Origin of the sequence: Streptococcus macacae NCTC 11558 (genome assembly GCF_000187995.2) — a bacterium.
Lineage (GTDB): Bacteria > Bacillota > Bacilli > Lactobacillales > Streptococcaceae > Streptococcus > Streptococcus macacae.
On record NZ_AEUW02000001.1, the window covers coordinates 749,730 to 807,400 of the forward strand.

The 57,671-nt window shown below is 35.6% G+C and carries 38 protein-coding genes, 3 tRNA genes, 1 other RNA gene and 1 pseudogene (2 of these 43 cut by a window edge); 5 read left to right on the forward strand and 38 right to left on the reverse strand.

Annotated features, from left to right (window positions below):
* The 16 genes from STRMA_RS03645 to STRMA_RS03720 form a co-directional block, all read right to left on the reverse strand.
* Positions 1–567, reverse strand: the 5' portion of a protein-coding gene (locus STRMA_RS03645; RefSeq protein ID WP_115277007.1) for a DUF4386 family protein. The gene continues 114 nt to the left of window position 1, outside the view; 567 of the gene's 681 nt are visible here — the first part of the coding sequence; it begins with the start codon at positions 565–567; the stop codon falls past the left edge of the window.
* On the reverse strand, positions 560–988 hold the full coding sequence (gene fabZ / locus STRMA_RS03650) for a 3-hydroxyacyl-ACP dehydratase FabZ (RefSeq protein ID WP_003081801.1): 429 nt from the start codon (positions 986–988) through the stop codon (positions 560–562). Before fabZ ends, STRMA_RS03645 begins: the two co-directional genes overlap by 8 nt.
* 5 nt (positions 989–993) lie before the next feature.
* The gene (locus STRMA_RS03655; RefSeq protein WP_003081322.1) at positions 994–2,025 is read right to left on the reverse strand and encodes a beta-ketoacyl synthase N-terminal-like domain-containing protein; all 1,032 of its coding nucleotides are present in this window, start codon (positions 2,023–2,025) and stop codon (positions 994–996) included.
* Position 2,026: 1 nt separating this feature from the next.
* Positions 2,027–3,241 (reverse strand): beta-ketoacyl-[acyl-carrier-protein] synthase family protein, encoded by a 1,215-nt coding sequence (locus STRMA_RS03660; protein ID WP_003081397.1) that lies wholly within the window; start codon positions 3,239–3,241, stop codon positions 2,027–2,029.
* Positions 3,242–3,266: 25 nt separating this feature from the next.
* The gene (locus STRMA_RS03665; RefSeq protein ID WP_003079037.1) at positions 3,267–3,497 is read right to left on the reverse strand and encodes an acyl carrier protein; all 231 of its coding nucleotides are present in this window, start codon (positions 3,495–3,497) and stop codon (positions 3,267–3,269) included.
* A gap of 35 nt (positions 3,498–3,532) precedes the next feature.
* Entirely contained in the window at positions 3,533–4,270 is a 738-nt protein-coding gene (gene fabG / locus STRMA_RS03670) for a 3-oxoacyl-ACP reductase FabG (protein WP_003081992.1), read from the reverse strand.
* Positions 4,271–4,402: 132 nt separating this feature from the next.
* A complete protein-coding gene (locus tag STRMA_RS03675) occupies positions 4,403–10,075 on the reverse strand; it encodes a non-ribosomal peptide synthetase (protein WP_003079678.1) in 5,673 nt (1,890 codons plus the stop codon).
* Between the two features lie 2 nt (positions 10,076–10,077).
* Positions 10,078–12,519, reverse strand: a complete 2,442-nt coding sequence (locus STRMA_RS03680) for a type I polyketide synthase (RefSeq protein WP_003082435.1) — start codon at positions 12,517–12,519, stop codon at positions 10,078–10,080.
* 11 nt (positions 12,520–12,530) lie between these two features.
* On the reverse strand, positions 12,531–19,025 hold the full coding sequence (locus STRMA_RS03685) for a non-ribosomal peptide synthetase (protein WP_003080184.1): 6,495 nt from the start codon (positions 19,023–19,025) through the stop codon (positions 12,531–12,533).
* A gap of 41 nt (positions 19,026–19,066) precedes the next feature.
* Positions 19,067–22,027, reverse strand: coding sequence for a type I polyketide synthase (locus STRMA_RS03690; protein ID WP_003079052.1), 2,961 nt, complete (start codon positions 22,025–22,027; stop codon positions 19,067–19,069).
* A gap of 33 nt (positions 22,028–22,060) precedes the next feature.
* On the reverse strand, positions 22,061–25,294 hold the full coding sequence (locus STRMA_RS03695) for a non-ribosomal peptide synthetase (RefSeq protein ID WP_003080881.1): 3,234 nt from the start codon (positions 25,292–25,294) through the stop codon (positions 22,061–22,063).
* A gap of 40 nt (positions 25,295–25,334) precedes the next feature.
* On the reverse strand, positions 25,335–26,078 hold the full coding sequence (locus STRMA_RS03700; RefSeq protein WP_003079460.1) for a thioesterase II family protein: 744 nt from the start codon (positions 26,076–26,078) through the stop codon (positions 25,335–25,337).
* A 1,076-nt stretch (positions 26,079–27,154) separates the two neighbouring features.
* Positions 27,155–28,018, reverse strand: coding sequence for a helix-turn-helix domain-containing protein (locus tag STRMA_RS03705; protein WP_003079502.1), 864 nt, complete (start codon positions 28,016–28,018; stop codon positions 27,155–27,157).
* 292 nt (positions 28,019–28,310) lie between these two features.
* Positions 28,311–29,813 (reverse strand): pyruvate kinase, encoded by a 1,503-nt coding sequence (pyk, locus tag STRMA_RS03710; RefSeq protein ID WP_003081568.1) that lies wholly within the window; start codon positions 29,811–29,813, stop codon positions 28,311–28,313.
* Positions 29,814–29,879: 66 nt separating this feature from the next.
* Positions 29,880–30,893: a 6-phosphofructokinase gene (gene pfkA, locus STRMA_RS03715; RefSeq protein WP_003081280.1), complete on the reverse strand. Its 1,014-nt coding sequence runs from the start codon at positions 30,891–30,893 to the stop codon at positions 29,880–29,882.
* A gap of 80 nt (positions 30,894–30,973) precedes the next feature.
* Entirely contained in the window at positions 30,974–34,078 is a 3,105-nt protein-coding gene (locus STRMA_RS03720) for a DNA polymerase III subunit alpha (RefSeq protein WP_003078884.1), read from the reverse strand.
* A gap of 185 nt (positions 34,079–34,263) precedes the next feature.
* Between STRMA_RS03720 and STRMA_RS03725 the strand changes: the two genes are divergently transcribed.
* From STRMA_RS03725 to STRMA_RS03735, 3 genes are read left to right on the forward strand one after another with little or no spacing between them, the layout of a single operon-like run.
* Positions 34,264–34,635, forward strand: a complete 372-nt coding sequence (locus tag STRMA_RS03725; protein ID WP_003080709.1) for a GntR family transcriptional regulator — start codon at positions 34,264–34,266, stop codon at positions 34,633–34,635.
* Entirely contained in the window at positions 34,632–35,339 is a 708-nt protein-coding gene (locus tag STRMA_RS03730; RefSeq protein WP_003079893.1) for an ABC transporter ATP-binding protein, read from the forward strand. Before STRMA_RS03725 ends, STRMA_RS03730 begins: the two co-directional genes overlap by 4 nt.
* A gap of 14 nt (positions 35,340–35,353) precedes the next feature.
* The gene (locus tag STRMA_RS03735; protein ID WP_003082275.1) at positions 35,354–36,154 is read left to right on the forward strand and encodes a hypothetical protein; all 801 of its coding nucleotides are present in this window, start codon (positions 35,354–35,356) and stop codon (positions 36,152–36,154) included.
* A gap of 95 nt (positions 36,155–36,249) precedes the next feature.
* On the opposite strand, the gene ssrA is transcribed toward STRMA_RS03735, so the two are convergent.
* Positions 36,250–36,596, reverse strand: a transfer-messenger RNA (tmRNA) gene (gene ssrA, locus STRMA_RS09445).
* A gap of 79 nt (positions 36,597–36,675) precedes the next feature.
* Between ssrA and STRMA_RS03740 the strand changes: the two genes are divergently transcribed.
* Positions 36,676–37,287: a TVP38/TMEM64 family protein gene (locus STRMA_RS03740; protein WP_003080300.1), complete on the forward strand. Its 612-nt coding sequence runs from the start codon at positions 36,676–36,678 to the stop codon at positions 37,285–37,287.
* A gap of 119 nt (positions 37,288–37,406) precedes the next feature.
* On the opposite strand, the gene STRMA_RS03745 is transcribed toward STRMA_RS03740, so the two are convergent.
* The 9 genes from STRMA_RS03745 to parE form a co-directional block, all read right to left on the reverse strand.
* Positions 37,407–37,478: transfer RNA gene (locus STRMA_RS03745), tRNA-Arg, on the reverse strand.
* 165 nt (positions 37,479–37,643) lie between these two features.
* A complete protein-coding gene (gene rpsA / locus STRMA_RS03750; RefSeq protein WP_003078667.1) occupies positions 37,644–38,843 on the reverse strand; it encodes a 30S ribosomal protein S1 in 1,200 nt (399 codons plus the stop codon).
* Positions 38,844–38,980: 137 nt separating this feature from the next.
* Positions 38,981–39,052 (reverse strand) — tRNA-Gln (locus tag STRMA_RS03755).
* A gap of 132 nt (positions 39,053–39,184) precedes the next feature.
* Positions 39,185–39,265 (reverse strand) — tRNA-Tyr (locus STRMA_RS03760).
* Between the two features lie 59 nt (positions 39,266–39,324).
* Positions 39,325–39,555 (reverse strand): DUF2969 domain-containing protein, encoded by a 231-nt coding sequence (locus STRMA_RS03765; protein ID WP_003078604.1) that lies wholly within the window; start codon positions 39,553–39,555, stop codon positions 39,325–39,327.
* 181 nt (positions 39,556–39,736) lie between these two features.
* A complete protein-coding gene (locus STRMA_RS03770; RefSeq protein WP_003079034.1) occupies positions 39,737–40,783 on the reverse strand; it encodes a branched-chain amino acid aminotransferase in 1,047 nt (348 codons plus the stop codon).
* Positions 40,784–40,999: 216 nt separating this feature from the next.
* Positions 41,000–43,444: a DNA topoisomerase IV subunit A gene (gene parC, locus STRMA_RS03775; protein ID WP_040841508.1), complete on the reverse strand. Its 2,445-nt coding sequence runs from the start codon at positions 43,442–43,444 to the stop codon at positions 41,000–41,002.
* 43 nt (positions 43,445–43,487) lie between these two features.
* Positions 43,488–44,555 (reverse strand): hypothetical protein, encoded by a 1,068-nt coding sequence (locus STRMA_RS03780; RefSeq protein WP_003081386.1) that lies wholly within the window; start codon positions 44,553–44,555, stop codon positions 43,488–43,490.
* A 14-nt stretch (positions 44,556–44,569) separates the two neighbouring features.
* Positions 44,570–46,519, reverse strand: a complete 1,950-nt coding sequence (gene parE, locus STRMA_RS03785; RefSeq protein ID WP_003081773.1) for a DNA topoisomerase IV subunit B — start codon at positions 46,517–46,519, stop codon at positions 44,570–44,572.
* A 100-nt stretch (positions 46,520–46,619) separates the two neighbouring features.
* Between parE and plsY the strand changes: the two genes are divergently transcribed.
* Positions 46,620–47,261, forward strand: a complete 642-nt coding sequence (plsY, locus tag STRMA_RS03790) for a glycerol-3-phosphate 1-O-acyltransferase PlsY (RefSeq protein ID WP_003079957.1) — start codon at positions 46,620–46,622, stop codon at positions 47,259–47,261.
* A gap of 104 nt (positions 47,262–47,365) precedes the next feature.
* Here plsY and STRMA_RS03795 read toward each other — a convergent pair whose 3' ends face one another.
* The 12 genes and pseudogenes from STRMA_RS03795 to STRMA_RS03850 all read right to left on the reverse strand — a co-directional run.
* Entirely contained in the window at positions 47,366–48,634 is a 1,269-nt protein-coding gene (locus STRMA_RS03795; RefSeq protein ID WP_003078875.1) for a dihydroorotase, read from the reverse strand.
* Between the two features lie 13 nt (positions 48,635–48,647).
* A complete protein-coding gene (locus STRMA_RS03800) occupies positions 48,648–49,301 on the reverse strand; it encodes a uracil-DNA glycosylase (protein WP_003081202.1) in 654 nt (217 codons plus the stop codon).
* A gap of 53 nt (positions 49,302–49,354) precedes the next feature.
* Positions 49,355–49,855, reverse strand: a complete 501-nt coding sequence (locus tag STRMA_RS03805) for a YbhB/YbcL family Raf kinase inhibitor-like protein (RefSeq protein WP_003081595.1) — start codon at positions 49,853–49,855, stop codon at positions 49,355–49,357.
* Between the two features lie 8 nt (positions 49,856–49,863).
* Positions 49,864–50,202: an MmcQ/YjbR family DNA-binding protein gene (locus STRMA_RS03810; protein ID WP_003079972.1), complete on the reverse strand. Its 339-nt coding sequence runs from the start codon at positions 50,200–50,202 to the stop codon at positions 49,864–49,866.
* A 129-nt stretch (positions 50,203–50,331) separates the two neighbouring features.
* On the reverse strand, positions 50,332–50,961 hold the full coding sequence (pyrE, locus tag STRMA_RS03815) for an orotate phosphoribosyltransferase (protein ID WP_003079968.1): 630 nt from the start codon (positions 50,959–50,961) through the stop codon (positions 50,332–50,334).
* Positions 50,962–51,030: 69 nt separating this feature from the next.
* The gene (gene pyrF, locus STRMA_RS03820; RefSeq protein ID WP_003082201.1) at positions 51,031–51,726 is read right to left on the reverse strand and encodes an orotidine-5'-phosphate decarboxylase; all 696 of its coding nucleotides are present in this window, start codon (positions 51,724–51,726) and stop codon (positions 51,031–51,033) included.
* Positions 51,719–52,648 (reverse strand): dihydroorotate dehydrogenase, encoded by a 930-nt coding sequence (locus STRMA_RS03825; protein ID WP_003079049.1) that lies wholly within the window; start codon positions 52,646–52,648, stop codon positions 51,719–51,721. Before STRMA_RS03825 ends, pyrF begins: the two co-directional genes overlap by 8 nt.
* Positions 52,649–52,657: 9 nt before the next feature.
* Positions 52,658–53,440 (reverse strand): annotated as a pseudogene (locus STRMA_RS03830) (dihydroorotate dehydrogenase electron transfer subunit); the annotation flags it as partial.
* A 209-nt stretch (positions 53,441–53,649) separates the two neighbouring features.
* Complete coding sequence (locus STRMA_RS03835) at positions 53,650–54,672, reverse strand: acyltransferase family protein (protein ID WP_003078651.1); 1,023 nt, start codon at positions 54,670–54,672, stop codon at positions 53,650–53,652.
* A 38-nt stretch (positions 54,673–54,710) separates the two neighbouring features.
* Positions 54,711–55,760 (reverse strand): sugar transferase, encoded by a 1,050-nt coding sequence (locus tag STRMA_RS03840; protein ID WP_003080916.1) that lies wholly within the window; start codon positions 55,758–55,760, stop codon positions 54,711–54,713.
* Positions 55,761–55,765: 5 nt separating this feature from the next.
* Positions 55,766–56,752, reverse strand: a complete 987-nt coding sequence (locus STRMA_RS03845) for a Stealth CR1 domain-containing protein (RefSeq protein ID WP_003080100.1) — start codon at positions 56,750–56,752, stop codon at positions 55,766–55,768.
* Between the two features lie 24 nt (positions 56,753–56,776).
* A protein-coding gene (locus STRMA_RS03850; RefSeq protein ID WP_003082279.1) for a beta-1,6-N-acetylglucosaminyltransferase crosses the window boundary here: on the reverse strand, positions 56,777–57,671 show its 3' portion. 44 nt of this gene lie beyond the right edge of the window; only the last 895 of its 939 coding nucleotides appear in the window; its start codon lies beyond the right edge, outside the window; it ends in the stop codon at positions 56,777–56,779.

A 57,671-nucleotide genomic window follows, 5' to 3' on the forward strand; every position in this document is an offset into this window, starting at 1 on the left:
ATAAGGAATAGAAACTACAATATAAACAATACCTAATATAAGCCCAATAATGTTACAAGCTCTAAACTGATCTTTCTTAAAAGAGAATAGACTAACTAAAGCAATCCATATCCCTAAAAAACCATATACTACTATCCCATTTGGTGAAAAAGATATATAGGGATCTATAGTCAAAATAATCTCTTTCTTCAGCGCTGTCGCTGAGGTATAAACACCAGCCATAGCTGGCTTTGCTGTTAAAGCTCTAAAATTAGCCACAGATAACACTGCAAAGCTGATGTAAGCAAGTTTTTGCGACCATCTAACTAATTGGTTATCTTCTAGCCCTAAATAAGATGTTACGGCTTCTACTGTTCCTAGACCAAATATTCCGATTAATGCTAAACAGAGATAGGATAGAATGAAGAAGGTTGAATTTTTTGACATATTTGTAAGAAAAAGATTAATCTTACCATCTTGAGAAATGATAGGTTGTAACATTATGCATAACCCCATTATCAATTGACAAATACTACTTAAAATCGAAAAAAGACCGCCTGTTGTATATATTTTCTGTTTCTTATGCATTTAATGACTCCTTAATAGAAAAAATTAATTCTCCTTTGGCAACAATTCTATCTTCTACATAAGCTACTGCCTCAACAATCACGCCTAAGGCTGTTACTTTTTTACTTTCAACTATCATCTTTAGCTGATCTCCTGGGACAACTACTGATTTAAAAGTCATCTTCGTAGAATATAGTAGAAATAGTTTATCTTCTTGTTCTTTTTTCTTAAATAAGAGAATGGCTGATTGAGCCAATGCCTCAGTGATATAAACGCCAGGAAATATCGCCTGATTAGGAAAATGGCCTAAGAATACCATCTCATTACCCGTAATATTTTTTATACTTATAATTTTTTTCTCTGGGAGGAGTTCAAGTACCTTATCAACCATCTGCAAAGGAAATTTTTGGGGTAAAACGGAACTGACTTCTTGAAAATTCATATCCTTTACTCCTTTACCATTTCATTGTGATGGCTTAACGATAAGCCTTTAAAATTACCGCTCCAGTCATTGCACAAAATAGCACCTTTTTCCTCCTGAAACTTTTGTAAACTATAAAGTATTTGGGCTATTCCTGTGGAGCCAAATAATTCACCTCCAAAAACATCATAAATTGGAAGTATTTCAGTCTGTTTAAAGTTTCTTTGAAAATAATCAATCTCATCTTGATGATCTTCCATAAGATGGTTATCTGCAATACAAATAGACATGTATTCTTCTGTATTTTCACTTAATTCTGTCATGAGATAATGATATTCTTCATAGTTATTCTCATTTTTCTTATTAGTATTCTTAACTAAAAAATGAGAATCAAAAGTTGAACAAAACTTTAAAATCTGCCCATAAATTTTGGCTCCTCTTGCTTTTGCATGAGACTGAGATTCTAAAATAATAGTTCCCCCTAGCTGTCTCAATTGAGCTATTTGATCGGCACTCATAATATGTGTTTCTGCCAGCCATTGCTTATAAGCAGGGGTAAATTCTTCTACACCGGTAACAATAACGAGATCTACTTCTCTTTTTTGTATCATATGATAAGCATATTCAAGAGCATCCAGCGCTGCCACCCTCCCTGTAGATATCGTGGTATTAAAACCACTTATATTAAAATGAATTCCTAACTTAGCTGCAGTTGCATTTAATACAAGATTTGGTCCCTGCATAGCTCCGACAGATCTTGGACCTTCTGCTAAAGTTAATTTATCAAAATCAACAATAGTTGACATAGAAGAAAAATTAGTAGCAACAACTACTCCACTGCGTTCAGGAATGAACTCTTCAATCTGAGCATTTTCTTTTGCCATTTTGGCTGCGACTAAAGACATCTTGGTCGCATCTGTCAGATAGCGCAGCCCTCTTCCTCCAATTAATTCTTTATAATTAGCATTCTCTAACTTTAAAACTGGAAACAAAAAATCTTTATCATAATTTATTTCTTCAGTAACTAATGAGCCACCAGTAATAACAACGGTTTCCATACTATTTCTCCTGACCTAAAATGATACAACTAATATTGCCTCCAAAAGCAAATGAATTACTTAAAATATACTTTGTATTTTCTGCTATTGTAGACTTATTTACAACATTTAATCCAATAGAGGGATCTAAATGTTCAAGATTCATATTTATTGGCAATCTGCCTTTATTTAGCACTAATATGGAAGCAACCGCTTCGATAGCTGCTGCTGCTCCCATTGTATGGCCAAACATTGATTTAATAGAACTTATTGGAATCTCACTAATGATATCTCCAAATACTTGCGATAAAGCATAAGATTCTGCTGTGTCATTTGCCTTTGTTCCTGTACCATGAGCGCTAATATAGCCTATATCACTTTTATTGACTCCGCTGCTAGCAATCGCTTTATTAATAGCTAGCATTGCTCCTTGCCCTTCTGGATGCGGAGCTGTTACGTGATAGGCATCACAGCTATTCCCATATCCTAAAATTTCAGCATATATTGTAGCATTTCTCTCTTTTGCTTTTTCATAACTTTCTAAAACCAAGGCAGCTGCTCCCTCTGAAACAATCATACCATGTCTATCTTTATCAAATGGTCGGCAGAGATCAGGAGACATGGCTCCTAATCTTGAGAACATCGTATAGCAGACTCTTGACATAGCATCGCTTCCTCCACAGATAACACAGTCTGCTCTCTTACTTTTAATGAGGTCTGCTCCATAGCCAATCGCATAATTCCCTGCTGCACATGCCGTAGGGATGACAAGGTTAGGACCCTTTAGTCCTAACTCTGCTGCAACTGCACTTGTAATAGCACTAGGCTGAAAATTACGGAGTTGGTATTTTATTTCTTCCTTCTTCCCTGCGAGCATGTCGTTGTATTTTTCTGGTATTTGCTGATTTCCCATAGTTGTACCGAAAATACAGCCTAACTTTCTAGAATCATAAAATCCATGTTTTATATTTGCCATTTGCAAAGCCTTTTTAGAAGTGGCGACTGCAAATTGTGTGCTGCGATCAAAATCTTCATGATTTAATCTTTCAAAGTAATATTCAGGCTCAAAGCCTTTTACTTCTCCTCCATGCTGTATATCATGATGAGACACATCAAAAGCAGTAATCGGTCCGATTCCATTTTCACCTTCAAAAATAGCTGCAGAAAAGTCTTCTAAATTATTTCCAATGGGTGTCATAATGCCCATTCCCGTGACAACAATTCTATCTGTCCCCATAGTCCCCTCTTTCTATATTTGGCCATTAAGCTGATAATTGCTGATCAATAACCCTATAAATATCATTTAATGATTGAAGATTTGGATACTCTTCTTCAGGAATAACAATATTAAAAGTTCTTTCTAACTGACTGACTAATTCTAAAATGAGCATTGAATCAAATTCAAATAACTCAATAAATTTAGCATCGTCTGCAAAATCTTCCATTTCTACAATTTCTTCCACAATTTCTCTTACTTTTTCTTTATTTTCCATTTTAATTTCCTCTCATTTATCATTATATTCTTTATTTAAGCCGTAATTCCACCGTCTATGGAAATGACTTGTCCTGTTATGTACGAAGCAGCATCTGATAAAAGTAATTCAACTATAGGTGCTACTTCCTCCACTGTTCCTTCACGTCCCATAGGGATCTGATGATATATTTCTTTTTTTACCTTTTCATTAATAGCTGAAGTCATATCTGTATTGATATAACCAGGTGCAACAGCATTTACTCTAATACCATATTTTGCAGTTTCTACAGCCAATGATTTCGTAAAACCAATGAGTCCGCTTTTAGAAGTGCAATAGTTAGTTTGTCCTGCCATTCCTTTAATACCAGCAACAGATGACACATTAACAATGACACCTTTTTTTCTTTTTATAAAAGATGTAATGATCGATTTTATAACATGAAAGGCACCGTTTAAATTTGTGTCCAAAACACTATCCCATCTCGTCTTATCCATCAAGAACAGAGATCTGTCCTCGGTTATTCCGGCATTGTTTACAAGACCATAAATATCTCCTCTTTCTTCAGTAATTTTTTTAATAGTTTGACTAACATCTGTATAGTCTTTCACATTACATTGATAGGCTGCAAGTTCATATCCCTTTTTAAGCTGATTTTCTACCAGTAAATCAGCTCTATCTTTGCTTCCGCAATACAAGAAAGAAACTTTATAATTCTTTTGAAGTAATTCCTTTACGATCCCCTTTCCAATCCCTCTTGCCCCTCCTGTTACCAATATATGCTTTTTCTCCATCCTTATTTCCTTTCTCCATGAGTTTTAAGTAAATTTGTTTTAATGTATCTATTTAAAAAACAATCTGTTCATCAAATAAATAGAAGTTTTTAAGTTTAGTATTGCTTTATCTCAAAGTAAGATAGTACTCACTTATTTCACGGGAAAATACTGTGTTTCAATGAAATAATTTTTTTGTGCTCTTAGCATGGCTTCATTAATGTGAATACCATTTTTAAAATAAGGAACATGTTGCGATGTATGCTTATTTTTAAAGTGAAGACTTCCGCCATTAAAAGTACCATCAGATAAAAGCTGTGCAAAGTGCCTTGCTGAACTCTTAGCAGACGATATATCATTTATCCACTGCTTCATATCTGTTGATTTCAGATCATAACTATCAGAAATGGACTGAACGATCTCTTGTAAACTAATTTTCTTGAGGTTAAAAAGATGATAATTAGTATTTAATTCATTGCTCTTTATGATTTGAACCACAGCATCTGTCAAATAATCAACGGGTGTTAATTCAAAAGTTAAGTTTTGATTTGGATATACCCCTGTTTCAATACATCCCTTAACAAGTGACCAAATAAAGTCTTTTTGTTGACATGCTCCAGTTTTACTGTGCCCTGAAATTCTGCCTAACCTGTAAATATTGACAGGGAGGCCTTTATTTCTAGCTAATTCTAAAATTTTTTCAGATACCCATTTCGATTGTGTATAACCCATCGGTAAATTCTTATAGCCTCCTAATGGCTGATCTTCATCAATTAAACGTTCACTATGAGGATCTTGTGAAGGCTCATAGACATAAAGTGTTGAAATAAAGTGTATTGGTTTCAAGCGATGTAAAGCCGCAAATTGGATAATATTTAAGGTTCCTTTGACATTTGTTTTTTTAAGGTTTTTATATGGCTCAAAGAAATTTACCTTTGCTCCATTATGGATAACAGTGTCAATTGTTTTGGAATACAGATTATAATCTGCTTCATTCATTCCAAGATTAGGCAGCTCTAAATCGCCACAAATCGCAACTATCCTTTGTTCATAAGCTGGATCATAAATCTTATAGTCTTGTAAAGATTTCACCAATCGTTCCCTAGCATGCTGTTGATCTTTTGCTCTTACTAAACAGTAGACCGTCGCAGAAGTATCATTTAATAAACGATGCACTAAGAAAGATCCAAAGAAACCTGTCGCTCCAGTAATTAAAATGTGCTGTAAATCTTCTCTTGTTTTTTCTTTAATAATCTCAAAGTTTTCGGGAAGTTGGATATCTTTTTCTAAGTTATCAGTATCCTTCTTCTGAGTATGGACTATCCCCAGCTGACTTTGTATAAATTTACTGTTTCCTAAAATAGTTGGATTTTCAAAGAGTTCTTTAAGAGGAATGCGTATATTAAAGATATCGTTCAAAGAGAATATGAGGTTAGTCGCAAGCAAGGAATGTCCGCCTAACTGAAAGAAATTATCTTTTGGCGAAATATTTTCCAAATGTAACAAGTTTTCCCAAACCTTCGTTACTGTTTCTATCACATAGTCCTCACACCAATCTTCTTTTTGAGTTAATAGCTGATTCCCACTGTTATTTAACTTTGGCAGAGCCTTGTAATCTATCTTTCCATTAATGGTAAGAGGAATATGATCAATTAATAGAAATTCATTTGGAATCATATAATAGGGGAGTTTATCCTTTAAAGCTTCTTTTAGGTGTTCAATAACAGTATATTGAATTTTATATTTTAACGGATCTGTTGTTTTTGCTTTACTACTGTCACAGCTATAGTAATTATTCAAATATTGAATAATAGCTTTTTTCTCTACAATAGCAGGATTGTATACGATCAAATCAAGATAACCAAGAACATTATCAACACTAGTATAAACCTGATAACCCTTCTTCTTGGCTAGATCCTCCACCCTCTTTTTACCTTCAATTGAAAGGAGGGAATTATCTGCTGCTAAGGACTTCATATAGTTTTCAATTGTCATCTGTTCATTTACAGACCTTAAATTTTCTATAAAAAGCTTTTCATTACTGACTCTTTTATCAGGCACCTTCACAAAATGTACCATATCGTCAGTTAGAAACTGTGCCATATCTGTCGAATCTGTCCAATGGACAACTGTAGGATGCAAAGGAGTTGGTGTATCTTTTTGCTCTTTATCAATTGTTAAAATGACATCATATCGATATTTGGATAGTTCATTATCAATCTCACCTATTTTAGGTGTGATATCTACATTAACTATTTCTGGAATTTTATCTTTTAATAGCTTAAAATAATCATGAGCAAAAATAAGCTCTTTTTCATTTTCTCGCCTGATAGCCATATTTTTTCTTAAGCTAGCTATGCTAGCTTGCTTATCTAAACGAGATAATTCAACAGACAAATAATACATATCAAGGCGATCATAACTTCGAACATCGCCAATAACAATATGGCCATAATCACCTATACGTTCGATAGATGCTGCTAAAGTATCTTCAAAATAGCTGACATCTGGAAAGTATTGGGCTACTGAATTGATAATGACTGTATCAAAAGTGTTGTTAACCTTTTTTTCTAAGTTCTCCACAGATGTATGTAAAAGTTCAACATTATCATAGTTTAAACCATTCTTTTTAATCACTCGCTTATTATAATCAATAGCTTCTTTCGAAATATCTAGACCAACATAATGCTTTACCTTATGGGAAAGTTTGTGTAAAATCATCCCCGTTCCTACACCAATTTCAAGTACAGATCGCATTGGAATTTCATAAAGTTTTCGACTTATAGATTGCAGCCACTCCTGCATCTCAGCTTCTGTCATTTGTTCATTGTTATAGGAATTATTCCAGCCTGTTATATTAAACGTATCATATCCAGTGGTGTTATCTTTTAGATAATGATGATTAAAGACCTCCTGCGTCTCCTTATCATAATCATTTTTCAATAGAAGGTTTTGAACAATTTCTTTTTTCTTGCCTTTATCTAAAGTGAAATAGGAAATAATCCTCGAATCATAATCATCTTTATCTAAGATAACCAAACTATCATTGACATAAGCTGATTGATTGACTTTTTCTTGAATTTCATTCAATTCAATTCTAAAGCCTTTTACTTTTACCTGATCATCATTTCTTCCGATATACTCTAAATCACCATTAGGGTACTTACAAGCTAGATCTCCTGTCTTGTACAAAATACTATTAGTATCATTTAAAAAAGGATTTTGGATAAAACGCTCAGCAGATAGTTTTTCTCTATTCCAATACCCTTTTGTAACGCCTGCTCCTCCAATATACATTTCTCCAATGACACCATTAGGGACAAGGCGCATTTGCGGATCTAATAAATATATTTGTAAATCTTTGATAGGGGTTCCAATGATACTCTTACGATTATCTTTGATACTAGCTTTATTTAAAATTTGATAAGTCGCATGAACTGTTGTTTCGGTAATACCATACATATTAACCAATTGAGGAGAATCATCTCCATAAGCCTTTATCCAAAGATCTAACATTTTAAAATCTAAGGCCTCACCACCAAAAATAATATAACGAAGTTTAATTTGACCAACTGTCTCCTTGCTGTATACTGTATCGTATTGTAATAGCTGCCGAAAAGCAGATGGTGTTTGATTTAAGACAGTTACTTTACGATCCAGCAAAAGCTTCAAAAAATCATCTGGTGTCCTGCTAGTTTCGTAAGGGACAATGACTAATTCACCGCCATAGAGCAATGCTCCCCATATTTCCCAAACAGAAAAATCAAAAGCTACTGAATGAAACATGGTCCATACATCTTTATTATTAAAATGGTAAAGCTCTTCTGTATTACTAAATAAGCGCAATACATTATTATCACTAACAATTACACCTTTAGGATTACCTGTAGAACCAGAAGTATAGATCATATAAGCATTACTATCTGCTTTCCTTGTCAGTTTTATTGGAGCAGCAGATTCTTCGAAAATCTTTTTACTTTGATGGTCAATTGCTATAAGAGGAATATCGTCTTGAACAGCAATATGTGCCAATTTTTCTTTATGGCCAATTAATAGCTCTAATTTGGCATCTTTAACAATGAAATCTTGGCGTTCTTTAGGAGCATCTGGATCTAAGGGAACATAGGCACAGTTGCTTTTTAGAATCGCTAAAATACCAACAATCATATCTATTGAACGATCCATACATAAACCTACAAAACCCGAATCTCTCTGAAGAAAGCGGTCTATATAGCGACTTAATTGATTTGATCTTTTATCCAACTGCGCATAAGAGATTTCTTGTCCTTGATAACTTACCGCAACTTTATTAGCATTTTCATTGACCATTTCACTAAAACGCTCAATAAGGTTACAAGAAGAGAAGGCCATTGTATCTTTAAATAAGGAATCTTGGTTAACTATTGCCATTTCCTCATGAGCTATCTGCAAAAGAGATTTACGGCTATTTTGCAGAATATCATCTAAAATCATCAAATACTTATTGGCCATAGACTCAACAACACTAGCATCAAACAGCCCTTTTTTATACTCAAACGCAAGCCGCACTCCTTGCTCTACTTCCATAGCTGTCAGTAATAAATCAAATTTTGCAGTAGTATTTTCATACACTTGATTTTCTACCTTGACATTAGGCAAGGTAACATCAACCTTATTGGTATTTTGCAAAACGAACATTGTCTGCATGATAGGCAGCTGATCGTTAGCTCTTTCTCCCATAACTTCTTTAACAATATATTCAAAGGGAATATCCTGATTGGAAAAGGCATCCACCGTTTCTGCTTTGACTTTTTGCAGTGTTTCTTCAAATGTTTCGCCTGTATTTAATTTAATTCGAATAGGTAAAGTGTTAACGAAGAAGCCAATTAAATTTTCCAATTCTTTACGGCGGCGATTCGCCACAGGAGTTCCAATAATAAAATCTTCTTGAAAACTATATTTATTTAACAATATAGCATATGCTGTAAGCAGAACCATATAAAGAGTGGTACCAGTTTTTGTAGATAGGCTTTTTAAGGCGCTAAGCTGATTCTGATCTATATGAACAATATGTCTGCCTGCTTCCGATGCTGCTGCTAAATCTTCTTGATGTTTAACTTTTAGATCTAAAGGAGCTGGTAATGGCAATAATTGCCTTTTCCAATAATCACACTGATGTTCCAATCTTTCAGAAGCAAGATATTGGTCTTGCCAAAAAGTATAGTCAATATACTGATAATCCAAAGAATCGACCGAATAGTCTTCTTTTTGGTACCGTTTATAATAGTCCATCAATTCTTGTCCAAGAACAGCAAAGGACCAGCCATCAGAAACAATATGGTGCATAGTTACGACTAAGTAATAACACTCGGCCGATGGGCCTTTAATTAGCACTGCTCTAATTAACATATCATTTTCTAAATCAAAAGGTTTAGAGATTTCATGCCTAATATAGGATGTAATAAATCCTTCATCTTCTGTTGACATGTCTTTAACTTCAATGGTGCGTTCGAAATCATCATTAACAACTTGAATAGGCTCCCCGGTCTGATCGCGTTTAAAATGAGTTCGTAAAATATCATGGCGTTCAACAATTTTTAATAAACTATAAAGCAGAGCATCCTTATTTAAATTACCTGTCATTTTTAAGACAGAATGCATATTGTAAGTATCATTTGCTTCATTTAAGTTATGTAAAAACCACATTCTCTTTTGAGCATATGATAAGGGAGCTTCTTTGCTTTTAGTTTTCTCAAGACGATCTGCTTCTTTAACCCGCTCTTTTTTTATTTGTCCTTTTAGAATGCTATTTAGCAATTTCTGTTTTTTCTTATTTTCATCATTCATCTTCATTCCTCAGTTCTAAGTAAACTGTTAATTTCTTGCTCATCCATTAAATCTATAAAATTCTCCAATCTTTCCGTAATTAATTCAGCTAACTTTGATACCGTTGGATAATCAAATAGATCATCTACCTCCAACTCTACGAAAAACTCATCTTTTACAGCAGCAATCAGTTGTGTAGCCATCAATGAATGTCCCCCCAATTCAAAAAAGTTATCTTCAGTACCTAAATGTGAGATACCCAGTAAATCACTCCATATACGGGTCAAACTTTTTTCAAATTCAGTTTCAGGTGCTGCATAAGCTGTACTCAATTGAGGTCTTTTGTGTTGATTTTCTTGGATGAAGCGGCCTGTCTTCTCTGTTTCTGCAACTTTCCTTTTTTCAACTCTATTACTAGCATACCAATAAGAATTTCTCTTAAAAGGATAAGTAGGCAAAGAAATAATATTCTGCTCTTTCATTTTAACCAGTTTTTCCCAAGACAGTTCATGGCCAGTTTCCCACCAATTTTTGACACTATTCAAAAAATCATAGTAAGAACGAACAGCCCTGCATTGTTCATCAAATTCTTGTTCCTTAACAGATATACCGAGATACTTAGCAATGGTTTCACTGATGGTCTCTCTACAATGACTAAACCTTACTTCCAGTTCTACCCCTAATTCTTTAAGGCATTTTATTATAGCAGTCTGAATAGAAAGTGCTTCAAAAATATCAGCCTCTTTTCTTTCTATCTCTCCTAAAAAGTTTTTTTCCAGACTTGTTTTAATCGTATTGTATCTCTCTCTAAATAAAGGAACGTCCTGACATAGTTTTTCTAATTCTGACGGCTCTATCTTTTCTAAAGGAGACAGTAATACTTTAGGTTGCAGTTTACTGTCATATCCTTGATTTTCTTTCAAGAATTGCTTAATCGCTTGGAGGAAATCTTGAGAATCTTTTACTAAAAAGACTTTTCTATGGTTGAAATGTTTCCTGCCGCACTGAAGAGTTCGTTCAACATCAGCTAAATTTACTTTTGAATGACTTGAGATATAATCTGCTAAGTTCTGGCACATATGCCTTAGATCTTCATCATCTCTAGCCGAAAGCGAAAGGCAATACATACTTTTCTTTGAACTAGATTTGTGACTATGTTTGCCGTATTCTTCTAAAATAATATGTCCATTGGTTCCGCCGATGCCAAAAGAGCTTACTGCTGCTCGCATTGGAGTTTTTTCAATATATTTGATACTTTCTTTATTAGTATAAAAAGGAGAATTTTTGAAATCTATTTTTGAATTTTCTTGCGATAAATTTACGAGTGGCGGAATAAGGCGATTTTTTGTTATGAGAGCTCCCTTAATAACACCAGCTATACCAGAAGCAACATTAAGATGTCCTACATTCGCCTTAATTGAACCTAAAGCACAAAATTGTTTTTTATCAGTATAGCGCCTATATACTTGTGAAATAGCTTCTACTTCAATAGGATCTCCCATAATAGTTCCTGTGCCATGTGCTTCTACATATGAAATAGAATCAACATCAATCTGTGAAAATTGCAGAGCATCATCTATAACTTCCATTTGCCCACTAATACCCGGAGCTGTATAGCCAACTTTATCATTTCCATCATTATTAATGGCAAATCCTTTAATGACAGAATAAATTTGATCGTTATTCTCAATAGCATCTTCTAAGCGTTTTAAAACAAGACAGCCTACGCCACTGCCAAAAACAGTCCCGCTAGCAGCATCATCAAATGGCCGACAATGGCCATCTTGTGATAAAATGCTGCCTTTACTATACATATAACCTGTCTTTTGAGGAACATTGATAGTTACACCGCCAGCCAAAGCAAGATCACATTGATAGGTCAATAAATTTTGGCAAGCCATAATAATATTTACCATTGAACTTGAGCAAGCAGACTGTACTGTAATTGCAGGACCAGTACAGTTAAGCTTATAAGCAATTTTTGTAGCAATATGGTCCTTATCTAAACCATGAAGAAGAGCCTCAATCCCCCCAGCCTCTTCCACAAAATTAGGATTACTTTTCAATCCTTGCAGGAAATAATTACTGGCACTAGTACTAGCAAATACGGCGACTTTTTGACCAATAGTATCGGGATTATAACCTGCATCTTCCATAGCCTCCCAAGCTTTTTCTAAAAGAATCCTTTGTTGCGGATCCATATAAGTAGCTTCTTTAGGACTAATTTTAAAAAAATCGGCGTCAAATTTATCTATATCTGTCAAATAGGAACAACGTTTTATATAGTCTTCATTATCAATCATAGTATCATCAATTCCAGCTTGCTCAAGCTCTTCTTGAGAAAGCGTTGTTAAACATTCATTCCCGTTTTTGATATTTTCCCAATAGTTTTTTAAATTATCTGATTGCGGAAATTTACAGGCTATTCCCACAATAGCTACTGCATTTGAAATATCATTCGTCATTTTCTACTCCTTTATCTTTTAAAATTACCAAAGGACTGCCGCTGTTTATTTATTCTGTTACTAGTATTATCGGCTATATGAGATCCTTTTATATTATGTTTTACTCCTTCAGTTTTTTGCTTGATATAATCACTAATTAGCTTAATAGTTGGATAGCTAAATAAATCCATAAGTTTCAAATTAACATTCAGTTTTTGCTCAAGCAATACCTTTATACGAGACAATAGTAAAGAATGCCCTCCTGCATCAAAGAAGTTTTCATCAGTACTGATATCATCAATGTTAAGAACATCTAACCAGATTTGCTTTATTTTTCTCTCTATAATATCCTTAGGCTGTGTTATCGCAGGTGTCTGTTTTGTAAATTCTTTTGGCAGTTTTCTATAATCTACCTTCCCATTAGGAGTCAATGGAATTTGAGAAACAAGCACAAAGCGTTCAGGTATAATATTTTCTGGAATATAGGTTCGTAAGAAATCGCGAATATCACTTGTTGTAAAAGCTTTTTGATCAATTACTTCTAAATAGGCTATAAGCTGTTTTCTGCCTTTTACAGATACAGGATAAACCACTGAACGACGGATATTATCATGTTTTGCTAATGATAATTCTATTTCCTCTGCTTCTACACGATAACCGCGGACATTAATTTGTGTATCTTTTCTTCCTTCAATAACAATACTTCCATCGTACTGATACCGTCCAACATCTCCTGTTTTATAACGTCTCCAACCAGTCTGGTTTTGAGAATTAAAAAATTTTTCCAAATTTAAAGCCTCATTGTTGACATACCCTTCACTAAGATATGATGTCTCTACGTAAATCTCACCTAATTCACCTACTCCAGTTTCAAGGCCGGCATCATTTAACAGAGATAAACGAACGGCATCAATTCCACTTCCAATTGGTATAACATTGTTTTCAAGGTCAAAGTCTTCAGGTATATCATAAAAGCCCATCACTTGAGGAGTTTCTGTTGTCCCATAAAAGTTAACACATTGTGCCATAGGACTGATTGTCTGAGCACGCTGCACAGGAGCAGCAGTTAATAATTCACCGCCAAAGAAATAGTGCTTAACCTTAGGAAATGATATATTATCTCCTTCTGATAGCATCAGAAATAAGGATGGTGTTATATTGATCTCATTAATGCCTTGATCATTTATCCACTGACCAGTATCTTCTATGTCATACCGAGATTTCTGATTTTGAATAGCCAAGCGGCCACCAATAAAAAGCGGCGTAAAAATATCTCGAATCAAGGGATCATGAGATAAACCCGCAAAAAGTCCAAATACACTGCTCTCATCCAATTGATAATGTTTTACAAACCATTTTATAAAGTGGTTAATTGGTTCATGGGAAGTGGATACACAGTTAGGTTTTCCTGTTGTCCCTGAAGTAAACAGTATATAAGCAGTATCCTTGATATCTTTTGTAACAGCTTGTCTTACAAGAGGCTGTTCCTTAGATATATGCATCAATTCATCATAACTGTTATATAGTTTTAAGTTTTTGTTTAAGAAATCAGCATTTTTCAACTCTTCATGATTAATGACAATAGCTCCATCTGCTTTTATGGATTCTAACTGTTTCTTCAATCTGATTTCAGGATATTCTGGATCAAAGATACAGAAAATTCCTCCAATCTTTAAAATAGCTAACATGCTAATGATCAATTTCATGTTGCGATCGCCATAAATCACAAAAATGCTTCCTTTTCCTAGCCCTTGATTACTTAAAACAGCGGCTAATTTTTCTGACTTCTCTTCTAACTGTAAATAAGTGAGGGAACCACTTTCATCTGAAATAGCTAGTCGCTCTGGGTATTTAGCAGCATTCCTAGAAACAACTTCATCAATACAAAGTGAACTGTTAAAACGAATCAAAGACGAATCTGCCAATGTTTCTTTCGCTTTCAATAGCTGACTAAAATGCTGACTTTGTATGGAAATATCCTTAATCTTAGTCTTTTTATTTTGCAGCACTGCGACCATGACTGTATTTAATTGCCTTAAATACTCTTGCATACTTTCCTCTTTGTACAAGTCACTATTATATACCAGACGAAATTTCATTTTCCCAAAGTATTCTTCAACATATAAGGTGGCATCAAATTTCGTGATTTCCTGTGTGAGCGGATATGGTGCCGCTTCTAGGCCATCCATATGACATTTTATACCTTCGGGATTTTGTACATTTAGCATCACTTGAACCAAAGGAGATCTGCTCGTATCTCTGCTTGGTGAGAGCATTTGTACAATATCATCAAAAGGCACATCTTGATTTTCAAATGCCAAAAGAGTTGTATTTCTAATAACCTCCAAATAATCTAATATGGTTAGATTAGTATTGAGTTTACAGCGCATAACTACAGTATTGACAAAAAAACCAATCATATTTTCCATTTCTTTTTTTGTTCTGCCAGCTACAGGAACTCCAATTGGCAAGTCTTCTTCCCCACTTAATTTATGCAATAAGATAGAGAAAATTGTTAACATAAACATAAAGGTTGTTATGTTATTATCCTGACAAAATTTCTTTAATTGATGGCTCAGTTCTTCATCTAGTATCTGCTCTACCGTATAGCCATTGTGAGTCTGTATAGCAGGACGCTTATAATCGGCTGGAAAAGATAAGGCAGGCATATCTGATGAGAGAGTGTTTTTCCAAAACTCTTTCTGCTTCTTTTCCCTATTTTTTTCTTGATCAAGCCAATAAGTGTAATCCAAGTATTGTAAACTAAGATGCTGTTTGGGCAGCATACTGTCTTCTTGCCTTTTTAACAACTTATTGTATATCTCTGAAAGCTCATCAATTAATAATTCCATGGACCAACCATCTGAAATGATATGGTGCATAACAATAATAAGGATATATTCCTCTTCATTTAAATGAATAAGAGAAGATCGTATTAATAATTCACTGCTTAAATTAAAAGGGCGTTTTTCATCAAAAGCAAGTATGGTATTAGCAATAGACTCTGCTTGTGATAGATCAAAATTCATTAAATAATGATGCTGTAAACGAATATTGGCTTTTTCATTTATGATTTGATAGGGAACTCCTTCTTTATCATGAAAATTCACTCGTAGTATTTCATGATTTTTTATTAATTGATTAAAGCTTTTTTCCAGTAATTTTATATTCAAGTTTCCTTTGAGTCGGATTGGTGTCACAATATTATAGTTACCATTTTGAGGAACCATTTGCTCCATAAGCCATAACTGTTTTTGCTGAGGCGATAGTAATAATTCTTTTTGTCGCTCCACTTTTTTTATAGGCAAACTATCACTAACTCTGTCTAATTTCTCAAGATAAGCTTCCATCTCTAGAATTGTTGGATAGTTAAAGATCATATTTGCTGTTAAATCTATCTGAAACTGCTGATTAATAGCATTTATTAATTTTGTAGCTATTAACGAATGGCCGCCTAATTCAAAAAAGTTATCATCAGTGCTAATAGCTTCAGTAGCTAATATAGTTTGCCAGATAGTTAGTAACTCTCTTTGTATTTTAGTTGTAGGCTCTTTAAGATCACGCTTGGTATCTGTATAAAAAATTAAGTTTTCTTCAATCTGTTTACTATCAACTTTCCCATTCCAAGTTAGGGGAATCTCATCTACAAAGTTAATAAGGCTTGGTATCATATAATAGGGAAGTTTGCCTTTGAGAAAATCTTTAAAGGCTTTGGAATCATTAATATCTAATTTATTTTTTATGACCGCATACAGAAGATCCATCCCATCTTTATTAGTAATACCAATAACAGCATCCTGAGTATCGGGATATTCCAAAATTTTAGAACGTATTTCATCGATCTCAATACGAAAACCACGTAATTTAACTTGGTTATCTTTTCTGCCCATGAATTCTAATTCCCCGTTTTCGTCCCAACGGACAATATCACCAGTTGCGTATAAAGTGCTCTCATGGCCGTCACTAAATGTCTTTTGAACAAATTTTTGATGATTCAGCTCTTCACGATGCAAATAACCTTTACAAACACCGATACCTCCAATATAGAGCTCTCCTATATTGCCTTTTGGAAGCATATTTAATTGTTCATCTAAAACAAATACTTCAACATTATTTAACGGTTTTCCAATAGTAACCTTGCTATTTGGCAAACATCTCTTAGTAGTCGTCCAAATTGTTGCTTCCGTTGGGCCATAAGCATTAAAAAATTGATGATGTTTTCCCCACATATTAACTAATTCGCTTGGACAAGCTTCTCCAGCAACAATAATAGTTTCTAATTTATCTAATGTCTCAGAAGAAGCTAAGGAAAGTACTGATGGCGTTACACAAATATGTGTGATAGCCTTATCTTTAATAAATTGTGTTAAATGATCACCTAATACTTGATCTTTATCTACAATATGCAGTTCTGCGCCATTTCCAAGTGCCATGACGATTTCAAACACAGAAGCATCAAAGCAAAAGGAAGCAAATTGCAGTACCTTGCTTTTATCATCAACTGCAAACAAATTGTTTTGTTCTTCAACAATATTACATAAACCTCGGTGCGCAACCATAACTCCTTTTGGCTTTCCGGTAGATCCGGAGGTATAAATAATATAGGCAGTATCCTCAGCATCCAATGAAACTTTGGACAGTTGAGAAGGAGGAGTTAATGTTAAATTTGCCTGCATTTCTTCAATATCATTAATATTTTTGATACCTAATGACTGCCAATCAATATTCCTTGAAACCTGTTTATGTGTCAACAGATGATAGATCCCTGCATCTTTAGTGATATATCGGATTCTTTCAATTGGGTATCCGGTATCTATTGGTACATAAACCATCCCTGCTTTTAGTATAGACAACATAGCTACAATAGCGTCTATACTCTTATTCATGAAAACACCAATTAACGACTTGGGGGCTGCTTGGTTTAGAAGCTGCTGCGCTATTATATCTGATGCAATATCTAATTGTTCATAGGTTACACTTTGTTTTTCAAAAGAAAGAGCCGTATTTTTCCCATATTTCGATACTATCTTCTTAAACTTATCAGTGAATAATGTCTCTTTTATCTCTTTTTTAGTATTTATCTCAAGAAGTTCTGATTCCTGTTGAGGCGATAATAAAGAGATGTCTTTTACAGCTATCTCTGGTTTTTTCACAATAGTATTTAGTATATGAATAAAACACTGTAATAATTGTTCGATTCTGCTTGGCTTAAACAAATCTGCTTTATATTCTATAAAACCATTTAATCCATCATCTGTATCAAAAATAGATAAGGTTAAATCAAATAAAGCACTGCCTGCTTCTACATTTCTAAAGCCAATATCTAAATCTTTAAAATTCATTTTGGCTTTAGGTGTATTTTCATAATTATACATCGCTTGAAACAGCGTTGAAAATCGATTATCCTGCTCATATTCTAATTCTTCTAAACATTCATATAAATCAATATCTTTATGTTTCATGATTTCATAGAAATGTTTCTGAGTGTGCTCCAGATAATCTTTTATTTCAAGATCATCATTGATAATTGTTCTAACACCTAGGGTGTTAATAAGACACCCGATCATATTTCTAACAGCTATATTTTCTCTATCTGCTACAGCTGTTCCAATTACAAAATCATTCTGTCCAGTATATTTATGCAGCAAAATTTGATAAGCTGACAAGATAATATTAGCTACTGTAATATGATGCACTTTTTCATATTGTTTCATCAATTCAGTCAATTGTTTATCTAGAGTAAAATAAAGTCTTTTTCCTCTATAAGATGACTGGACTCCTCTTTCAAAATCACTTTCCAATCTTAAAATATTTGTATTGGTTAATTCTTTAATCCAATAAGATTTTGAGTCCTTTTTATTTCTATTCTTCCATATTAGATAATCAATAGTGTTATACTTTTCAGATGCTGGAGCAATCGTACCATTTTGTTTATACAGATTATAATAGTCTTGAAGCTGATGGACCGCAAGCCCAAACGACCATCCATCCATTACCGTATGATGTGCTACTAAAACTATAACGAATTGATCTGATTTTAATTGAATAACAGATAATTGCAATAATGGAGAAGATTCTAAGGGCATTTTTTGCAATGATTTTGAAAGAATTATCTCTTTGAGCTCACTTTCTCCATTAGATTTTTCTGAAAGATCAATATAGTCTAAATCTGCAAATGAAACCTCCTCGATGATTTGTTTATAACCATCATTAGTTGCCGTAAATTTTGTCTTTAAAGAACTATTGCTTTGAATTAAACAATTAAAGGCTTGCCTTAGTGCTTCTAAATCTAACCTTCCTGATACATCAACAGCAGATACAAGATTATAGGCGCTTACTTTGTCATCCATCTCTTCATTTTCAAGCATATTTTTTTGAATAGAAGAAACCCCATATTCTTGTAAAAAGTTACTTTCAAACCTAATCTCTCTTTGCTTCTTTTGTTTACCAAGTCTTTTAGCTAGTAATGATTCTGCCTTACTTTTCTTATTTTGGTCATTCATTTTATTTTGTTCGTCTGATTTCATTACATTCCTCGTATTTCATAATATCCTTTTATTAAGATAGCCTAACCTTCTTCTATTAATTTATCCATGACAGTTTCAGAAAGTGATGAGACACAGCCTGCCTCAATAATACTTTGAATTTCGATATCCAAATCTATACTTTCTTTAATAGATACTGCGTACTGACTGGCTAAGAGGGAGCTCAATCCTAGCTCAAAAAAGTTATCTAACACACCAATATTTTCAATACCGACATTTTCTTTTAAAAGCTTTAGCAAGAGCTCTTCTATCTCATTTTCTGGTTCAGCATAGTCTGCTGAAATTCCATTTCTGCTTATATTAGTACTGTAATTAACTATATTATTGTCTGCTTTTTCTTTTTTAGGCACGTTGTTACCAAGTGACAACAATGAAAATTCCTGTTGATCAAAATGATAGGTTGGCAGATGAACTTTACGAGCTTCCTTATTTTGAAATTTTTCAAAATCTATTTCTAGCCCTAATTCCCAAAGAGCAGCTAACCTTTCTATAAAGAAAGTGTATTGATTTTCTTTAGAATATCTTCCTGGCAGCATATCTATAAAGAGATGTTTCTTTGCCAAATCTTGCTGCTTTGTTAATTCAATCAGCGTCCTTCCAGACCCAATTTCAATGAAAATAGCCTCTTCTTCAGCTAATAAATGTTGAACACTTGATGAAAACAGAACCGGATTAATAATATGCTTTTCCCAATAACTAGAATCAGATAATTGTCCTTTTTGAACAGACTGGGCTGTAGTATTAGAAATCAAATCTATAATGGGATCCTTCAATTCATATTTTTCCAGATAACTTCTAAATTCTTTAGCTGCATTTTTCATGATAGGAGTATGAAAAGCATGAGAAGTTTGCAAGGACTGATACAATATTTGATGAGCCGTCAAGATTTTTTCAGCTTTAGCTATACTGTCGTAATCTCCTCCTAACACAGTTGATCTAGGACCATTCACTGCAGAGACATAAACATTTTCTAAATGAAGTTCTTTCAAATTCTCTACTGAAGCTCGTACAGATATCATTTTTCCGTGCTCAGCATTTTGAAGATAGTGCCCTCTCCAATAGATAATATCTAATCCTTCTTCAAAGGTCATAACACCTGCCAAACAAGCACCAACATATTCACCCAAACTATGTCCTATTATTTTGCTTGGCTGAACCCCAAGAGACATTAAATACCGACCTAATGCATAAGAAATGATAAAAAGTAGAGGTTGTGCATATTTTGTATTATTTATAGTCTCTTGAGATTCATTAATAGATTTATCAGGATACAAAATAGCAAGAAAATTTTCATGATATTTTTCTTGGAGAATTCTCATGCCTTTATCAACAATATTTTTGAATACCGTTACATTCTCATAAAGATCTCTTGCCATATTAATAAACTGGCTTCCTTGACCTGTCACTAAAAAATAAATCGGCCTTTTTTTAACTTTAACTGGTTTTCTTTCCTCAAGACTTTGGTTAATCTTACTTTCTAATTCTTTTATACTTTCTGAAACAATAGCTTGCCGCAAACCAAAGCTTTCTCTGCCTGTCTGTAGTGTTTTGGCCACATCCATCAGGTTGGTTTCAGTGTTAGTACTTAACCAGTCAGCTAGTTTTTCCATATTTTTTGTTAAAGATTTTGGCGTTTTTGCAGAAAAAGGAAAAATCTGTTTTGATATCTGATGGTCCACATTCTTTTTTAGCAAAGGAGCTTCTTCTAAAATAACATGGGCATTTGTTCCCCCAATGCCAAAAGAACTAATCGCAATTCGTGCTAATTCATTTTTATCTAACTCAATAGGGTGATGATTAATAAAAAAGTGACTGTCCTTTAAGTTTAGTTTTTCATTTTCTTTATCAAAATTAGCCATAGGAGGAATTATTCCATGTTTAAGTATCAATAAGCATTTGATAAACCCTGCGATTCCTGAAGCAGTATTTAAGTGTCCTAAATTTGACTTTATACTGCCAATTGCACAAAAGTTTTTTCGAGAGGTTTCTTCATCATAAACTTGAGATAAAGCTTTGATTTCCAATAAATCTCCAATTTCTGTAGCCGTCCCATGCGTTTCAATATACTGAATTGACTCAGCTGCTACATCTGCTATGTCAAGACAGTCTTTTATAACCTCTGATTGACCAGATACACTGGGAGCAGTAAAACCAACCTTATCATTTCCATCATTGTTAATAGCTGTCCCTTTTATAACGCCATAGATATCATCTCCATCTGCTATGGCTTCTTCTAGACGTTTCAGAACAACTACGCCCACTCCGTCACTAAATACTGTACCATCTGATTTTGCTTCAAAAGGCTGACAAGAACCGGTTTTAGAAAAGATCATACCATCTCGATATTTGTATCCCTGCTTAATTGGATAGGAAATAGAAACGCCACCAGCTACAGCTATGTCACAGTCACCACTTAATAAGCCTTGACAGGCAAAATGTACTGATACTAGTGAAGTCGAGCAGGTTGATTGAATTGACACACTCGGTCCTGTTAAGTTTAGTTTATAAGATACTCTTGTAGACAATAAATCCTTATCACTTCCCAACATGATATCGAAATCTTCATATTGATCTAATAAACCTCTTTGCATTGCCCGAAGTAAATAGGTATTCATTCCTGAACCAGCATAGACTCCTATTTTACCCTTGTATTGGGAAACTGCATGGCCAGAGTCTTCAATGGCTTTCCATACTTCTTCCATAAATACTCTAGCTTGGGGATCCATAAGCATTGATTCCTTAACAGTATACTCAAAAAATTCTGTATCAAAAGCATTAGGAGAGTCAATAATTCCCTTTACCTTCACATAATTATCAGAATCTATATCCTCTTGCGCTATTCCTTCATCCAATAACTCTTCCCGAGTAAAATGCTGCAAACATTCCTTGCCCATTAATAAATTTTCCCATAATTTATCTATAGAGTCCGCTTGAGGAAAACGGCCCGACATTCCAACAACTGCAATTAAATTTTCATCTTCCATTTTTCTATTTTCACCTGCACTTTCATTTAATATCTATACTTTTCGATTGCGACGCTTCCTCAAATTTCCAAGCTTGCTTGTTTTACGACTATTTTCAATTTGTTTTATCTGCTTCTTTTGCTTATGACTTCTCTGAGATTCAAGAAATTCAGCTAAATTATAAACTGTTGGATAAGTAAAAATATCTGCAACAGATACTTGCACCCGCAGCTCCTTTTCAATTTTCTGCTGCAGAACCATTGCTAATAAGGAAGTACCTCCAATATCGAAAAAATTGTCTTTTATTCCAAAATTTTGATGCCCTAAAGTTTCTCCCCAAACATGAATCATATCTTTATAGGCATAGGAACCATCTCTTACCGTTTTTGATGATTCTGATAATCTATCTCCCTTTAAAGAGATAAGCTGTTTTTTATCGGTTTTTTGATTAGGTGTCAGTGGGATAGTGTCAACTTTTATAAATTCTGAAGGAATCATATAGACAGGAAGTTCTTGCCTGCAATAATCCTTCAGTTCTCCTAAAAGATTATCTCTTCTTCCTTCATATACAATATAAGCCACCAATTTTTGTTCTTTAATCAAAACAGCACTGCGCTTTATACCATTGAATTTATTCAGCTTATTTTCAATTTCACCAAGCTCTATTCTATAACCACTTAATTTGACTTGACTATCATCCCTGCCTATAATTTGAATTTCACCATTATCCAAATATTTTGCTAAATCACCAGTGTCATAAATACGCTTTTTAATACCATCTAATTCAATTTCGAAAAACCGTTCATTAGTTAGATTTTCTTGTTTATAATAACCCTTGGCTAAACCAACTCCAGATAAATAAAGTTTTCCGATGACATTTTTTTGTACAATTTGATAAGTTTCATCTAGAATATATGCTCCCATATTATGAATTGGATAGCCTGCAGAAACAATCTCATCTTTTGGAGATAATTGTTTGATTGTTGTCCAAATAGTAGCTTCAGTAGGGCCATAAACATTCCATACTTTTGAAAATTTAGAGGTTAGTTCATTAGAAAGGGCTTTTGAAACCATCTCCCCTCCTATTAAGACATCTAAATTTTTATCTCCTGGCCAAGCAGATCCAAGAATCATAGACCAGGTTGTTGCGGTCCCTTGAAAAATATTAATCTCAAAGTCTGCAATGATCTTTTCAAACATTCGGGGACTAGCTAAAACTTCTTTAGTGAGTAAAGTTGCCTGACCGCCAGATACTAATGGTAAGAGAAATTCTAATATTGAGATATCAAAGGAGATATTTGTTATACCGCCAATATTAACTTTATCTTTCTTTTGCAAGGTGAGTATCTCACGCATTGACAATAGAAAATTAACCAATGCTTGATGCTGCACCTCAACCCCTTTTGGCTTTCCCGTAGAACCAGAAGTAAAAATAATATAAGCACTATCTTTAGGTTTGACTCTTACAATCTTATTATCTCTATTTAGCAATGGATCACTCTTCAAACTAGAATCAACACAAATAGCATTATTTAAAAAAACTTCCTTTTCTTTTAAAGATTTAGTAGTTAGTATCGCAGCTGGCGTTGTAGATTCTAAAATGTCATCAATTCTACTTTTTGGAAAAGAAGTATCCACTGGAACATAGATAGCTCCTATTTTTATAATAGCTAGAAAAGCTGCGATTACTTCGGCACTTTTCTCCATATAAACAACAACACAATCATTTTTTTGTATGCCCTTTTGTTCAAGACAAGCAGCTAAAATATCTACTTTTACTTGCAATTGTTGGTAAGTAATGGCCTTTTGCATATCTCTAATAGCGATTCTCTCAGGATAAGCAGAGAAATTTTCTTCTATCAATTCCATAACATTGAAATAGCTTTTAAAGTTCTTAATTCTTTTTGTTGATATCGAAATTAGTTCTTTTCTTTCATTCTCATTTGCATATCTGAAATGATCTATATCACTTTCTATATGATTTACTATTCTTGATAAAAGTTTTTTATAGCGAAAGGCATAATCTCTTATTAAATTTTGGTTAAAAACAGCATTATTATACTTAAATATACCAGTAAAACCTTCATGATGCTCTACAAGTTCTAAAGATAAATCCATTTGATCTAACTGCTGTTTTAAAGGAAAACTTTTAATACTATATCCTAAAATAGTTTGTAGAACATCTAAACTTTGATCCATATATAAATTGCTGTCTGTTCTTTTTGATAGATAATTAAAAGTCGTTTGGAAGATTGGATCTTTTTTATCCCTATTTGGGTTTAGATGCTCTACCATTAGAGAATATGGCACTTTTTTATGTAACATAGCATTGATAAAAGTATCGTTCACTTCTTTAGCGTTTTGGATAAAATTTCCTCCTTTATTACTCATTCTTATGGGTAATAAATTAATAAAATTCCCTATCGCTGCTTTGTATTTGATGGCTCTTCGTAAACTCACAGGGACACCGACAACAACATCTCTTTTACCATATACTTGAAAAAGAAATAATTTATAGACTGTTAGAAAAAAAATAAAAGGTGAAACATGAATTTTTTCACATAGGCTTTTAATCTTTGCATTTTCTTCACTCTTAATTTCAAATTCTACTTTTGAGCCTTTTGTAACTAAGAAAGTACTTTCTTGCTCAGCTTCAATATCAAAATCTAGATCTTCATTCCTATCTTTGAGCTTATTTTCCCAAAACTTCATCTTTGAAGGAAATTTTTCCGAACAAATAAAGTCTCTTTCTTCTTCAACAAAATTCTTGTATAAAGCTGGCATACTTGAAATACTAACTTTTTGTTTTTTCATTAAAGAATCATAAATAGTTATAAAGTCATTCATTAAAATTTCGACACTGTTAAAATCCGCAATAATATGATGAAGTACTATGCTGACTAAAACATAGTTTTTATGGCGATAAAGATATATTCTCAGTAAATTATCTGTCAATAAATTATAACTGACATGAAAATCTGAATTGACTTGTTCTGATATCTTTGTATCATTTAGTTCACTGATATCTCTGATAACTAAATCATATTTGGCCTGCTTATCAATGTATTGATAAATTTCTCCATTTTCTTTAAGAAATTTTGTTTTTAAAATGTCATGCCTTAATAGCAGCTGATTAAAAGTAGCCCGAAACAATTCTTCATTAAAATTTTGGTAAAATCGAAAAGCTATCCCCACATTGTAAGAAGTATTTGAAGGATTCAATTCCTGCAAAAAGTATAAAGACTGCTGACTGTAACTTAAATTATATTTATCTATTTCATTCTTCATTAATTATTCTCCGTTTTCTCTTTTATTAACCTTTTAAGATCTAAAGACTTTCTTTTATAAGGGTGGAACTTAATAATTCAAAGCAATCTTTAAAATAGAAATGACCCCCTTTGAACACACATACATTAAATTTATCTTCAAAATAGCTATCCCATGCTAGTAAATCATGAATACTGACAACTTTATCCTTATGTCCGCCCAAAATAGTTACTGGCACATTTAATTTTATATTTCTGCGATACTGATAATTATCACAGAGTTCAAGGTCTTTTCGGAGAGTAGGTAATATTAATGACACTAGTTTTTTATCATTGGAAAGTTCTTGCTGGGTTCCTCCTAAATCAAATACTTTGGATAACAATTGTTCATCTGGTAAATGTCTGTATTTTTCTTCTTTTGATAAATGAGGCGCCCGCATTGCTGATAAAAATAAATGTCTTGGTTTTTTCCCGTAAAGTTCCTTCAATCGATGAGCTAATTCAAAAGCTATCATAGCTCCCATACTATGCCCTAAAAATATAAATGAGCTATCAAGATAGGGTAAGAGAACTGTTTCCAAATCACTTAATAATTGTTCTAAATCATTATAAGGAGACTCTTTAATTCTATGTTCTCTGCCCGGAAGCTGTATCAGATATATATTAAAATATGAACTAAGATAATCTAAGAGCGGCATATAATAGGAGGCACCCCCACCAGCATGATGAAAAATAAATAAACGCTCATTTTCCTTTGAATTTTCACTTTCAATAAACCATGTTTGTAATTTTATATTGGACTTCACTTTTACTTTTCTCTTTCTTCTTATTCTTTAAGTTGTTTTCAATTACTATAATAAATACAGCATCAAAGCTATTTACATATCCTATTCATAGAAGTTTTACCGATATCGTTATCAGCTATCAAAATGATAAGGAGTTTTGAAAACATTACTATGCTAGCATGAATTTTGACCAGAATTAAAAACTTTCAAATATAATTTTTTTCATTAAGTTAATTTCATATTCGAAATAAACAACTTTTTGATGATTTAACCTGTACAATCATAGTGAAGGTGAGGTGAATAATATGCTTAATAGTACACTTAAAAAAATTGTATTTACTATTTTACTTTTTATTGTCTATCCTTTTTAGTGCTAGCCACTTTATGATATTTTTATTTAAAAGGATGACATAAAAAGATAAACAGATTTGATATGCTAAAATCCATAAGCTATTGTTTATGAAGTAGTAAGTAAAGGATATATTGATCTTTATTTAAAAATTCATCGGTTATCTAACTTTTTATCGAATTTTCTTATTATAAAAATAAACATGTAAACTAACTATTTGTGGTAATCTATCAAATTCAATTAGCATAATAAATCAATAAAAAATCACCAATTTACTGGTGGTTTTTTTATTGATTTAAAAAATAAGAACTTTATCAATCATTTCCTATTTTATTTCTCAAGGACAGTAACTATTCCTGCCTTTCTTAATTACCTCTCTGAGACCAAGATGCCCCATTCTTTTTTAGATTACATATAGTTAGTTTATCTTCATAAGTTCATTTCATCAAAAAACACCCCAAAAGTTAGACCTTTGTCTAACTTTTGGGGTGCGGGTCAATTTATATCAATGTTTTTTAAAATTCTGATCTCTTACTAGCATAATGAAATCTTAAAATACTGCTAATTATTAATGATAGAGAATTTTTTATTAAGAACTCTAAGACTTTACTGTACTAAATTATAAAAAAGAGAAGACAAAACTAGTGTCAACTCCTTATTTAACCATTACAATTATCAAAGAAAACAATTAGAATACATAACATTTTATCTAAATTATTTAAATAACGTTATAGGATAAAGAATGCTTTTACTCTATAAATTTATTTAATTGCGCTCTGAAAATTTCTGCTAAAACAGTTAAACCAACCATGTCAATCATTGAGATATACTTGGTAACATCATCTATATGTTCACCTTTACTTTGTCGAAATTCCATTAACAATTTTAAAAATTTTAAAGTTAAGAAAACTAATGTATCTTGATAAGTAAGTCGTGCTTCTAGCTTTTCTATGAAGTATGTTCCATAAAAACACTGATCTCTCTCAATCATAGCAGAAATAAGATTTAAAAAAGTCATTTTAGCTACATTTTGATGTGTGGGAATTGATTGGTACAGCTTATCGCGCTCAATAAACGTTTTACTTAAAAAAATGAGATCTTCATTTGATAACAGCTCCATTGTATTGCAAAATAAATAAAGCTCATATTCAGTCCAGGCCTCAATACCATATAAATAAGTCGCTAAAAATTCTTTGTCATCCTCATTTACGATGTAACTATTATCCAAAGAATATATACTATTTTTTATGACCAATAAATTTAGGCGATTGTAAACATCAAATGTTTCGTAATCTTTATATTCTTCTAGTAAATACTTCAAACCTTCAATATCCTGTTTAGAATGCAGCTCTGCTATTTTATTTCCAAGTTTAAAAAATTCACTCTCCTCATAATGGTTAAGGACATGACCAAATTCAGCAAAACTCATATGGATTCCTGAAATAGCAATCAACAGCTTATCAGCAGATAACATTGATTGCCCATTTTCAAATTTTGATAATTGAGCAGTTGATAAATTACTATTAGTAATATCTTTCTGTCTAAGTCCCCTTGCCATTCTTAATTCTTTATAAAGCTCACCTAATTCCATTGATTCTTTTAATTTAGCCATAGCACTTTATCCCCTTTAAATTCATACGCTAATATTAAGATATCACAAAATGATTACTTTTAAAAAACAGTTTGATTACCTTTACATTATCCTTTAACGGAAGCAGCACAAAGTATTAAAAAGAGCTTGTCAATAGTGCAATCACACCTATTGAACAAGCTCAGCTTGACATTTTTTAGTCTATTGGGACTTAAAAATACTAAAAGACAAGCACTTTACTATTCTTAATTCTATTAGTCAGCCCTGACCTGAAGGAAGTAAAGTGCTTTTTTTAGATCTCTCTACACACAGTCTATTTCACAGTGCGAATACGCATTGTATTTGTTCCGCCAGATCCAACTGGAACACCAGCAACAATGACAATATTATCTCCTGATTCTACTAGACCTGACTCAAGAGCAGCTTTTTCAGCAATTTCAAACATATCATCAGTAGAAGCAGGCTTTTCTGTCACAATTGGGAAAACACCCCAGTTAAGCATAAGTGATTTTTGCGTAATTTCATCAAAAGTTACAGCTAAAATATCTGAATTTGGGCGGTATTTAGAAATAAGGCGAGCTGTGTTACCTGATTCAGTAAGAGCAACAACCAATTTAATATCCATTGATTTAGTTGCATCTTTAACAGCTGAAGCAACTACTTCTACCTTACCTGAACGGCTAAAGTTATCTGAATTTAAGCGTCCGTATTCATTAAGAAGAGTCTGTGCATTTTTATCAATGGTAGCCATTGTACGAACAGATTCAACTGGGTATTTACCATTAGCAGATTCTCCAGAAAGCATAGTGGCATCAGTACCATCAATAACGGCATTAAAGACATCTGATACTTCCGAGCGAGTGGCACGAGGTTTATCTGTCATTGTTTCAAGCATATTAGTAGCTGTAACAACAATTTTTCCTGCAGCATTTACTTTCGTAATAATCATTTTTTGATAGACAGGAACCATTTCAAACGGAACTTCGATTCCCATATCACCGCGGGCAATCATAATACCATCAGCTTCTTCGATAATCTCATCAATATTATCAATACCTTGTTGATTTTCAATTTTAGCTAATAATTTAACATGCTTGTTTCCTGTTTCATTACAAATATCACGAACAGCTTTAACATCAGCAGATGAACGGACAAAGGAGATAGCAATAAAATTCAAGCCATGTTCAAGACCAAAGCGAATATCAGAATCATCACGTTCTGCTAATGAAGGGAAAGGAATTTTAGTGTAAGGAATATTAACTCCTTTTTGCTTAGCAATAATACCATCATTTTCAACTTCAACAACGAATTCACGTTTTGCAGCATCTTTGTCAGTCACTCGAAGGCCAAGTTTACCATCATCAACCAGTACTTGTTTGCCAACTTCGACATCATCAAAGATATCAAGGCCCCCAGCAACATTTAAAGCAATAACATCACGTGTTGACTTAATTCCTTGTTTTGTGGCTACACGGATTGTTTCACCGGTTTTATAGGAATACTCTTTAGCATCATCTGCAAATAATTCCGTACGAATTTCCGGTCCTTTAGTATCGAGCAAGAAACCAACTTTTTGACCAGCTATTTCTTCTGCCAAGCGAACAGTTTCCATACGTTCGCCTTGTTCAGCATGATCACCATGTGAGAAATTAAAGCGAAAAACATTAGCGCCTTCATTAATCAATTCAGCGATTTTCTGTGCAGAAGCTTCGACATCAAGGCTTTCTCCCCAATATCCGTCATCACCAAATTTTTTACCGCCGCGGATCTCTGCCGCAGGACCAAGTGTAGCAACAATTTTTACACGTTTATTCATGATTACTGTACATCTCCTTTTATAGACATCTATAAATATATAGATAATTTAACAATTTGAACTTAATTAATGTGCCAATGAACGATTTAATTCAGCAAAGTCAAGGCGAGCCTTGTGTGGGTTATTGACAATAATCTTGCCATCTTCTCCCAAACTAAATAATGCTCCTTCTTCAGCGGTACCAAGAATTGGACTTTCAACAAGTTTTTCATTATGGATACCAACAGCAAGCCCTCCATAACCAGCTTTCAGAAGGTCAACAGCATGTGCTCCCATCCATGAAGCAATGACACGATCACGTGCAGTTGGTGAACCTCCTCGAACAATATGGCCAAGATTTGTAACACGCAAATCACTGGTATCTCCAGCTTCTTTCATTTTAGCTGCAAATTCTTCACCGCTCATAACACCTTCAGCTACCACAATGATATGATGATTTTTACCTTTATTGTCATAACCATTCTGAACCTTTGCAACCACTTCTTTAATGTCAAACTCCTCTTCTGGAACAATAATTTGATCTGCTCCAGCAGCAATACCTGACCAAAGCGCAATATCACCTGCATTGCGTCCCATAACCTCAACAACAAATGTCCGACCGTGACTAAAAGCAGTGTCGCGAATCTTATCAATAGCATCAGTTGCAGTTGCAACAGCTGTATCAAAGCCAATAGTATAATCCGTACCAACAATATCATTGTCAATTGTTCCTGGCAGTCCTATAGCTGGAAAGCCATGTTCAGTCAAGCGCATAGCTCCATGATAAGAACCATCTCCACCGATAACCACAACACCTTCAATACCATGCTTTTTCAACTGCTCAATACCAGCCAATTGGCCTTCAAGCTGGGCAAACTCTGGATAACGAGCTGACTGCAGAAAAGTTCCCCCGCGATTAAGGATGTTCGAAACATCTTTAGCGTTCAAGTGGAAAATATCTCCCTCAACCATACCAGCGTATCCTCGATTGATTCCGTAGACTTCAATTCCTTCTGAAATTGCTTTGCGAACAACTGCGCGAATGGCAGCATTCATACCAGGGGCATCTCCGCCACTGGTTAAAACAGCAATACGTTTCATTCTACCTGATACTCCTTTTATTAATCTAACGTTCTTATTATAGCACAATAGTCTTTAAAATGGCTAATTTTTACCATTTTTTATTGAAAAACCGTTTTCATTGCTAATGTTTCTAGCTCACGTTCCAATTCTGGAGTTTTAGCTACATAATAGCGTGTACTTTGAAAAGTATCTTTAGTATCTGCATAGTGCAGAACCACAGGAATATCCCCAGGATTAGCTGCTAAAATAGCAGAGATTTCAGCATCATAATCATGGTTTTGCATCTTGATCCAGAATTTCTCCGCAGAAGCCGGTTTTAGAAAATTCAAAATCATCTGCAGACGGTTATCACGTTCTTGAATTTTACCAGTAAAGAAAAAGATCTTCTTTTCAGCCAATATCTTTTTATATTTTTGATAGCTTTCAGGAAACAGGGTGATATCTATCTTTTTCCTTGTATCCGTAACACTCAGAAAGGCCATCTGTTCGCCTTTAGATTTGGTTCGAATAACTCTGATCGATTCAATCTGGCCTAACAAAGTAACCTCACTATCTTTAACAATATCAGCAATAGCTGTAAAATTTTCTGAAGAAGTCTTAGCAATCTCAACCAAAGGATGCGGACTGATTCCTGCACCGATAATCTCTTGTTCCAATTGATATTTTTCAGCATTACTGTAATCTTCTGCTTCTATCCAACTGTAGGAAGAATCTGCAAACAAGCTTCCTAATTCATTAACAAAAGTAAACAGATGCTCTAAATTAATAATTATTTTCTGACGATTGCTATCAAATAAATCAAACAAGCCAATTTGGATGAGCGGTTTTAAGATATCCGCCTTTTGATATTTCTCAGGCATTCTTGTCATAAAATCTTCAATACCTGTATATGGCCGATTTTCAATAATCCAGTAAGCAAAATCTTTCATCAAGCCTTTAACATTCTTTAAGCCTAGATAGATATGATTATCTTCAATTTTATCAAAATAAGGAATCGTATTAATTGATAAAGGGCTGATTTTAAATTCAGCTTCCAAAGCATCTGTTAAATAAGCACTGCTAGAATAATTTAATAAAACATCAAAGAAAACCTTTGGATAATGCGTCTTAAAATAAGCCATTTGAAAAGCTAAGGCTGAGTAGGCATAAGCATGGCTGCGGTTAAAACCATAGCCTGCAAATTTTGCCATTCTGGAAAAAAGATCTTGTGTAATGTTTGGATCTCTGCCAAGTTGTTTGGCCCCAACTAAAAAATCAGCTTTCATTTTCTGCATTTCATCGGCATTCTTCTTTGACATAGCCCGACGGAGTAAATCAGCTTTCCCTAAAGTAAAACCTGCAAATACCTGAGCAATCTGCATAACCTGCTCTTGATAGAGCATAATACCATAAGTTGGCTCCAAAATAGAAGCAACCGATTCGTCTATCAGATCAATTTTTTCACGGCCGTACTTTCTTCTGATAAAATTTTCAGTATAATCACTGGCTCCCGGCCTGTTAAGACTCGTTGTTGCGACAACTTCCTCAAAACAAGAAGGTTTAATACGCCTTAAAAGATTGATGGCTCCTGCAGCCTCAAACTGAAAAATGCCTTTCGTTTTTCCCGCTGCAAATAATGCCAGTGTTTCTTTATCTTCAAGATTAATTGAAGAAATATCTAAACTTTCGCCATAGTCTGCTGCAACTTTTTCCTGCATCTTTTGAACAAAGGTCAGATTTCTTAATCCCAAAAAGTCCATTTTCAGCAATCCATTAGCTTCTACAGCTGATGCATCATACTGAGTGATCATCATTTCTTCACCAGATTTCAGAGGAATATGATCTGTTAAATTGTCATCGCTCATAACGATTCCAGCAGCATGTATTGAAGTCTGCCTCGGTTTTCCTTCAATCCTTTTAGCAATTTCAAAAGCTCGTTGGAACTCTGCTTTACTATTAATCAGCTGACGAAAAGCTATATTTTTCTCATAGGCACTTCTTAAACTATCACGAAAACTGATTTTCTTGGTTAAATTGCCCAGTTCATATTCTGTAGCGCCGAATCTTTTAAAAACATCCCTAATAACTTGCCGAGCTCCAAATGTAGAAAATGTAACGATTTGAGCAGAATGTGTCGAACCATAACGATCTCGTACATAGTGCAGAAATTCATTACGGTAGATATCTGGCAGATCAATATCAATATCCGGCATGCTGTAGCGCTCTTCATTCAGAAAGCGCTCAAAAAGCAGATTGTTAGCAACAGGATCAATCCCTGTTATATCTAGGGCGTAAGCAACAAGGCTGCCAGCAGCCGAACCGCGTCCCATACCCATATAATAACCTCGGCTGCGACCAAATCGCAATAAATCCCAAACAATCAAAAAGTAGTCATCAAAACCCATTTTATGAATGATAGCTAATTCTTCATTCAATCGCTGATTATACTTTAAAGAAAAAAGCTGTTTTTCTCGTAAACCTTGTTCAGATAATTCTCTTAGCTGATCTACTGCAGATTTCTCGCGATTAAAACGAGGTAGTTTTAGATCTGTATCAAAATGATAAGAAATATCTGATAAGACTTCTTCAAGATTGGTCAAACTTTCTGGAAAGCGCTCTTTAAATAAATCAGAGATTTCCTTTTCAGGCAGTAAAAATTGGTTTTTAGCAACAGGCGGAACATCCTTTAAGGGAAGATTATCCCGAATAGCATGTAACATCTGAAGAGTTTCTGTATCTTCATTTTGGAAATAGCTCACTTTGTGAATAGGAAGAATCTTTTTAGAAAAGTTTCTTTGAGGTGTATCTAAATCCACACCAATATAATAAGGAAGGGAAATAGAAATATCATCAATACTATCTGAATAAGGAATAATAAGCTGAATGCCTTCCAAATATTCTTCAAAATCTGAAAAAGAATCATAGCCAGTCATTTTTAAGGTAGAAATCTTCATAAGATTGCGATAACCTGCTGTATTTTGAGCAAGTAAATAAAGAGATGTTTCTTGCCCTTCAAGGAAAACGTCCAGTTCTAATCCGACAATAGGGATCAGCCCTGCTTTTTGAGCTTTAACAATAAAATGATAAGCTGTATAAAGATTATCCTTATCCATGATACCAATTTGACGATAACCTAATTTCTTGGCACGTTCAATATATGAAGGGATGTCAATTAAACTATCCATAAAAGAATAAACTGTTTTCGTAGCCAATTGGGCAAACATCGCTCTTTTCTCCTTAACAACTTCTTGATTTTTATTATACTATAAATTAAAAAAATCCTCTTCTCAGAATATTTAATATTAATACTTTATTGAATAAATATAAATTAATGCTTGACAATATATTTTTATAATTGTATTATATACATAACACAATTATACATCTATTTATTTAGAAAGGAGAGCAGATGGCCTGGAAATTTGATGAAAAATCACCTATTTATCTCCAAATTGCTAATCATATTAAAATGCAGATTATCAGCCAGGAAATAAAGCCTGGACAGAAGCTTCCTACAGTCAGAGATTTAGCCGAAGAAGCCGGAGTTAATCCCAACACTATGCAGCGTGCTTTTATTTCGCTCGAGCAAGAAGGGATGGTTTTCTCTGTTAGGACTTCAGGACGCTTTGTTACAGAAGATAAAGCGCTAATTGAAAAGGTGCGCCATAAACTAGCTCAGTTTGAACTGCAAAGCTTCATCACCAAGATGACAATTATCGGCTTTGATAAAAACGATCTGTCTTCTGTATTGGATCACTACATTAAAGGAGAGATGAAATGACAAAAGAATTACCTTTGCTGCAACTGCATCATGTTACTAAAAAGTTCAAAAATAAAACTGCTTTGGATGACATTTCTTTAAAACTGCCAAAAGGAAGAATCATTGGTTTACTTGGACCAAATGGCAGCGGCAAGACAACACTGATTAAATTAGCTAATGGTCTTTTACAGCCTACCAAAGGAGAAATTGTAGTGAATGGGTTAAGGCCTTGTCCAGAGAGTAAGTCTCTCATTTCTTATCTGCCAGATACCACTTACCTTAATGATAAAATGAAAGTTCGGGATATTTTGCGCCTGTTTGAAGATTTTTATGCTAATTTTGACAGACAAAAGGCTGAACAGCTTTTGGAAGACCTAGCTATTGACCAAGATGAAAAACTTAAAAGCCTCTCTAAAGGCAATAAAGAAAAAGTCCAGCTGATTCTCGTCATGAGCCGCAAAGCAAAACTTTATATTTTAGATGAGCCCATTGGCGGTGTAGACCCTGCTACCCGGGATTACATTCTAAAAACAATTATCAATAATTATTCCGAAGATGCTTCCATACTGATTTCCACACATTTGATTGCTGATATTGAACAAATCTTAGATGAAGTTATTTTCATCAATCAAGGTAACATTATTTTGCAGGAAAATGCGGATGATCTGCGTGAGCAACAGGCACAGTCAATTGATCAAATCTTCAGAGAACAATTCAAAGCTTAATTTAGGAGGATAATATGTTTGGAAAATTATTAAAATATGAATTTAAATCAGTTGGCAGCTGGTTCTTTGGCTTATATGGACTAGCTATTGCCCTTTCTCTCTTTTTAGGCATTTGGCTTAGGTTTAACATAACATTTTCTGGTTCTTCTGATTATAGGGCTGATTTTAATTCCAACGTTCAAGGGGTATTCGCTTCTCTTTTGTTTAGCCTGCTGCTGGCTGTTTTTATAACCATCTTTATCGCGACTTTATTGCTCATTATTCGTCGTTTTTATAACAATATTTTTGGTAGAGAAGGCTACCTTACCTTAACCTTACCTGTCTCAACTCACAATATTCTTTTATCTAAATTAGCGGCAGCTTTGATCTGGATTATTTGCAGTTGTTTTGTCTCTTTATTTAGTGTCTTTTTGCTGGTTGCTCCTTGGCTTGGTTCAGCTTTACGTTCTCATTATTTATCAAACGGTCTATCCGATCTTTTTAATACTCTCTTCAACCCTGCTTCTTTCTTGGTTTCCCTTTCTCTTTTAGTAAGCATTATTTCCTGCATTTTAGGAATTTATTTTGCTGCTTCATTAGGGCAGTTATTCTTAGATAATCGCATTTTATTCGCTATTGTCTTTTATTTCCTTATTTCTATTATTTGCAGTTCTCTCGATTTTCTCCTAGGAAGCAATGGCAATAGTATAGATATCGTATCTAGCACCAATGGGTATTATCACTTAACTGTGAAGATTATGATTCACATAATTTATAGTCTCTTCTTTTATTTTGGAACCCACTATATTATTAAAAATAAGCTTAATATCCAGTAAAATTAAAAGGCTTGAGGATAAGCACTGTTTCCATCAGCTGAATAACATTTTTCAACATGCAGCTGCAGTTATCATTATCTCAAGCTTCTTTATTTTTATGGAGTCGGTGGGAGTCGAACCCACGTCCAAACACCTGCCAACTTATTTGTCTACAACCATAGGCTATGTCTTAATTTAACCTGATTTTGACACATAGCTCAGGCCAAAGCCAGACGAGTCTATTAATCTCTTGTAAAATCCCTAGACCTGATTGTACCGTAGCTTGCTATAAATAAGACCGGTCATCAGACACAAGCAATCCGAATCGGGTCACACAGGCTGCTTTAGGCAGCTACTGCGTAAGAATTGTTATTTTTTGCAGTTATATTTAACTGGCGTTTTACATCCGCTTGATGAGTCGCAAAATAAGTCTCATAATGCCTGTCGAATCCGTAACGACCCCAAATAAGCTATACATACTTAAGTATAGCAAAATACAGTAAAAATAGCAAAATACAGTTTGAATATGGTATGATAGTAATATGAAAGAGAAATTAAGTAAACACTTTGTAATGACCCAAAAAATCATTCAATTTTTGGGAATTTTAGCCATAATAGGTTCAGTTGTCCTTGTCATATGGTTTTACAAATTAGGTATATTAAACGATAGCAATGCTCTAAAAGATTTGGTCCAAAGACATAAAGTCATAGGCCCTTTGATTTTTATTTTAGTTCAAATTTTCCAAATTGTCTTCCCAGTTATTCCTGGTGGAGTCACTACTGTTGCAGGATTCCTTATTTTTGGAACATGGACAGGATTTATCCTCAATTATATAGGCATTTTAATAGGAAGTGTCATTCTCTTTCTACTTGTTAAATGGTTTGGACGCAAATTTATTTTACTATTTATGAAAGAAGAAACATTCTATAAATATGAAGCAAAATTAGAAAGCGATACTTATGAAAAACTGTTTATCTTTTCTATGCTATCCCCTGTCTCACCCGCAGATATTATGGTCATGATAACTGGCTTAACAAGCATGAGTCTCAAACGTTTTACAACAATATTAATTATCACAAAACCACTGTCTATTATTGCCTATAGCTATTTTTGGATCTATGGCAGCAAAATTGTTGAATTCTTTTTTAAATAATTCTTAAAGGAGAAAGAACCAGTCAGAAGAATGAATTGTTTCAGTTTGAATTTCAAAAAGGGAGTAGGACAAAGTTATAACTTTGTCCTACTCCCTTTTTTCACTAAATCAAATGCTAATCCACCTTGAGGGAATCGAACCCCCATCTCAAGAACCGGAATCTTACGTGATATCCATTACACTAAAGGTGGCTAACAATAATTATACCATAAGATAGCCTATATTGACTATAAATAATAAAAAAAGACTTTATAAATAAGGCTTAACTCGTAGTTTTAAGCTCCTTTCAAATGCCATTTTTAAGATAAGTAAATAAAAAGCCGAAAAAGCTTTTACTTACTTTTTCAGCCTAAAGTTTATAATTCAATATCACCAAACAAATCTGCCATTGAGAATCCAGTTTGAGTTTCTGGAAGTTCATAATCACGTTTTTCCTGACGTTTAGGACGACGCGGACGTGACTGGCGTTTTTCACCATTATTTTCTTCTTGTGCTGGACGTTCCTCAAGTGCTTTAATAGAAAGTGAGACGCGTTCATCTGCTGTGTTAATGTCAAGAACTTTAACCTTAACATCTTGTCCCACAGAAAGTACATCTTTAGGATTTTCAACACGTTTATGTGAGATCTGCGAGATGTGAACTAAGCCATCAATCCCAGGAAGCACTTCAACAAAAGCTCCAAAATCTGTCAAACGTTTTACTTTACCTTCAACAACATCGCCTGCAGCAAGCTTTTGTTCAACACCATCCCAAGGTCCAGGTGTAGTTGCTTTAAGAGAAAGTGAAACACGGCCTTCTTCTTCATCAATAGCCAGTACTTTCACTTGGATTTCTTCACCAACGGTTACGACTGATTTAGGCGAAACATTGCGTTCATGTGATAATTCTGTAACGTGAACTAAGCCATCAACACCACCAAGATCAATGAAAGCACCAAAGCTTGTCAAACGTGCAACAGTACCTGTAACAATATCTCCAACAGCAAGTTTGGAGAAAACTTCTTTACGGGCTTCCGCAGCAGCTTCTTCCACTACTTCACGGCGAGAAAGAATAAAACGATTTTCTGCAGGATCAACTTCTTTGATTTTAGCATCAAATTCTTGGCCAACAAATTTTTCAGTATTACGTACAAAACGTGTATCAATCATTGATGCAGGAATAAATCCACGAAGTCCTTCAAACTCAACTGAAAGGCCGCCCTTAACAGCACGAGTCCCTTTTACAGTAACAACTTCACCTTCACGGCCAATGAGCTTATCCCAAGCTTTACGAGCTTCTAAGCGCTTTTTAGAGACAAGGAAAGTAACAGTATCTGTATCTTTACCAACAACTTGGCGAAGGACAAGAACTTCTACTTTGTCACCAGCTTTAACCAAATCATTAATATCAGCGTTACGGTCATTTGTCAATTCCCGAAGGGTCAAAACAGCTTCAACACCTGTTCCTTCAATCACAAGGTTTGCTTGTTCACTATCTACAGTTAAAACTTCAGCCGTTACAACATCACCAGGATTTACTTCACTAACACTGTTTAGCAAATCTTCAAATTCATTCATTCTAAAAAAACCTCCAACAAGAAATAAAGAAGATTTATTTCTTGATAACAATATATTTTCACAAGGTAACCCGAAAGGACAAACAACAAGACGCATATCTCTGACGGTCTTAGACACATTAATCTAATACCTCTTAACTGGGGTAGCTGGATTCGAACCAGCGCATGAGGGAGTCAAAGTCCCTTGCCTTACCGCTTGGCTATACCCCAATGATTAGTTCTTCTAAGATAAAGTTAAACTAAACACTGTGTGAAAAACGGTAGATCTCCTCTAAACTTTCATGATTAAAGTTTCATCTTTCTATTTTCACTTTGCGTTTCATCACCCTTTATATCTTAGGATGGAAGGGGAGGGATTCGAACCCCCGAACCCGAAGGAGCGGATTTACAGTCCGCCGCGTTTAGCCTCTTCGCTACCCTTCCGTTGACAACAAAGTCAATTCTAACATAAGTTATTTTGAAAATCAAGGCTTTTTCTGATTTTAGTTGTTCAAGTTATAGGCTCCGATCACAGCTTCAATAGCTGTCTCTAAATTTTTATGAAAATCAGAAACTTCTTTGTCTTTGACCACAGCAAATTTACCATCAATCTCAGCAATTTCACCAACTAACCTTTTTCCAATCATCAGCTGATAGCCTTCTACTTCTGTCTTATTTACTTTTACATTGCTATCTACAAGCTGTACTTCTATTTTTTTATCTTTCTTTCCCATATTTTTCACCTCGCCATTCTATTCTATTAAAAAAAAACTATTGGTGCAAGCCTGAATAAAAAATTACCTTTCTTTTTCTGATCATAAAACAAAAGAAACTAGACAGAAAGTCTAGTTCTAATTTCTCAAGTACTAAGAATACAGTGGCTGGCTGACTAACAATATTCGCTATCTTTTCTTTTTAGTCATCAACCTTGACAATCCAGCCTTCTGGTGCTTTTACATCACCAAATTGGATTCCTGTTAGTTCGTCATAAAGTTTTCGTGTCATTGGCCCAACTTCTGTCTCGCTATAGAAAACATGAAAATCATCACCGTGCTGAACACCGCCAATTGGCGAAATAACTGCTGCTGTGCCGCAGGCACCAGCTTCAGTAAACTTGTCTAAATCAGTAATGTAAACATCACCTTCAATAGCTTTTAAGCCAAAACGATTTTCTGCCAAATAGAGAAGGGAATATTTAGTAATAGAAGGTAAAATAGAAGGACTAAGAGGAGTTATGAATTCATTATCTTTAGTAATGCCAAAGAAATTAGCCGAGCCGACTTCTTCAATCTTAGTATGTGTTGCAGGATCTAAGTAAATGACATCTGAAAACTGACGATCATGCGCAACCTTACCCGGTAAAAGACTAGCAGCATAATTGCCGCCAACTTTTGCTGCCCCCGTACCATGGGGAGCAGCGCGGTCATAATCATCTTGAATTAAGAAATTCGTCGGAGCCAAACCTCCTTTGAAGTAATTGCCGACAGGCATAGCAAAAAGGGTGAAAATATACTCATCCGCAGGATGAACACCGATAATATCTCCAACACCAATTAAAAGAGGACGTAGATAAAGTGTTGCGCCTGTACCATAAGGAGGGACGAAATCTTCATTAGCACGGACAACTTGTTTTGCTGCGTCAATAAACTTATCCGTAGGAACCTGCGGCATTAAGAGGCGATCTGCTGTACGCTGTAAGCGCTGAGCGTTCATATCGGGGCGAAACAGCTGAACAGAACCATCTTTAGTACGGTAAGCTTTCAATCCTTCAAAAGCCTGCTGCCCATAATGTAAAGAAGGAGAAGCTTCTGAAATATGAAGCTTTGCATCTTCTGTTAATCGGCCTGCATCCCATTTTCCGTCTTTGTAGTAAGAAATATAGCGAAATGGAAGTTTGCGATATTCAAATCCTAGATTTTCCCAATCCAAATCTACTGTCATTTTATGTCCTTCTTTCTTCATTTTTTTCTATTTTACGCCTTTTCTTAAAATTTTCAAGCACTTTTCATAAGATTCTGACAATTCCTTTAAATATGGAGTCAAAGAAAGTTTTTGACTCCACTTGTCTAATAAGCAATGATTAATACAGTTCATGATCTATTGCTGCTGTAAACAAATGCTCCTATTAGTCATATCCATTACTCTTTCAAATTAACTATTCTTAATTGCTTTTGTTTCTTACAGTATCTTAGCTGATAAGACACCTTGATCAGAAATTTTTTCCGATACGAAGGAGCCATTGCTGGTACGTTCAGAAAGAGTGAGTTGGGCTAAATTGACCACATATTTAGCAAAAGTTTGCGAGGTAATCTCCAATAACTCTTCTTGTTCATGCACTTCTGTTGTAAATAAATCAATCTCTCCCTCTGAAAAGACCGGACCGGCTTGAAAAATACGATGGGGCTTGGATTTTAATTCACGTAAAACCTGCAAACCTCTGTTTGCCCGGCTGCTTACTGGAATAACATCTGTGGCCATTCGTTTGAGGCTGCCGCGCTGCGTTAAGATATAAATACTATCCGTATTTGAGATAAAAGCGCTAGCTACTGTATCACCGTCTTTAAGATTAATGGCCTTTACTCCTGCTGCCTTAGTTCCAACAACTGGTACTTCCTCAATATTAAAGCGAAGGGCGTAACCTCTCTTAGTTAGCAGCATAACATCATCTAGCAAAATTGGTGATAGGGCAATGACTTTATCGTCTTCTCCTTTAAGTTTTGCATATTTTACCGATTTGACTTTATAACTGCGCCAAGGTGCCAGATCCTTACGCTCAAATCTTTTGATTTGACCTTGCTGTGTAACAGCATAGTAAGTACCTTCTTCAAAATGATTTACTAGATCTACATAAAGAATTTCTTCATCTGTCGCAAAATTGGTGATACTTTGACTGAGATGTTCTCCGATATCCTTCCAGCGAATGTCAACTAACTCATGAACTGGCCGATAAATGACATTCCCTAAATTGGTAAATAAAAGCAATGACTGCCTTGTTTTTGCGCTTTGAATAAAAATGGGCTCATCGTCATCTCGTTTTCCTAATTCTTCCACTGTAGAAGCATTAAAAGAACGTGGACTAGTCCGTTTAATATAACCGCTGCGTGTGACACTGACATAAGTTTCTTCTTCCACGATAAGACTGGCTGTATCAATTTCAATGGTCTGAGTTTCAGCCTGCAATTCTGTCAAACGAGGACTAGCAAACTTCTTTTTAACTTCACGCAGTTCACGTTTCATGACATTATACATAGTGCCTTCATCGCCAATAATGGCATTGAGAGTTGTAATGCGCTCACGCAATTCGGCTTCTTCATTTTCCAAAGTCACAATATCCGTATTGGTCAAACGATACAGCTGCAAAGTTACAATAGCCTCTGCCTGCTCTTCTGAGAATTCATAACTGACCTTTAGATTTTCCTTAGCATCAGCCTTATTTTCCGAAGCGCGGATCAGGGCAATCACTTCGTCTAAAATGGAAATAACCCGAATGAGCCCCTCAACAATATGAAGGCGTTTTTCAGCCTTTTCCTTGTCAAATTTGGAACGCTCGACAATAATCTCTTTACGGTGGGCGATATAACTAGTCAGCATAGGGATAATGCCCACTTGCCGCGGTGTGTAATGATCAATAGCCACCATGTTGAAGTTGTAATTGATCTGTAAGTCGGTGTACTTGAAGAGGTAATTAAGGATAGTTTGCTCATCAGCATCCTTTTTTAACTCAATGGCAATACGGAGGCCTTGGCGGTCAGATTCGTCGCGAACTTCAGCAATACCTGGAACTTTATTGTTGATGCGAACATCATCAATTTTCTTAACCAAAGCAGCCTTATTCACTTCGTAAGGAATTTCTGTTACTACAATCTGCTTTTTACCGCCTTTAAGGTTTTCAATTGCTGTTCGTGAGCGGACAGCAACACGTCCCTTGCCTGTTTCATAAGCTTTGCGAATTTCATCCTTACCTTGAATGATAGCTCCTGTTGGAAAATCAGGTCCAGGCAAAAATTCCATGAGCTTATCCAGTTTAGCTGATGGGTGATCAATGAGGTAAATAACGGTATCAATCACTTCTGCTAAATTGTGCGGCGGGATATCAGTCGCATAGCCCGCAGAAATTCCTGTTGCGCCATTGACCAAAAGATTAGGGAAAGCTGCGGGTAAAACAGTGGGTTCTTTTTCAGTATCATCAAAATTCCAAGCCCAAGGCACAGTGTTTTTGTCAATGTCTTGAAGCAGGTAATCGGCAATCTCTGATAGACGTGCCTCCGTATAACGCATGGCTGCTGGAGGATCACCATCCATGGAACCGTTGTTCCCGTGCATTTCAATCAGAGTTTCACGATTCTTCCAATCTTGACTCATACGCACCATAGCATCATAAATGGAAGAATCCCCGTGCGGATGGAAATTCCCCATGACATTACCGACAGACTTGGCTGATTTACGATAACCCTTATCATGCGTATTGCCATCTTTATTCATAGAATAAAGAATCCGGCGCTGTACGGGCTTGAGGCCATCACGAATATCTGGCAAAGCCCTCTCTTGAATGATGTATTTGGAGTAGCGGCCAAAGCGCTCTCCCATGATGTCCTCTAAGGACATGTTTTGTACGTTGGACATTTTTTATTATCCTTTTTAATTTCTTTTTGTCTAGTGACTTCAATTAATAGTTTGGGTATAGAGGATCTTTTGCTGGAATAACTTTATCTGATAGCTTTCTTCCTAGAGAATTAAAATTATTTCTACTTGGTTTGGCATACTCTGCTATATCTTTATCGGGGTCATATGTCATATCCCACTTAGTCCCTATCAGCGCATAAAATCTTTGTTGGTCTTCTTCTGTTCTAAATCCAGAAAAAAACATCGGAAGCAAATTATTAAATTGGGATTCTAAATATTTAAATGCTGAATCATATACATTCTCATTCCCTTTAACAACGACCTCATTCTCCGGAAAGTGTGCAATATTTCTAGTATAATTTTCTAAATCTAAAAATCTATCATCTGTCAACTTCTCCTTATTCCAAGGTGTCGTAATAAATTTTTCGGTCATAATCTTTTTAGGATTATCTTTATAAGAATATTCTATATAAGTTGCAATTGCCAAAAAGGGATACACCCGCAATTCAAATGCGACATTATCCTTACCCGGTTTCCCATAAATTTTACTTCGTAAATCTCGATTTCCCAACTTCCCATAAAAGTTTTTAGAAAGTACTGAAGTCTCAATTTCATCAATAGTTTTCCCCGTACTTGTTTGCGAAATAACATTTTCGTAGGAAACGGGTAACAGGATTAGACTTGAGTATCGTGTCCCATCCTTAAATATATAGTATAACTTAGCAGGGATATATAGGTAGTAGCTGGGTTGTGGTGGTGAAGTTAACGGTTTTTGTGATTCATTGTATAGTGTGTAACTTGGATGTTCTTGCCAAAAATTTTGAACAATATTAAAGTTTGTGGTTTCAAGATAATCATTTCTTTTATTTGTTTTATAGACACTAAAACAGGAAACTAACAAAGCTACAATGGATAGCCCAATCGTCAATTCAGATTTAATTTTGGACCATAATCCCACCTTATCTTTTTTAATTTCAATTGGATTAGTAAGAGTTACTCTATACTCATTAAGGTTAGTTTTCTCCATCCTCTGAAACTTTTTACTTTCAGACTTCAACAATTCCTGTCGTTGATTCTCTAACGAATTCTTTTTATCTTGCTTTTTTCCCATATTCTCTCCATAATCTAGAACACCGTATTCTCTTCCAAGGTGAACTTAACATTATCCTCGATCCATTTGCGGCGGGGTGGGACTTTATCGCCCATGAGAACATTGACACGGCGTTCGGCACGCGCGAGATCTTCGATCGTTACACGAATAAGAGTTCGATTTTCGGGATTCATGGTGGTTTCCCAGAGCTGGTCAGCATTCATTTCTCCCAAACCTTTATAACGCTGGAGAATGGCTCCCTTGCCAAATTTTTTGCGGAGGTCTTCAAGTTCTTGATCGGTCCATGCATACTCAACTACTTCTTTGGCTCCCTTGCCTTTAGACATTTTATAAAGGGGAGGCAGAGCAATATAGACGTGTCCTGTCTCAACCAGCGGTCTCATGTAGCGATAGAAAAAAGTCAAAAGCAGGGTCTGAATATGAGCTCCATCGGTATCGGCATCGGTCATGATAATGATTTTATCATAGTTAGCATCTTCCACCTTAAAATCAGGACCGGCACCAGCGCCGATAGTATAAATCATGGTATTGATTTCTTCATTTTTAATAATATCATCCATCTTAGCCTTGGCGGTATTGAGCACCTTACCGCGCAAAGGGAGGATAGCCTGAAATTTGCGATCACGTCCCTGCTTGGCTGAGCCGCCGGCAGAATCTCCTTCGACTAGATAGAGTTCATTTTTCTTAGGATTTTTAGATTGGGCGGGAGTCAGTTTTCCGGAAAGAAGGCCCTTGTCTTTCTTGTTTTTCTTGCCGTTTCTGCTGTCGTCTCTGGCTTTGCGGGCTGCTTCGCGGGCATCGCGCGCTTTAATGGCCTTGCGGATAAGATTGGCAGCCAATTCGCCATTTTCCATAAGGAAATAGGTCAACTGATCTGAAACCAAACCATCCACAATCGGACGGGCTAGAGGACTGCCTAACTTATCTTTGGTTTGTCCTTCAAACTGCAAATGCTCTTCTGGAACAAGGATAGAAAGGACAGCAGATAAGCCTTCGCGGTAATCTGATCCTTCTAAATTCTTATCTTTTTCCTTGAGCAGGCCTGTCTTTCTAGCATAATCGTTCATAGCTTTCGTAATAGCTGATTTGAGCCCAGTCTCATGCGTTCCGCCGTCTTTGGTACGGACATTATTGACAAAAGAGAGAATATTGTCTGAGAAACCATCATTGTACTGCAGAGCAACCTCTACTTGAAAATCAGATTCATTTCCTTCAAAGTAAATGACTGGTGTCAGGGTTTCCTTATCTTCATTGAGATATCCTACAAAGTCCTGAACACCGTTTTCATAGTGAAAGACAGCATATTCTGCTTCTTCCGGACGTTCATCTTTTAAAGTCAAAGTAACATTTTTAAGAAGAAAAGCGGATTCGTTGAGCCTTTCAGCAATGGTATTATAAACGAAATTAGTCGTTGAGAAAATACTAGCATCCGGCATAAAGGTTACCTTGGTTCCTGACTGTGTTTTGGGAGCTTTTCCAATCTTCTCTAAAGTCGTTACTGGCTTTCCGCCATTTTCAAAACGCTGTCTGTAAACTGAGCCATCACGCGTAATTTCAACTTCTAACCAGGATGACAGGGCATTAACAACAGAAGAGCCCACACCATGCAGACCGCCTGAAGTTTTATAGCCTCCTTGCCCAAATTTACCGCCAGCATGAAGGATCGTAAAGATAACTTCAACAGTCGGAATCCCCATAGCATGCTGACCCGTAGGCATACCGCGGCCATGGTCGGACACCGTTAGACTTCCATCTTTATTAATGATAACGTCAATTTGATCTCCAAAGCCTGACAGCGCTTCATCCACAGCATTATCTACTATTTCCCAGACAAGATGATGCAGCCCCATCCCGTCTGTAGATCCGATATACATTCCAGGCCGCTTGCGGACAGCATCTAATCCTTCTAAAACCTGAATGGCAGTATCATCATAATTATTAATTGTTATTTCTTTCTTAGCCAATTGGACCTCCAGATTTTTTCATCCATTTTATATTACAAGTTTTTTGTCATTTTTGCAAAATAAATCGTTCTTCTTTATTTTCTATGCTATAATATTTTTTATGAAAGTTTTTGTTTTTATCATTATAGCTTACCTCCTTGGTTCCATTCCCAGCGGACTTTGGATTGGCAAACTTTTTTATGGAAAAAACCTCCGTGATTATGGCAGCGGCAATACAGGTACGACTAACACCTTTCGTGTCCTAGGAGCCAAAGCAGGAATTGTTACTTTTATTTTAGACTGTTTAAAAGGTACAATCGCTACAAGTCTGCCTATTATTTTTCATGTCACATCTGTCTCTCCTATGCTGATTGGAGTCTTTGCTATTATTGGACATAGTTTCCCCTTATTTGCACAATTTAAAGGCGGCAAAGCTGTTGCAACCAGTGCTGGGGTATTGCTGGGATATGCCCCTATTTACTTAATTTTTCTTTTACTTATCTTTGGCCTTGCTCTTTATCTTAGCAGCATGATTTCTTTTGCCAGTGTTACTGTTTCAATCGCTGCTATTGCTACAGCTCTCTTTTTCCCGGCCTTTCACTTTTTATTGGATAGCTATGATCTTACCTTTACCATTATTGTGGTAGCAGCTTCTGGTTTAATTATCATACGGCATATCGAAAATATCAAGCGCATCAAAAATAAGGAAGAAAATTTAGTCCCTTTTGGACTCAATATCACCAAACAGCATAAAGCAAAATAAAAAGCGTCTTATAGGTGCCATTCCCATTAATGTTAGATAAAAACTAACCCTGGATTGGCTATCATAAGACGCTTTTTTATTAGTTTAGCATAAAATTTTTTTATTTAAGCTTGGTATACAATCTGTCCATCACAGATTGTATAGCGAACTTGCCCTTTTAGGGCAGTGCCGATAAAAGGTGAATTAGAGGCTTTAGAAACAAATTGATTGGAAATGACGCGTTCTTTCTGATCCTCAAAGATAAGAATATCGGCAGGCCCATTTTCAGCTAGGTAACCAGCATCAAAGCCATAAAGTTCAGCAGGATTTAAAGTCATTTTTTCTAACAGCTGGCTGAGAGTCAAGTGTCCTTCTTCCACTAAGTGCGTTAGGCCCAAAGACAGAGAAGTTTCAAGGCCTGTCATACCAGAAGGAGCCTTAGTAATATCCTCTGTATTTTTTTCATCCCAATGATGAGGGGCATGGTCTGTTGCAATAACTGAAATAACACCTGACTTAAGACCTTCGATAACTGCCAAACGATCAGATTCCAGCCGAAGAGGTGGATTCATTTTGGCATTAGCTCCTTGACTGAGAAGTAAATTTTCTGTACTTGAAAAATGCTGAGGGGCTGCTTCTGCAGTGACTTGGGCACCCAAATGCTGAGCAAATTCTACTACTTTAACACTTTGAGCTTTTGATAAATGCTGAATATGAACATGTGCTTGCCTGTCATAAGCAATCATCACATCACGCGCAATCATGCTGTACTCTGCTACCCCGGTTGCTCCGCAAATGTGGAATTCTTTTTCAGCAATATGCTCATTAAAACCTAAAATACCATTTAAGGCAGGATCTTCTTCATGTAAGCTGATAAAAGTATTGGCTGCCTTAGCTGAATCTAAGGCTTCTTTAACGATTTTGGAATCTGTCAAAGGAATGCCATCATCTGAAAAACCTACAGCTCCAGCCTTTAACAAGGCTTTGAAATCTGTTAGATGCTCTCCGTCAAATCCCTTAGTGATTGTCGCTACTGATTTAACATGGATCTTTTCCTTAGCAGCACGCTTTAAGACTTCAGTTAAGGTTTTTACATCAGAAATCGTAGGTTTTGTATTAGCCATCATAACAACTGTTGTAAAACCTCCGGCCGCTGCTGCCAAAGCCCCTGTATGAATATCTTCTTTGTGTGTCTGTCCTGGCTCACGAAAATGGACATGAATATCTACCAAACCCGGAGCAACAACCATTCCCTTTGCATCAATAACCTGATTATAGTTACCCTCGATATTTTCAGCTATTTTGGCAATTTTCTTGCCATCAATCAGGATATCTGAGACTTGGTCAAACCCTGTCTTAGGATCAATAACACGGCCGCTTTTAATCAATAACATAAATTCCTCCTTATTATTTGAGCCAATCAATAGCTTTTAGTCCTTTAGATTCTAAAAAAGCATTCGTTTTGGAAAAAGGTTTGCTGCCAAAGAAACCTCGATAAGCCGATAAAGGGCTGGGATGAGAAGATTCAATGATATAGTGGATAGGATTTGTAATGATCTGCTTTTTCTTACGGGCAAAACCGCCCCAAAGGATAAAGACAACAGGTGTCTCCTTTTGATTGACCACTTTGATGACGGCATCAGTAAAAGGTTCCCAAATTCCGCCGGCATGTGCATTAGCCTGATGCTCAGGTACCGTTAGACTGGCATTTAGCAAAAGCACCCCTTGCCGAGCCCAAGATGTCAAATCATGGCTCTTCTTTTGACCAATATCATCAGCCAATTCCTGCAGAATATTCTGCAAAGACGGCGGTGCAGGCACTTGTTCTGGTACAGAAAAAGACAGTCCTTGCGCTTGATTAGGGCCATGATAAGGATCTTGACCAATAATCACCACTTTGACATCTTCTAAAGCTGTTGTTTGAATCGCATTGAAAACTTTCTCCCGCGGCGGATAAATGACACCTTGTGCATAAACAGTATCCATAAATCGGTTGATCTGAGCAAAATAGCCTTCAGGGAGCTCTTTTTTTATCAAGTCATGCCAAGCTGAATGTTTCATATGCTTCCTTTCTCTTTACACTACCTTATGACAAACGGTTTAAAAGCAAAAAATTAAAATTTACCAACCAAGTCTATTTTAGCCTTCTCAATGACATGGTCTTCCAGCTCATGTAAAAGTTCATTGAGATAAAAACCCTTTTTTAAAGATAATTCCTTATCCAGAGCATAAACATTTAAAGTATAAAGATGATCCTTATCAGGAGGATAAGGCCCCAGATAGCCTTCTTCCATATCCGAATAATCTCTTGTTAAAAAACGAGATACTAGGCTGTTTTTTCCTTGCAGATGATCCTTATCCAATCTGGCAAAGTCCTCAGGAACAGTCTCTGTCGTAGGGCTAACATTAGCCACAATCCAGTGAATATATGCAAAACCGCATACTGGAATAGAATCATAGTCTACAAAAGTCCAGGCCAAACTCTTGGTTTCTTCTGGAATATCACTTATCTCAAAAGGAAAAGACTTAACAGCATATCCCTTGTTTGTCTCTCTTGCTTTTTTAGCATAAGTATCCGGAATAATATTATTTTTAAATGGAACATTAATGTTCATAATACACCTCATTTCCTTGTCAGCCGACTGGACTCCAAAAGCATTTGCTTGAGCTCTTCTTGAGTCACTTCCGTCTCATTGACGGCAATCGTTAGCCAATGCTTTTTATTAAGGCCAATAGCAGGCATAATACCTCTATCATTTAGATATTCTTCTACTTGTTCTGGTTTTAGTTTCAGACTAAGCAGGAGTCTGCTGTCTTGTTCTAAAATAATGGCTAAAATCTTTTGATTGTGATGATGCCGAATGGCTGCATGTTCGCGTCCTTTACGTTTAAAAGGATAATCTTCATAACCATTGGTAATCATCAAAACTAAGGCTATGAGTTCTTTTTTCGTCAACTTCATTTGATTCTCCTCATTTAGCGCTGGGCCTTCTTATTTCTGACTTCGTAAGTTATCACAATCAAGCTAGCTGCTATGTAAAAGATGGAAGCAGAAAACCACCCTTTTAAAATACTGATTTTGTCTTATTTCTCATTCTTGCCAATTACTTTGATTTTCTTTAAATTTCTTGAGCAGAGCCAAACCGTCAGCATTAATATATCCTTGTACTTTAGCTACTTTTATTAATTCTGAATAGTTTGAAAGAGTGACAAGTTTAAGTCCTGCTTTTTCAAAATTTTCTGTTGCTTTTGGCAGTTCATAAGTAAAGATCGCCACAACTCCAAGGACATCTGCTCCTTCACGCTCTGCTGCAGCAACAGCTTCAAGAACAGAGCCTCCTGTTGAAATCAAGTCTTCAATGACCACCATTTTCTGTCCTTTAATAAGACGGCCTTCAACTTGATTACCTGCTCCATGATTTTTTGGTTTACTGCGGATATAAGTAAAAGGCAGCCCCATCTTATCTGCAACAATCGCACCATGTGGAATACCTGCTGTGGCTGTTCCGGCAATGACTTCTGTTTGAGGAAATACTTCCTTAATTTTTTCCACAAAACCATTTTCAATAAGGGTGCGGGTTTCAGGATAAGAAAGCGTGATACGGTTATCGGTATAAATTGGAGATTGGATACCTGAAGCCCAGGTAAAAGGTGATTCTGGTTTCAAATACACCGCTTTAATATCCAATAAGTCACGGGCAATATCTTTGGCTAATGTCATGATATATCTCCTTTAAAATATTTTTCATTTCTGTAAAGAACTCTTTTAGCTTTATCTTAAATTTTTTAATTAATGGTGATTCCATTGGTCATAGATAGCTTGATAAGCTGCTAGTGGATCGGGAGCCTGGGTAATAGGGCGGCCAATTACAATATAATCCGAACCAATTTGTCTGGCTTGTTCTGGTGTCATCACACGTTTTTGATCACCAGAAGCCGAGCCCTCAGGACGAATACCAGGAGTTAAACAGATAAAATCACTCGAGGTTGCTCTTTTAATCACTTCAACTTCACGAGCAGAACAGACAACTCCGTCAAGTCCTGCTTCTTTGGTCTTTTTAGCATAATGAAGCACAGAGTCCGCTAGAGTGCTTTGAATATTTTGATCAGCCTGCATTTGCTCCTGAGAGGTCGAAGTTAACTGTGTCACTGCAATTAACTTGGAATCCCGACCCAAGCCCTCTCGGGCAGCTGACATCATTTCAAGGCCTCCTGCTGCGTGCACATTGGTCATATCAACTCCAAGATCTGCAAGCACCTTCATAGCTGACTTAACAGTATTTGGAATATCATGCAACTTCAAATCAAGAAAAACAGAGTGACCGTATGTTTTGACATAAGTAACTACTTCTGGACCTGCAGCATAATAAAGCTCCATACCAATCTTAAGATAAAGTTTTTCATCACTGGGAAAAAGAGAGAGAAAGGTTTTCACCTTATCCAGTGAAGGGAAATCAAGAGCAATAATAGGGCGTTCCTCACGCATTTTTGATATCCTTTCTAAGTTGTTCAAGGGATTTAATCCCATACTGATCCATAAGCTTTGGCAAATCATTAATGATATTGGGGCAGGCAAAAGGATCTGTGAAATTAGCTGTTCCAACAGCAACGGCTGAAGCACCGGCTACCATCATCTCAAGAGCAGCCCGAGCAGAATCAACACCTCCCATACCTATGATAGGCAGATCAGAAATCTGGGCTACTTGATGAATCAGCTTAAGGGCGACAGGAAATACAGCCGGCCCGCTCATGCCCCCAGTACCATTGGCAATAATGGGGCTTCTTGTTTGTAAGTCAAACCGCATACCAACCAAGGTATTTATCAGTGTAAAACCAGCTGCTCCAGCATCCTCAACAGCTTTAGCAACAGTTGTAATATCCGTAACGCTAGGAGTTAATTTGACATACACAGGTACCTCCGAATGAGCAACACTAGCTTTAACAGCCTGATAAGCCAGTTCAGGTACTTGCCCAATCAGAAGCCCTGCATTGCCGTGATCGACATTAGGACAAGAGATATTAAGTTCAATTGCAGACACATTAGCTGCTTTAGAGATTTCAGCAGAGACATAAGCATATTCTTCATTAGAAAAACCAGCTACATTAGCAATGATAGGCAATTGAGGATAATGCTCTTTAAGCCAAGGCAATTTTTCAGCAACAACAGCTTCAACTCCAGGATTTTGCAAACCAATAGCATTTAACATACCAGCAGGTGTTTCAGCGACACGAGGCGTTGGGTTGCCAAAACGCGGCTGCTGTGTTGTAGCCTTGATCATGATGGAGCCCAATTGATTCAAATCATAATACTTAGCAAATTCCTGACCAAAGCCAAAACAGCCCGAAGCTGGAATGATAGGATTCTTCAAATCCAGTCCTGGCAATTTGACAGCAAGTCTATCAGACATAGTAACCTCCTAGTCTAAAACAATCTGACCTATTTTAAAGACGGGACCTTCCTTGCAAACACGTAAATTTTGAGCAGCTGCTTGATCTTTAACATGAACAACACAGGCATAACAAGCTCCCATACCGCAAGCCATTCGTGATTCAGTTGAGATATAAGCATGTGGGTGATTAGCGAAATGCTTGTCAACATATTTCAGCATCCCAGGAGCACCGCAAGCATAGACAGCATCTGCTTGAATGGTCATCTTATCAATAACAGCTGAGACGTAGCCTTTTTGGCCATAGGAACCATCATCTGTTGTTACGGTCACTTTAGCGTACTGTTTCAGTTTATCTTCCAAGATAAGGGCCTCTTTATTGGCAAAGCCTAAAACAGCTATAACTTCAACACCTTTTTCATACAGCTCTCTAGCGAGTGCCAGCAAAGGCGGCACACCAATCCCGCCTCCTATCAAAAGGGCTGTTTGTCCCTTAAGCAGAAAGGAAGTATCAAAACCATTCCCTTGAGGACCCAAGCAATCCAGCCTGCTGCCTTCTTTCAGAAGCGAAAAAGCAGCCGTTCCTTCACCTTCTATACGATAAATGATAGTAGCTTCTTTAGCCTCCCGGTCAATCTCAGATATAGATATTGGACGGCGCAAGAGCTTAGTTGCATCGGGTACACGGATATGGAGAAACTGACCGACTGCCATTTCTTCAACTAAATCACCAGACAGCGTCATCTCAAAAATACGCGGTGCAATTTCTCTCTGCCTAACCAGCATCATATCTTCTTTTAGAATCATAGCTCTTGCCTTTCTATGAAAAAAACCTTACCAGCAGGCAAGGTTGCACAAAAAGCTGGCAGAATACAGCTTCTGCCTTTTAACACGATATTCCTTGACAGCCTCTCTGGACCAGATTAAAGGTTATTTAATTTTTTATATTATAGCCTTTAATCATAAAAATGTCAAATAAAGTCAGCAAAACGAAATAGCCTGAATCTTTTTAAATACTGCTTTTACTCCCTTTTGCCGCTTCCTATGATTTTCTGAGGATAAAGGAAGAAAGTCAAAAGAGGAATTTTCTTAAAAATAGAAACAGCCAGGCTAATCACAAACCAACCTCCTGCAATACCAAACAGCAAATGGAGCCATAAGGCTTCAATGCCTAGTTTGAACAAGACAATACGGATGACACTGATAATAGGAGCATGCAGAATATAAATAGCTAAGCTGTCTTTGCCTTTAGCCACAAAATAAGGAGCAAACTTAGTCTTATCCAGCATAGGATAAAGAGCAAAAGCCAGTAAAACACTAACCATAAAAATAAGCCCCCAAAGTCCCGGCCTATCATAGCTAGTATAGTGGGTAAAACCTTGCTTTTGCCAGAACCACATAAAAGCAGCTAGGCTAAAAAAGCAAGGAAGAAAGACACAACTAGCGGTCTTCCAGGAATTAAAACGATAATTGATCTCACGCAAAAAACTGCCCAACATGAAAAAGAAAGACCATAACAATAACTTTTGTAAGAGATAAATAGGAAGAGGAAACAGCAAGGCTGCTGCAAAACCTATTGCTGTGAAGGCAAAGAGCCATTTCTTATTTTTAATAAAAATGGAAAGCAAACCCAAAACCAGATAAATGGCCCATAAAACGTAAAGATACCATGAAACTCCTAAAGGCATTTTATAAATAGCCAGTAAGTCTGAAAGTCTAGCAGGGTCGCGCACAGCGCTTCCGCCAGCCCGCTGCAAAGCAAACTGAATAACAGAATAAAACAAATAAGGAATACCTAACACAAGAGTCTTCTTTTTAACATAGTGCCAATAACTTTTCCCATCAGCCAGCGGTTGGAAAAAATAGCCCGATAAAGCAAAAAATACCGGAATATGAAAAATGTAGAGAAGCTCAATAATAAATAAGAATCCCCTGTTATAAACTTCAAAACGTCCTGACTGCAAAAGACCCAAATTAACATGGCCCAAAAAAACCAAAAAAATTGTCAGTCCCTTCCCAAAATCAATCCATTCAATGCGTTTCATTAATACTCCTTAATACAATAGCAATAAACTGTATTGTGCTATAGTTGTTTTTTTAAGAACAAGCCAGCACGAATAGACTGGCCTATTTTTTTAGCTCCTTGCAGCAAAACTTGATAATCTTTTTCAGATAGCTGCCTCATCTTTTCATCCAATTCAAATAAGCTGCTTACGCTAATACCGCAGTGATTTTTTTTGACAAAATCAGCAAGTGCAGATTCTGACCAAACAATAACTGGCAAGCCTGACGCTAAATAGAGAGAAGCTTTATGAGAATTATTAAAACGAAGATAGTCTCCAAACATACCTGTACAGGTATCAGCACTAGGGCCATCCCAAACGAGTCCAAAGCTTCCTGACAAATGAAAGGGCAGCTCATCTGGAAAAAAGGAACCTTTATAAGAAATATTAGCCGTATTTTGGTCATCATAACCAACACCATAGAGATTAAACTGAGGGGTTTTTGGTAAATGATAAAGGAAACCTGATTTTTCAGCAGCTAAATTTCCTGCTATAACAAGAGGTAAATCTTTAGCTACTGTTGCTATTTTACCTCCCTTATATTTTGGAATTAAATAGTCAAAAATGTCAAGCGAGGATAATTTTTGAGCGTCTATTTTTTTCTGAATAAGAACGGCTTTCATTTTATCATTATGGACAATAATGCGATCAGCATTCTTTAAAACAGTCATTTCTTGCAGCCAAAGTCTCAGCCGGTGCTTGAGTGATAAATGACGTTTATCATTAGCAAAACGCAGACTCTCCAGATCGTGAATCAGGACAAAGACCTTTATCCCTTTTTTTCTTAGCTGCTTCAAGACTCTTGAAAAAAAGATAGTGTGATTAATGATGGGAAACTGAATAAGGAGATTATCTCCGGACTTTAAAGGTGAAAAAGCTTTTTTAAAAATACGATATTTATAAAAATGTGCTCTTTTTCCTAAAGGCTCTATAGTATCTTCCTTTATGCTGACTGATATAGGAGAATAATGCAAGGAGGCAAGAATAGCATTAACATCATCTCTAGCTTTATTACCAGCATTTTTTTGATTATAAGTATATAAAATACTTTCTTTTAAATAATAATTCATGGTGCTTACTTTTCAAAATGTGATTTTACAGGATAATATTTTAGTAATAAATCCTGAAGGTATTTCAAATTTTCTACGTCTATATCAACTGTATCGTTTATACAGATCATTTTAACCTTTCGGCTTTTAAACAGTCTAGGCAAACGACCTACTTCATTAATCGTTAAAAATGCCCCTTTATTTTGCTCAAAAGGTTCAAATTGGTTTGTCTCAATTTGCCAATAATGACAAATATATTGATTAACATCAGTAGCATAATTTCGAATATGGTTACAGCTAGCAGTGCCTAAGGTCTCTTTTTCTTTAGTCCACAACAGATCTAAAGTAGATTTGCGAATAGGTGCTGGAAGATGCGGATTATGATAACCTGTAATATCCCAGGGCAGTAAAAATATATTTTTAAAAAGATACTTGCCGTACTTAAAAGTAAAAAATTTAAACGGCGACTCTTTTAATGCCTTTTTCGCAGGAAAATGGCGCTTTATTAATTTAACATTATTAAATAAGAGCTGATCAAAAGCTTCTGCAGGAACAATGGCATTGTAAACCGCCATAAGCTTAGGTTTCCCATCTACAAAAAAATCTTCTGGTCTAACATCATTAACTAAAAACATATCATCATTAAAGAGCACAAACTGTTCAGATAATTCAGGAATACGGTGCAAATTAAGTTCAATCGCTGCAGCATTAAAAGTCGGTAAATATTCTTTTGGCATAAAGTCAGCATGCTTAACAAGATTTAATTTAGGGTGTGCTGCATCAAGCCAATCAGGTACTTGCCCATTGGTTACTAAATGGATTTTATGGACCCAAGGCGCATGTTTTTCCACCATTCGAAACCAATAATGAAAAGTGCCATAATCTCTATACAGTTTATCATTTTCAACTGTTTTGTCAGCATTCTTGGTAAATTTTGCTTTTTCCTCTAGCCACTCTTTATCGTTATCATCTACCCACAAGACAACGAAATCAATTTTTTCGATTGCTCTCACCACTTTCTAACGAATAAGATCATTTTAATTTCTTTTTTTAGTTAAACGAAGAATAAAATCGAAAAGTTCATCTTCCTCGGATAGATCAAACTTTCGTGTGAAAAAATAGCCTTTATCAGCAAGCCTTTGCAATTGCCTTTTATCCTCCTTGCTATTAGTCCAGACATAAGGATTACCATCCCACCAATTAACAAACCTCAAGTTTGCCTGATATTCATCTGGAATATTTTGCTTGATAGTATTGTCAAAGACATCATTGTCAAAACCAAATTTATTTAAGAAAAGGGGCAAAAAGACTTCATCTGGTATAAACGTTTTCCCAAAAGTCTTAAAGACCCACTCTTTATGTTCCAATAAAGAAAGGACAACATCTTCTGGAAGGCTTGCCCATTGACTAGCTTTCATAGGCTTTAAATGATATTTTTTTAATAAATTAACACCCATGATTTTTTGAATGCTGACTTCCAAAAAACGATATAGTTTAAACAAACCCTTGCCAAATACTCCAGGAATAGTTCTTGGTGTAAAAGCTTCAAAAAAATGATAGTACTTTAAACGATTGATATTTTCAGGATCGCCTTCTAAAGTCATACGATTTAAAAAAATGGACTGAGAATGTTCATCAAAAAACTGATGAATTCGATCTTGATGAACAATAGGTAAATCTGAACCAGACAGTAAATGGTAAAAATGATAGCGGCCATACAGTTTTGCTCTTTCAAACAGTAAAAACTCTGCTTTAACCTGTGAAAAGCCGCCCCAATAGATGGCTTTTCGATCTGTTAGTAGCAGGTTTGACTGCTTGCTAGCATCCTCAAGCATGTGCTTATCTTCTTCTGTAAAGTTTGCTTTAGCATCTATATGGACAAAGATATCATTTCTAGGATCATCTAATAAAGAGATTAGAAAGGCAAGTTGC

What these genes read in the sequence shown, in the direction of transcription:
- STRMA_RS03665 (WP_003079037.1), bottom strand. Translation starts at nt 3,497, where the DNA reads ATGGAAAATAAAGAAAAAGTAAGAGAAATTGTGGAAGAAATTGTAGAA.
- rpsA (WP_003078667.1), bottom strand. Translation starts at nt 38,843, where the DNA reads ATGAATGAATTTGAAGATTTGCTAAACAGTGTTAGTGAAGTAAATCCT.
- STRMA_RS03695 (WP_003080881.1), bottom strand. Translation starts at nt 25,294, where the DNA reads ATGAAGAATGAAATAGATAAATATAATTTAAGTTACAGTCAGCAGTCT.
- STRMA_RS03730 (WP_003079893.1), top strand. Translation starts at nt 34,632, where the DNA reads ATGACAAAAGAATTACCTTTGCTGCAACTGCATCATGTTACTAAAAAG.
- STRMA_RS03825 (WP_003079049.1), bottom strand. Translation starts at nt 52,648, where the DNA reads ATGTCTGATAGACTTGCTGTCAAATTGCCAGGACTGGATTTGAAGAAT.
- STRMA_RS03765 (WP_003078604.1), bottom strand. Translation starts at nt 39,555, where the DNA reads ATGGGAAAGAAAGATAAAAAAATAGAAGTACAGCTTGTAGATAGCAAT.
- STRMA_RS03795 (WP_003078875.1), bottom strand. Translation starts at nt 48,634, where the DNA reads ATGTTATTGATTAAAAGCGGCCGTGTTATTGATCCTAAGACAGGGTTT.
- STRMA_RS03735 (WP_003082275.1), top strand. Translation starts at nt 35,354, where the DNA reads ATGTTTGGAAAATTATTAAAATATGAATTTAAATCAGTTGGCAGCTGG.
- STRMA_RS03770 (WP_003079034.1), bottom strand. Translation starts at nt 40,783, where the DNA reads ATGAAGAAAGAAGGACATAAAATGACAGTAGATTTGGATTGGGAAAAT.
- STRMA_RS03835 (WP_003078651.1), bottom strand. Translation starts at nt 54,672, where the DNA reads ATGAAACGCATTGAATGGATTGATTTTGGGAAGGGACTGACAATTTTT.
- STRMA_RS03675 (WP_003079678.1), bottom strand. Translation starts at nt 10,075, where the DNA reads ATGAATGATGAAAATAAGAAAAAACAGAAATTGCTAAATAGCATTCTA.
- STRMA_RS03655 (WP_003081322.1), bottom strand. Translation starts at nt 2,025, where the DNA reads ATGGAAACCGTTGTTATTACTGGTGGCTCATTAGTTACTGAAGAAATA.
- STRMA_RS03660 (WP_003081397.1), bottom strand. Translation starts at nt 3,241, where the DNA reads ATGGGGACAGATAGAATTGTTGTCACGGGAATGGGCATTATGACACCC.
- STRMA_RS03690 (WP_003079052.1), bottom strand. Translation starts at nt 22,027, where the DNA reads ATGGAAGATGAAAATTTAATTGCAGTTGTTGGAATGTCGGGCCGTTTT.
- STRMA_RS03780 (WP_003081386.1), bottom strand. Translation starts at nt 44,555, where the DNA reads ATGGGAAAAAAGCAAGATAAAAAGAATTCGTTAGAGAATCAACGACAG.
- fabZ (WP_003081801.1), bottom strand. Translation starts at nt 988, where the DNA reads ATGAATTTTCAAGAAGTCAGTTCCGTTTTACCCCAAAAATTTCCTTTG.
- pfkA (WP_003081280.1), bottom strand. Translation starts at nt 30,893, where the DNA reads ATGAAACGTATTGCTGTTTTAACCAGTGGCGGAGATGCCCCTGGTATG.
- fabG (WP_003081992.1), bottom strand. Translation starts at nt 4,270, where the DNA reads ATGGAGAAAAAGCATATATTGGTAACAGGAGGGGCAAGAGGGATTGGA.
- STRMA_RS03840 (WP_003080916.1), bottom strand. Translation starts at nt 55,760, where the DNA reads ATGAATTATTATTTAAAAGAAAGTATTTTATATACTTATAATCAAAAA.
- pyk (WP_003081568.1), bottom strand. Translation starts at nt 29,813, where the DNA reads ATGAATAAACGTGTAAAAATTGTTGCTACACTTGGTCCTGCGGCAGAG.
- STRMA_RS03810 (WP_003079972.1), bottom strand. Translation starts at nt 50,202, where the DNA reads ATGAAGTTGACGAAAAAAGAACTCATAGCCTTAGTTTTGATGATTACC.
- plsY (WP_003079957.1), top strand. Translation starts at nt 46,620, where the DNA reads ATGAAAGTTTTTGTTTTTATCATTATAGCTTACCTCCTTGGTTCCATT.
- STRMA_RS03720 (WP_003078884.1), bottom strand. Translation starts at nt 34,078, where the DNA reads ATGTTTGCCCAATTGGCTACGAAAACAGTTTATTCTTTTATGGATAGT.
- pyrE (WP_003079968.1), bottom strand. Translation starts at nt 50,961, where the DNA reads ATGACATTAGCCAAAGATATTGCCCGTGACTTATTGGATATTAAAGCG.
- STRMA_RS03805 (WP_003081595.1), bottom strand. Translation starts at nt 49,855, where the DNA reads ATGAACATTAATGTTCCATTTAAAAATAATATTATTCCGGATACTTAT.
- pyrF (WP_003082201.1), bottom strand. Translation starts at nt 51,726, where the DNA reads ATGCGTGAGGAACGCCCTATTATTGCTCTTGATTTCCCTTCACTGGAT.
- parC (WP_040841508.1), bottom strand. Translation starts at nt 43,444, where the DNA reads ATGTCCAACGTACAAAACATGTCCTTAGAGGACATCATGGGAGAGCGC.
- STRMA_RS03705 (WP_003079502.1), bottom strand. Translation starts at nt 28,018, where the DNA reads ATGGCTAAATTAAAAGAATCAATGGAATTAGGTGAGCTTTATAAAGAA.
- STRMA_RS03740 (WP_003080300.1), top strand. Translation starts at nt 36,676, where the DNA reads ATGAAAGAGAAATTAAGTAAACACTTTGTAATGACCCAAAAAATCATT.
- STRMA_RS03725 (WP_003080709.1), top strand. Translation starts at nt 34,264, where the DNA reads ATGGCCTGGAAATTTGATGAAAAATCACCTATTTATCTCCAAATTGCT.
- STRMA_RS03685 (WP_003080184.1), bottom strand. Translation starts at nt 19,025, where the DNA reads ATGAAATCAGACGAACAAAATAAAATGAATGACCAAAATAAGAAAAGT.
- STRMA_RS03800 (WP_003081202.1), bottom strand. Translation starts at nt 49,301, where the DNA reads ATGAAACATTCAGCTTGGCATGACTTGATAAAAAAAGAGCTCCCTGAA.
- STRMA_RS03680 (WP_003082435.1), bottom strand. Translation starts at nt 12,519, where the DNA reads ATGACGAATGATATTTCAAATGCAGTAGCTATTGTGGGAATAGCCTGT.